This is a genomic window from Acinetobacter sp. CWB-G5, assembly GCF_019209785.1.
In the GTDB taxonomy this organism is placed as follows: domain Bacteria; phylum Pseudomonadota; class Gammaproteobacteria; order Pseudomonadales; family Moraxellaceae; genus Acinetobacter; species Acinetobacter johnsonii.
This window is the reverse complement of the sequence record NZ_JAHUTF010000005.1, coordinates 115,343-173,013: the sequence shown is the minus strand read 5'-3', so window position 1 is coordinate 173,013 and position 57,671 is coordinate 115,343. Positions and strand designations below refer to the sequence as shown.

The 57,671-nt window shown below is 41.2% G+C and carries 54 protein-coding genes and 1 tRNA gene (1 of these 55 cut by a window edge); 27 read left to right on the top strand and 28 right to left on the bottom strand.

Features of this window, described 5'->3' with window-relative positions:
* Window positions 1-61 precede the first annotated feature (61 nt).
* A complete protein-coding gene (locus tag KVY11_RS10800; protein WP_218288924.1) occupies window positions 62-757 on the bottom strand; it encodes a Crp/Fnr family transcriptional regulator in 696 nt (231 codons plus the stop codon).
* Between the two features lie 117 nt (window positions 758-874).
* On the opposite strand from KVY11_RS10800, the gene KVY11_RS10795 reads away from it, so the two are divergent.
* Window positions 875-1,414, top strand: coding sequence for a DUF962 domain-containing protein (locus KVY11_RS10795; RefSeq protein WP_218288923.1), 540 nt, complete (start codon window positions 875-877; stop codon window positions 1,412-1,414).
* Window positions 1,415-1,471: 57 nt separating this feature from the next.
* Here KVY11_RS10795 and KVY11_RS10790 read toward each other — a convergent pair whose 3' ends face one another.
* From KVY11_RS10790 to KVY11_RS10745, 11 genes are all read right to left on the bottom strand, one after another.
* Entirely contained in the window at window positions 1,472-1,711 is a 240-nt protein-coding gene (locus KVY11_RS10790; protein ID WP_256350740.1) for a hypothetical protein, read from the bottom strand.
* A gap of 311 nt (window positions 1,712-2,022) precedes the next feature.
* A complete protein-coding gene (ychF, locus tag KVY11_RS10785; RefSeq protein WP_004693442.1) occupies window positions 2,023-3,114 on the bottom strand; it encodes a redox-regulated ATPase YchF in 1,092 nt (363 codons plus the stop codon).
* A gap of 145 nt (window positions 3,115-3,259) precedes the next feature.
* Window positions 3,260-3,445, bottom strand: a complete 186-nt coding sequence (locus KVY11_RS16610; protein ID WP_256350739.1) for a hypothetical protein — start codon at window positions 3,443-3,445, stop codon at window positions 3,260-3,262.
* Window positions 3,446-3,469: 24 nt separating this feature from the next.
* A complete protein-coding gene (locus tag KVY11_RS16605; RefSeq protein WP_256350738.1) occupies window positions 3,470-3,736 on the bottom strand; it encodes an HAD-IA family hydrolase in 267 nt (88 codons plus the stop codon).
* A gap of 489 nt (window positions 3,737-4,225) precedes the next feature.
* On the bottom strand, window positions 4,226-4,885 hold the full coding sequence (locus KVY11_RS10775) for a methionine ABC transporter permease (protein WP_004693438.1): 660 nt from the start codon (window positions 4,883-4,885) through the stop codon (window positions 4,226-4,228).
* On the bottom strand, window positions 4,866-5,936 hold the full coding sequence (locus KVY11_RS10770) for a methionine ABC transporter ATP-binding protein (RefSeq protein WP_218288922.1): 1,071 nt from the start codon (window positions 5,934-5,936) through the stop codon (window positions 4,866-4,868). Before KVY11_RS10770 ends, KVY11_RS10775 begins: the two co-directional genes overlap by 20 nt.
* Window positions 5,937-5,947: 11 nt before the next feature.
* Entirely contained in the window at window positions 5,948-6,784 is an 837-nt protein-coding gene (locus tag KVY11_RS10765; protein WP_148826203.1) for a MetQ/NlpA family ABC transporter substrate-binding protein, read from the bottom strand.
* 9 nt (window positions 6,785-6,793) lie between these two features.
* Complete coding sequence (locus KVY11_RS10760) at window positions 6,794-7,636, bottom strand: MetQ/NlpA family ABC transporter substrate-binding protein (RefSeq protein WP_062034759.1); 843 nt, start codon at window positions 7,634-7,636, stop codon at window positions 6,794-6,796.
* Between the two features lie 22 nt (window positions 7,637-7,658).
* Complete coding sequence (locus KVY11_RS10755) at window positions 7,659-9,077, bottom strand: LLM class flavin-dependent oxidoreductase (RefSeq protein WP_218288921.1); 1,419 nt, start codon at window positions 9,075-9,077, stop codon at window positions 7,659-7,661.
* Window positions 9,077-10,300 (bottom strand): SfnB family sulfur acquisition oxidoreductase, encoded by a 1,224-nt coding sequence (locus KVY11_RS10750; RefSeq protein WP_218288920.1) that lies wholly within the window; start codon window positions 10,298-10,300, stop codon window positions 9,077-9,079. The genes KVY11_RS10755 and KVY11_RS10750 overlap by 1 nt, the downstream gene beginning before the upstream one ends.
* A 10-nt stretch (window positions 10,301-10,310) precedes the next feature.
* On the bottom strand, window positions 10,311-11,513 hold the full coding sequence (locus KVY11_RS10745) for an SfnB family sulfur acquisition oxidoreductase (protein ID WP_010326588.1): 1,203 nt from the start codon (window positions 11,511-11,513) through the stop codon (window positions 10,311-10,313).
* Between the two features lie 380 nt (window positions 11,514-11,893).
* On the opposite strand from KVY11_RS10745, the gene KVY11_RS10740 reads away from it, so the two are divergent.
* From KVY11_RS10740 to KVY11_RS10730, 3 genes are all read left to right on the top strand, one after another.
* Complete coding sequence (locus KVY11_RS10740) at window positions 11,894-12,658, top strand: glutathione S-transferase family protein (protein ID WP_218288919.1); 765 nt, start codon at window positions 11,894-11,896, stop codon at window positions 12,656-12,658.
* A 279-nt stretch (window positions 12,659-12,937) separates the two neighbouring features.
* Window positions 12,938-13,408: an Lrp/AsnC family transcriptional regulator gene (locus tag KVY11_RS10735; protein WP_004693423.1), complete on the top strand. Its 471-nt coding sequence runs from the start codon at window positions 12,938-12,940 to the stop codon at window positions 13,406-13,408.
* A gap of 95 nt (window positions 13,409-13,503) precedes the next feature.
* Window positions 13,504-13,719, top strand: coding sequence for a GrpB family protein (locus KVY11_RS10730; RefSeq protein WP_010326590.1), 216 nt, complete (start codon window positions 13,504-13,506; stop codon window positions 13,717-13,719).
* Between the two features lie 52 nt (window positions 13,720-13,771).
* Here KVY11_RS10730 and KVY11_RS10725 read toward each other — a convergent pair whose 3' ends face one another.
* Window positions 13,772-14,521 carry a YebC/PmpR family DNA-binding transcriptional regulator gene (locus KVY11_RS10725; protein ID WP_004693421.1) on the bottom strand — a complete coding sequence of 250 codons (750 nt, stop codon included), beginning with the start codon at window positions 14,519-14,521 and terminating at the stop codon, window positions 13,772-13,774.
* A 263-nt stretch (window positions 14,522-14,784) separates the two neighbouring features.
* The gene (locus tag KVY11_RS10720; protein ID WP_218288918.1) at window positions 14,785-15,357 is read right to left on the bottom strand and encodes a 1-acyl-sn-glycerol-3-phosphate acyltransferase; all 573 of its coding nucleotides are present in this window, start codon (window positions 15,355-15,357) and stop codon (window positions 14,785-14,787) included.
* A gap of 646 nt (window positions 15,358-16,003) precedes the next feature.
* Here KVY11_RS10720 and KVY11_RS10715 point away from each other — a divergent pair.
* Together KVY11_RS10715 and KVY11_RS10710 are read left to right on the top strand one after the other, a co-directional pair.
* Window positions 16,004-16,080, top strand: a tRNA-Ile gene (locus KVY11_RS10715).
* Between the two features lie 246 nt (window positions 16,081-16,326).
* Window positions 16,327-16,683, top strand: a complete 357-nt coding sequence (locus tag KVY11_RS10710) for a hypothetical protein (RefSeq protein ID WP_218288917.1) — start codon at window positions 16,327-16,329, stop codon at window positions 16,681-16,683.
* 148 nt (window positions 16,684-16,831) lie between these two features.
* Here the strand turns inward: KVY11_RS10710 and KVY11_RS10705 are convergent, their stop codons facing one another.
* The gene (locus KVY11_RS10705) at window positions 16,832-18,322 is read right to left on the bottom strand and encodes a SmvA family efflux MFS transporter (RefSeq protein ID WP_218288916.1); all 1,491 of its coding nucleotides are present in this window, start codon (window positions 18,320-18,322) and stop codon (window positions 16,832-16,834) included.
* A 115-nt stretch (window positions 18,323-18,437) separates the two neighbouring features.
* Here KVY11_RS10705 and KVY11_RS10700 point away from each other — a divergent pair, with 115 nt between their 5' ends.
* The 8 genes from KVY11_RS10700 (at window position 18,438) to KVY11_RS10665 (ending at window position 26,067) form a co-directional block, all read left to right on the top strand.
* Window positions 18,438-19,025 carry a TetR family transcriptional regulator gene (locus KVY11_RS10700; protein ID WP_218288915.1) on the top strand — a complete coding sequence of 196 codons (588 nt, stop codon included), beginning with the start codon at window positions 18,438-18,440 and terminating at the stop codon, window positions 19,023-19,025.
* A 529-nt stretch (window positions 19,026-19,554) separates the two neighbouring features.
* A complete protein-coding gene (locus KVY11_RS10695; protein WP_218288914.1) occupies window positions 19,555-20,541 on the top strand; it encodes a quinone oxidoreductase in 987 nt (328 codons plus the stop codon).
* 24 nt (window positions 20,542-20,565) lie between these two features.
* Window positions 20,566-21,414, top strand: a complete 849-nt coding sequence (locus tag KVY11_RS10690; protein ID WP_087014966.1) for a TauD/TfdA family dioxygenase — start codon at window positions 20,566-20,568, stop codon at window positions 21,412-21,414.
* Between the two features lie 61 nt (window positions 21,415-21,475).
* Window positions 21,476-22,579, top strand: coding sequence for a 3-keto-5-aminohexanoate cleavage protein (locus KVY11_RS10685; protein WP_218288913.1), 1,104 nt, complete (start codon window positions 21,476-21,478; stop codon window positions 22,577-22,579).
* Window positions 22,580-22,729: 150 nt separating this feature from the next.
* Window positions 22,730-24,070, top strand: coding sequence for an MFS transporter (locus tag KVY11_RS10680; protein WP_218288912.1), 1,341 nt, complete (start codon window positions 22,730-22,732; stop codon window positions 24,068-24,070).
* Window positions 24,070-24,723: a DsbA family oxidoreductase gene (locus KVY11_RS10675; RefSeq protein ID WP_218288911.1), complete on the top strand. Its 654-nt coding sequence runs from the start codon at window positions 24,070-24,072 to the stop codon at window positions 24,721-24,723. The genes KVY11_RS10680 and KVY11_RS10675 overlap by 1 nt, the downstream gene beginning before the upstream one ends.
* Window positions 24,720-25,046, top strand: coding sequence for a Rieske 2Fe-2S domain-containing protein (locus tag KVY11_RS10670; protein ID WP_218288910.1), 327 nt, complete (start codon window positions 24,720-24,722; stop codon window positions 25,044-25,046). The genes KVY11_RS10675 and KVY11_RS10670 overlap by 4 nt, the downstream gene beginning before the upstream one ends.
* Window positions 25,039-26,067 (top strand): YeiH family protein, encoded by a 1,029-nt coding sequence (locus KVY11_RS10665; protein WP_087014955.1) that lies wholly within the window; start codon window positions 25,039-25,041, stop codon window positions 26,065-26,067. The genes KVY11_RS10670 and KVY11_RS10665 overlap by 8 nt, the downstream gene beginning before the upstream one ends.
* 167 nt (window positions 26,068-26,234) lie before the next feature.
* On the opposite strand, the gene KVY11_RS10660 is transcribed toward KVY11_RS10665, so the two are convergent.
* Together KVY11_RS10660 and KVY11_RS10655 are read right to left on the bottom strand one after the other, a co-directional pair.
* On the bottom strand, window positions 26,235-27,251 hold the full coding sequence (locus KVY11_RS10660; protein ID WP_218288909.1) for an AraC family transcriptional regulator: 1,017 nt from the start codon (window positions 27,249-27,251) through the stop codon (window positions 26,235-26,237).
* Window positions 27,252-27,575: 324 nt separating this feature from the next.
* Window positions 27,576-28,679 carry an OmpW family protein gene (locus KVY11_RS10655; RefSeq protein ID WP_218288908.1) on the bottom strand — a complete coding sequence of 368 codons (1,104 nt, stop codon included), beginning with the start codon at window positions 28,677-28,679 and terminating at the stop codon, window positions 27,576-27,578.
* 344 nt (window positions 28,680-29,023) lie between these two features.
* Between KVY11_RS10655 and KVY11_RS10650 the strand changes: the two genes are divergently transcribed.
* The 6 genes from KVY11_RS10650 to prpC all read left to right on the top strand — a co-directional run bounded on the left by KVY11_RS10650 (window position 29,024) and on the right by prpC (window position 37,131).
* A complete protein-coding gene (locus KVY11_RS10650) occupies window positions 29,024-29,611 on the top strand; it encodes an alpha/beta hydrolase (RefSeq protein ID WP_218288907.1) in 588 nt (195 codons plus the stop codon).
* A 291-nt stretch (window positions 29,612-29,902) separates the two neighbouring features.
* A complete protein-coding gene (locus tag KVY11_RS10645) occupies window positions 29,903-31,738 on the top strand; it encodes a DUF1302 domain-containing protein (protein WP_218288906.1) in 1,836 nt (611 codons plus the stop codon).
* A 199-nt stretch (window positions 31,739-31,937) separates the two neighbouring features.
* Window positions 31,938-32,963 (top strand): AraC family transcriptional regulator, encoded by a 1,026-nt coding sequence (locus KVY11_RS10640; protein WP_218288905.1) that lies wholly within the window; start codon window positions 31,938-31,940, stop codon window positions 32,961-32,963.
* A 470-nt stretch (window positions 32,964-33,433) separates the two neighbouring features.
* Window positions 33,434-35,065 (top strand): long-chain-fatty-acid--CoA ligase, encoded by a 1,632-nt coding sequence (locus tag KVY11_RS10635; protein ID WP_218288904.1) that lies wholly within the window; start codon window positions 33,434-33,436, stop codon window positions 35,063-35,065.
* Window positions 35,066-35,107: 42 nt separating this feature from the next.
* Window positions 35,108-35,992 (top strand): methylisocitrate lyase, encoded by an 885-nt coding sequence (gene prpB, locus KVY11_RS10630; RefSeq protein ID WP_218288903.1) that lies wholly within the window; start codon window positions 35,108-35,110, stop codon window positions 35,990-35,992.
* Between the two features lie 2 nt (window positions 35,993-35,994).
* Window positions 35,995-37,131 carry a 2-methylcitrate synthase gene (gene prpC / locus KVY11_RS10625; protein ID WP_218288902.1) on the top strand — a complete coding sequence of 379 codons (1,137 nt, stop codon included), beginning with the start codon at window positions 35,995-35,997 and terminating at the stop codon, window positions 37,129-37,131.
* A gap of 56 nt (window positions 37,132-37,187) precedes the next feature.
* On the opposite strand, the gene KVY11_RS10620 is transcribed toward prpC, so the two are convergent.
* The 3 genes from KVY11_RS10620 to KVY11_RS10610 all read right to left on the bottom strand — a co-directional run bounded on the left by KVY11_RS10620 (window position 37,188) and on the right by KVY11_RS10610 (window position 39,064).
* On the bottom strand, window positions 37,188-37,808 hold the full coding sequence (locus tag KVY11_RS10620) for an aminotransferase (RefSeq protein WP_218288901.1): 621 nt from the start codon (window positions 37,806-37,808) through the stop codon (window positions 37,188-37,190).
* 78 nt (window positions 37,809-37,886) lie between these two features.
* Window positions 37,887-38,369: a CinA family protein gene (locus tag KVY11_RS10615; protein ID WP_218288900.1), complete on the bottom strand. Its 483-nt coding sequence runs from the start codon at window positions 38,367-38,369 to the stop codon at window positions 37,887-37,889.
* Between the two features lie 44 nt (window positions 38,370-38,413).
* Entirely contained in the window at window positions 38,414-39,064 is a 651-nt protein-coding gene (locus KVY11_RS10610) for a hypothetical protein (protein ID WP_218288899.1), read from the bottom strand.
* A 101-nt stretch (window positions 39,065-39,165) separates the two neighbouring features.
* Here KVY11_RS10610 and ispF point away from each other — a divergent pair, with 101 nt between their 5' ends.
* Window positions 39,166-39,654, top strand: a complete 489-nt coding sequence (ispF, locus tag KVY11_RS10605; RefSeq protein ID WP_004979990.1) for a 2-C-methyl-D-erythritol 2,4-cyclodiphosphate synthase — start codon at window positions 39,166-39,168, stop codon at window positions 39,652-39,654.
* Here ispF and KVY11_RS10600 read toward each other — a convergent pair.
* The 6 genes from KVY11_RS10600 to KVY11_RS10575 all read right to left on the bottom strand — a co-directional run bounded on the left by KVY11_RS10600 (window position 39,642) and on the right by KVY11_RS10575 (window position 45,099).
* On the bottom strand, window positions 39,642-40,166 hold the full coding sequence (locus KVY11_RS10600; RefSeq protein ID WP_125273626.1) for a protein tyrosine phosphatase family protein: 525 nt from the start codon (window positions 40,164-40,166) through the stop codon (window positions 39,642-39,644). The two genes, ispF and KVY11_RS10600, sit on opposite strands and share 13 nt — an antisense overlap.
* 56 nt (window positions 40,167-40,222) lie before the next feature.
* A complete protein-coding gene (locus KVY11_RS10595; protein ID WP_004693350.1) occupies window positions 40,223-41,314 on the bottom strand; it encodes a 3-deoxy-7-phosphoheptulonate synthase in 1,092 nt (363 codons plus the stop codon).
* Between the two features lie 139 nt (window positions 41,315-41,453).
* On the bottom strand, window positions 41,454-42,350 hold the full coding sequence (locus tag KVY11_RS10590) for a sulfite exporter TauE/SafE family protein (protein WP_062034869.1): 897 nt from the start codon (window positions 42,348-42,350) through the stop codon (window positions 41,454-41,456).
* Window positions 42,351-42,453: 103 nt separating this feature from the next.
* Window positions 42,454-43,125: a hypothetical protein gene (locus KVY11_RS10585; RefSeq protein ID WP_256350737.1), complete on the bottom strand. Its 672-nt coding sequence runs from the start codon at window positions 43,123-43,125 to the stop codon at window positions 42,454-42,456.
* Between the two features lie 121 nt (window positions 43,126-43,246).
* Complete coding sequence (locus tag KVY11_RS10580; RefSeq protein ID WP_218288898.1) at window positions 43,247-43,543, bottom strand: hypothetical protein; 297 nt, start codon at window positions 43,541-43,543, stop codon at window positions 43,247-43,249.
* Window positions 43,540-45,099 (bottom strand): PepSY domain-containing protein, encoded by a 1,560-nt coding sequence (locus tag KVY11_RS10575; RefSeq protein WP_218288897.1) that lies wholly within the window; start codon window positions 45,097-45,099, stop codon window positions 43,540-43,542. Before KVY11_RS10575 ends, KVY11_RS10580 begins: the two co-directional genes overlap by 4 nt.
* 685 nt (window positions 45,100-45,784) lie before the next feature.
* On the opposite strand from KVY11_RS10575, the gene lpxB reads away from it, so the two are divergent.
* Window positions 45,785-46,957, top strand: coding sequence for a lipid-A-disaccharide synthase (gene lpxB / locus KVY11_RS10570; RefSeq protein WP_218288896.1), 1,173 nt, complete (start codon window positions 45,785-45,787; stop codon window positions 46,955-46,957).
* A 69-nt stretch (window positions 46,958-47,026) separates the two neighbouring features.
* Here the strand turns inward: lpxB and KVY11_RS10565 are convergent, their stop codons facing one another.
* Both KVY11_RS10565 and KVY11_RS10560 read right to left on the bottom strand, forming a co-directional pair.
* Window positions 47,027-49,231, bottom strand: a complete 2,205-nt coding sequence (locus KVY11_RS10565) for an OsmC domain/YcaO domain-containing protein (RefSeq protein ID WP_218288895.1) — start codon at window positions 49,229-49,231, stop codon at window positions 47,027-47,029.
* A gap of 282 nt (window positions 49,232-49,513) precedes the next feature.
* On the bottom strand, window positions 49,514-50,446 hold the full coding sequence (locus tag KVY11_RS10560; RefSeq protein ID WP_218288894.1) for an AraC family transcriptional regulator: 933 nt from the start codon (window positions 50,444-50,446) through the stop codon (window positions 49,514-49,516).
* Between the two features lie 169 nt (window positions 50,447-50,615).
* Here KVY11_RS10560 and KVY11_RS10555 point away from each other — a divergent pair, with 169 nt between their 5' ends.
* From KVY11_RS10555 to KVY11_RS10535, 5 genes are all read left to right on the top strand, one after another.
* Entirely contained in the window at window positions 50,616-51,812 is a 1,197-nt protein-coding gene (locus KVY11_RS10555) for an alkane 1-monooxygenase (protein ID WP_218288893.1), read from the top strand.
* 167 nt (window positions 51,813-51,979) lie between these two features.
* Entirely contained in the window at window positions 51,980-52,447 is a 468-nt protein-coding gene (ybaK, locus tag KVY11_RS10550; RefSeq protein WP_218288892.1) for a Cys-tRNA(Pro) deacylase, read from the top strand.
* Window positions 52,448-52,862: 415 nt separating this feature from the next.
* Window positions 52,863-54,647: an IucA/IucC family siderophore biosynthesis protein gene (locus tag KVY11_RS10545; RefSeq protein ID WP_218288891.1), complete on the top strand. Its 1,785-nt coding sequence runs from the start codon at window positions 52,863-52,865 to the stop codon at window positions 54,645-54,647.
* Window positions 54,640-56,091: a lysine N(6)-hydroxylase/L-ornithine N(5)-oxygenase family protein gene (locus KVY11_RS10540; protein ID WP_218288890.1), complete on the top strand. Its 1,452-nt coding sequence runs from the start codon at window positions 54,640-54,642 to the stop codon at window positions 56,089-56,091. The genes KVY11_RS10545 and KVY11_RS10540 overlap by 8 nt, the downstream gene beginning before the upstream one ends.
* A protein-coding gene (locus KVY11_RS10535; protein WP_218288889.1) for an IucA/IucC family siderophore biosynthesis protein crosses the window boundary here: on the top strand, window positions 56,088-57,671 show its 5' portion. 252 nt of this gene lie beyond the right edge of the window; 1,584 of the gene's 1,836 nt are visible here — the first part of the coding sequence; the start codon lies at window positions 56,088-56,090; its stop codon lies off the right edge, out of view. Before KVY11_RS10540 ends, KVY11_RS10535 begins: the two co-directional genes overlap by 4 nt.

Genomic DNA, 57,671 nt, shown 5'->3' with positions numbered 1-57,671 from the left:
AGCAATATTTTTATATATCCCTACTATATGAATTGCGCTCTTAAGGCGCACACTTGATTGTCTATTCTGAGCTATGTGCAATTCTATGCAGCTTTGCAGGATCTAAAATCTTAATCTTTTTAAACGCAATTGCCAGTATTCCTTGTTTTTCTAAGTTTTGAAGTTCTTGGTTGATCGTTTGGCGCGAACACATCAGCATTTGAGCCAGTTGCTCCTGTGATAAATGGATTTCATCATTGGTAATCGACAGATGGTTGCCATAACCGCTTAAAATAAACAGTAAGCGTTGAGCCAGTCGTTGACTGATATTTTGACTTTGGATTGCGATTAGTTCTAAAAAGGCGAGACGTAACTTCTGCGAAGCAAGCTGTGCAATATGAAACCAAAATTCTGGGGTGGCCTGGATAAATTCCTCAACATCGCGTTTAGTCAGATGGAGTAGGGTGCTTTTTTGAATAGCAATCGCATCGTGCGAACGCGGTTGCTGATCTATTAATGAAATTTCTCCAAACCACATAATCGGTTCTGCGATTGCTGCAACTGCTTCTTTACCTTCAATGTCGACATGACCTAAGCGAATTGCGCCGTTCAAGACTGCATAGATACCATCAAATAAATCCCCAGAGCGAAAAACAGCTTGGTCTTTTGCAACCTCAATATATTTGGCATGTTGCACAATATACTGTTGATAGGCTTGTGGTAATTTGGCGAACCAATTGTTATTGAGTAATTGTTGTTGATGTTGAATTTGCAGCATTCCGCGTCCTTTCGTGATTGATCGAGCAACTTGTCAGGTCAACGACAACTTGATGGGCTGTTTTCCTTTAAAGTTATTCTATATCGTGATCAATATCATGCAATAAGGAAATACAGTATGAGTAAATTAGAAAAATTATTAAGTCAGTATGCAGCTTATCATCTTGATCATAAAAATATCGTGACCCACTTTGTGGGTATTCCGCTGATTGTGTTTTCAATTATGTGCTTAACCGCGAGAGCTGGCATGACTATTGGCAGTTTTGAAATTACTTTGGCGATGGTTTTGATATTAGCGAGTATCGTTTACTACCTGAGCTTAGATCGAATTTTTGGTGTGATCATGCTGGTGATCTATACCATGGCTTATCCATTGGCGTATAAAATTGCACAGTTTGATTTGGGTCTTTGGTTAAGTCTCGGTATTGGTATTTTTGTCGTCGGCTGGGCATTCCAGTTTGTCGGGCATTTCTATGAGAAGAAAAAACCGGCCTTTATGGATGATGTGATTGGCCTAGCTATCGGACCATTATTTGTTTTGGCGGAAATGGTGTTTATGCTTGGTTTTAGAAAAGACATTGAACAACGCATGTTAGATGAAGCGCGCAAACAGCGTGCTGCAATGGATAATAAACATGTCTCTGTGACATCACATTAACTGAATTATTTTATCGATAAAAAAGCCAGTGAATTTCACTGGCTTTTTTATGCTGTTTTAAAATGTCTTCGCGACTTTATGTGTATCTGGTTGAGCTTTGGGTGTATTCGGGTTTGGAGCATGAGAATCTTTATGGGATTTATGGGTCATATCATTGGTTTTCATTGAATCATGTTTCACCATTTTATTTTGCTTCATGACTGGATCATGTTTGGCCATTTTATCCTGTTTCATGGCTAGATCGTGTTTGGCTGTTTTGTCTTGTTTCATTGCCTGATCATGTTTCGTCACGTTCATGGTTGCGACGCACTTATCACCTTTATGATTTGCACCTGTACCACCCGACAGTGTTGTTCCTTGTGGGCATGCAAATGCTGTAGCGCTAAGCGTTGTGAATAAACCTGCTGATCTTTTTCATTTTCGTTTGTTCAAGGAAGGCATTAGTGCCTGTGATTAAATTAGCGATAATACGAAAGAATAGAAGTGATAATATTGTGTGAGATCCAAAGGGATCAGGTGTTCATATGTTATTTAATGCTGTTTTTAAGCTTGGTTTAAGCTTATAAAAAAACCCGATTAGTATCGGGTTTTTTTATATTCGGAATAACTTATACGTTAAAGCGGAAGTGTAGAACATCACCGTCTTGAACGATGTACGTTTTACCTTCTAAACGCCATTTACCTGCTTCTTTCGCGCCTGCTTCACCGTTGTATTGAACGAAGTCGTTATAAGCAACACATTCAGCACGGATAAAGCCTTTTTCGAAGTCAGTGTGGATCACACCCGCCGCTTGTGGTGCAGTTGCACCGACTTTAACGGTCCAAGCACGAACTTCTTGTACACCCGCCGTGAAGTAAGTCTGTAAACCTAAAAGACCGTAGCCTGCGCGGATAACCACGTTTAGACCTGGTTCTTCCATGCCTAAAGCTTCAAGGAACTCAGCACGGTCTTCATCTTCAAGCAATGAAATTTCAGCTTCGATTTGGTTGCAAAGTGGAACGACGATTGCATTTTCTTCAGCTGCAAGTTTTTTAACAGCGTCTAAATGCGGGTTGTTTTCAAAACCATCTTCAGCAACGTTTGCAATATACATGGTTGGTTTTAAAGTCATTAAACCAAAACCACGAACCAATTTACGTTCGTCGTCATCTAGATCAGCTGCACGAGCAGGTTTACCTTCATCAAGTAAAGGTAAAATTTTGTCTAAAACCGCTTTGGTTGCAAGCGCTTCTTTGTCGCCACCTTTTGCAGATTTTGCTAAACGAGTCACTGCTTTTGTCACAGTTTCTAGGTCAGCAAGTGCAAGTTCCGTGTTGATGGTTGCGATGTCATCAAGCGGGTCAATTTTACCGTTAACGTGAATGACGTTTTCATCTTCAAAACAACGTACAACGTGAGCAATCGCATCCGTTTCACGGATGTTTGCAAGGAATTGGTTCCCCAAGCCTTCACCTTTAGATGCACCAGCAACTAAACCTGCAATGTCCACAAATTCCATCGTCGTTGGAATCACACGCTGAGGTTTTACAATCGCGGTAAGTTTGTCTAAACGTGGATCTGGCACAGGAACGATGCCTGTATTTGGTTCAATCGTACAGAATGGGAAGTTTTCAGCAGCAATAGCAGCTTTAGTCAATGCATTGAAAAGTGTAGATTTACCAACGTTCGGCAAGCCGACAATACCGCAATTAAAACCCATGAAATAACTCACAACGTGTTATATAAAAATTGCCAGTGATTTTACATGAAAGCCATGACAAAGTCAGGTCTCAGGGACGAAGAATCAAAGTTGTAAATCATGTTGTGGGCATAACTTCCTCATTTAAGCCCTATGTACGAGCCTTTTAAGCCTTTTCTTTTAATAAAAAAACCAGATTTAAGAGGTCCGTTGCATGTAGATCATTGTCTATACACTGGCTTGAATCTTTCAATTGGGCTGCACCATATTCAAAGGGACGTTCAATATAAGCTGTCCGTAGTCCACAGCCACGCGCTGCAGAAAGGTCATCTTGATGAGTGGCAACTATCATCACTTGACTCGGTGCAACATTGAGTTAGTCTGCGACACCTAAATACGTTTGGGGAGAGGGTTTGTAGGCTTTGAAATTTTCAGCAGAGAAAATAGTGTCCCAAGGCAATTTTGCGTACTTTGCCAGATCGATCAATAAGCGAATGTTGCCATTTGAAAGGGTGCAAATAATATAATCTTGTTTTAATTGATTGAGTGCTGCGACTGTATCTGGCCAAGGGTTGAGACGATGCCAAATAAAGTTTAAATCATTCTTTTGTGCTTCGGACAGTGTGGAGATTTGATATTTCACTAAAAGCTCATCCAAAATGAGACGGTGAATATCATCAATGGAGGTCCCACGGCTGCTGACCTGACAAAACCTGATCCATTGCAGGTCGATAGCCTGCTCGCCAGTCTAATGCAAATTAGTTGGCATCAATGTTCAAGGCTAGACGTTCCACTTCTTGAACGATTGAAGAATGCCAGTCCAAGACAGTTCCAAAGATGTCGAAAGCGAGTACTTTAATTTTAGGGGAATGATGCATATTGAGGTAGTTATTCTTATTTAGGCTTGAGTATACGTTATAGCTTATTCATTTCTATCTGTATATTCAGAGCCATATTTTCTATGTAAATTTGAAAGAAAAAAATGTTGATTCAGTTGATTAGATTACTGACATAAATCAAAAGCAATTATAAATGGGTAGTGAATTTCATACTGAAACACCCTCCTTAGAAAAAGGAGGGGCTAAAAAACTTAAGTGGACAGTATAGTCTCTGCTTTATATGGGAAATGGGATTAAACCTTCCTTTTATCGAGTTGATTTGCCAGATTGTCTCCAATCGCTTGCACACACATCACCAAAATCACGAGCACGACTATCACGGCCAACATGATCTGCATATCAAAACGCTGATAACCATAACGATAGGCGATATCGCCTAAACCACCTGCACCAATGGCACCTGCAATGGCAGAGGAGTTAATCATGGTTACAATGGTCACGGTAAAACCTGCGACAATTCCTGGTAGTGCCTCAGGTAACAACACATGCCAAATGATTTGAGTACGGTTACAGCCGATGGCTTGCGCAGCCTCAATCAACCCCTGATCCACTTCACGTAAACTGACTTCTGCAATTCGTGCAAAAAAGGGGGTTGCAGCCAAAGTTAAAGGGACAACTGCTGCCCAAACACCATAACTGGTGCCTACAATCCAACGTGTGAGTGGAATGAGGGCCACCATCAAAATCAGGAAGGGAACGGAACGAGTGATATTTACCAACCAGCCTAAGCTATGGTTAATACTTTTAGAGGGATAAATGCCATGCTCAGAGGTGCTGACTAGAACCACTGCCATTGGCAGACCAATGAGTAAGGCAAAAAATGCGGATGCGCCGACCATGATTAAGGTGTCGATAGTGCCTGTCAGTAATAAATCAATGAGTTGGTCGTGCATAGCCCAGTACCTCTACATGTGTCACATGCGCTTTTAGTTTTTGTAGTAGCGATTGAATTTCTAAGCCCAGTGTGGGGACAGCAATAACCAATGTTCCAATTAAATGGTTTTGGATGGTGTCGACCTGACTTTGATACAAATGCACAGTTTGTGGAAAGTGCTCCAAAATCCGTTTTAAGTCAGGGGGATGATGCGCATCTGAAGTCGAGCGAATTTTGAAAATGGCATGTGTATCGAGCTGCGTAGGTTCAGCATTTAAGCGAAAAGGCAAATCGAGTTGTTCTAGATTCAGTAGTTCTTGGGTAATGCCTTGTTGGGGGTGAGAAAACACCGACCAAACTTCGCCTGATTCCACAATTTCACCAGCATCGATGACCACCACCTGATCGCAGATTTCCCGAATCACTTGCATTTCATGGGTAATCAATACAATGGTGATACCCAGCTTGTGATTAATCTCTTTGAGTAGCGACAACACTACAGAGGTGCTTTCTGGATCAAGTGCAGATGTCGCTTCATCACAGAGTAAAATTTCAGGATGGTGAACCAATGCACGGGCAATGCCGACACGCTGCTTTTGACCGCCAGACAGTTGTGATGGGTAGTGCTGAGTCTTATCGCTCAGCCCGACCAATTGTAAAACTTCGTTGACACGTTGTTCGATGTCTTGTTTAGGATAATTGGCCACTTTGAGTGGCAGTGCGACATTTTCGTAGACTGTTTTGGCAGACATTAAATTGAAATGCTGGAAAATCATACCAATGCGTTGGCGGAGCTGAATCAGCTCAGCATGGCTTAATGCCGCCAAGTCTTGTTGATGAATATGAATATGACCTTCACTGATACGTTCTAAACCATTTAGAGTGCGGAGTAGAGAGGATTTACCTGCACCACTTTTGCCAATAATGCCAAACACTTTACCTGTCGGGATATCGAGGTCAATATTTTTGAGTGCATGTACAGTATGCCCTTGTACTGCATAGTGTTTGTTTAAGTTACGAATTTTGATATGTGGAATTGAAAAATCCACATGAGAACCAAAGCTGACCATTCTTTTTCTCCTTATTTCCAGCCTTCAAACCACAGACCTTGGCCAAAATCACGATCTAAAATCTCTTGAACGTGTTTTGAGTTTTGGAATGCTTGCACAAAAGTCGCAAGTTTTTGGTTTTGGTCTGGATAGTCTTTGCGTGTCACAAATAAGATGGCGTATTTCTTGTCTATCGGATCAAGAAAAAGGGCATGATGCGGATCTGTGACTTTGGCCATTTTTAAATAATGTGGGAAGCCAAAAATTAAATCAGCATCATTAAACGCATGAGCAGTTTGTGGGCCTTCGACTTCAATAAACTGAAGCTGTTTAGGATTGCTCACAATATCTTTTACGGTAGATAGTTCATTGTTAATGTCTTTGAGCTGAATCAACCCTGCACGATGCAGTAAAATTAGAGCACGTGCCGAGTTTACAGGGTCATTGGGGATGACCACACGTGCTTGAGTGGGTAGTGCATCTAAGGACTTATATTTTTTTGAATACAGTCCGACATGACTCCCTGTTCCAGTAGCGAATGCATGCAGATCATAATTTGTTTCGCGAATGGCATTACGTAGAAAGACGCTTTGTTGAAAAAAGTTGGCATCAATGTCACCATTTTGTACAGCAACATTTGGCGCATGCCAGTCAGAGAATTCAACCAGTTTGACCTGAATGCCTTGTTTCTTTACCTCATCTGCCACGCTTTGCAGCAGTTCGGCATAAGGTGGGCTAATGCCAATCGTTAAGACATCATCTTGCACATGGCTTTTGCTATAGCGGTAACCCGCTAGAGCAAAAATTGTCATGATGATGCTTAAGCCAATCAGCCATTTTTTTCGATTTTGAGTGAAAGATTGCGTCATGGCTTATACTCACTTCCAACCTGGGAACCAAAGTTTTTCACCAATTTCACTATTCAAAGTCTGTTTAACTTTGTCAGATGTTTGATAAATTTTGATGAACTTTTCAAGTTGCGCGGCTTTCTCTGGATGTTGCTGTTGGTAGTCGTCACGCACCACAAATAAAATCGAATACAGAGTATTGGTGTTGTCATCTAAGATCAGTGCATCATTTGGGTCAATGGTTTTTGCAAGACGTAAATAATGTGGATAGCTAAAGACCAAGTCAGCATCATCAACGGCACGTGCAGTTTGTGGACCTTCAACTTCAATAAACTGGAGCTTTTTAGGATTGCTCACAATATCTTGCAGGTTAGATAGATGATTGTTTGGGTCTTTTAAGCTAATCAATTTAGCCTGTTGTAACAGTAAAAGTGCACGACCTTGATTCACTGGATCATTTGGAATAACTGTACGTGCATTTTCAGGAATCGCATCAATCGAGTCATATTTTTTTGAATATAAACCGACGTGTGTGGTGACGCCTTTATCCAGTGCTTTCAGTTTAAATTGAGTTTCTTTGATGGCGTTATCTAAGAAGGGCTGATGCTGAAAATAGTTGGCATCAATATCACCATGGTTGAGCGTGACATTGGGGGTATTCCAATCCGAAAACTCCACCAGTTTGACGTTGATGCCTTGCTGTTTCGCCTCTTCCACAGCCACCTTTAATGGATTGGCAAAGGGTGGGCTGATCCCAATCACCAATTCAGAGTTACTCGATTTTTTATGATAAGACCACGCCACCAGTGCAATGACGATGGCAGCGACAATTACCCCAATAACGGTAAATTTTGTTTTTGCAGTTTGAGCCATGATATTTCTCGTATTTTAAAATTTATGCGGTTTGTTTTTGCTGTGTTTTAGGATGAGCGCACGAGCTTTGACATCGATACTGCTGTACTGGGTGGTTTGCGGCCAGTCGGTCACCTTGAGCGAATAATTTGTGGCGTAAACTACCTGTTTCATAGGCGGTTTTATAACGGCCACGCTCTTGTAATTCTGGGATGACCCAACGAATAAAGTCTTGATGTGACTCTGGGGCAACGGTTCGTGTGAGATTAAAGCCATCTACGCCAGTTTCATCTATGAGCTGAATGAGTTTTTTTGCTACAGTTTTTCCACTCCCGACAATCAGTGGATAGCGTCCACCGAGTACATGTTGGGCTTTCAAATCCGTTCGCGTAACTTTTTGCTCTTTAAATTTGTTATTGACCGAGGCAATGCTATTGGTTTGTTTATAAGGAATCGCTTCATCATCTGTGAACTGCGCTAAATCAATTCCGACTGAACTGGAAAAATGCGCCAAACCTGCTTCTGGACTGGCATAGCGAATATATTCGGCCAGTTTTTCTTGTGCGAGTTCGTCCGTTTCTGCCGTCACTACACTAATGCCAACAAAGAGTTTAATGGCTTGCTCATCACGGCCATGGCTTAATGCAAGCGCACGAATCTTATCGACTTGCTGTTTCAGTTTTTCAGGTGTGTCAGCACCAATAAACAAGGCTTCAGCATGTTGAGTTGCAAAAGCTAATCCTTTGCTTGAAGCGCCCGCTTGATAAAGTACAGGCGTGCGCTGAATAGATGGGGAAACCTGAAAAACACCCTGACTTTGGAAAAATTTGCTTTGATGCTGTATGGCATGAACTTTTGAAGGATCGGTAAAGACACGGTTTAACTTATCTTTTTGTACGGCATCGTCTTCCCAAGAACCTTCCCAAAATTTATAGCAAAGTTCGAGAAACTCTTCAGCTTGTTCATAACGCAAGTCGTGATCTTTTAAACCTTTTTGACCAATTAACCGTTCTGCGCTGTCTAAGTAACCCGTGACAATGTTCCACCCAATACGACCGTGGGTTAGATGGTCGAGGCTCGCAAAGCGTCGTGCAAATTGGTAAGGCGACTCATAGCTCAAATTTACAGTGACACCAAAACCTAAGTGCTGTGTAACGGCAGCCATTGCAGAAACGAGTGTACTTGGGTCATGGCTTGGAAGTTGAATTGACTCTTTTAGGGTTAAATCCAGACCATTTTGATAAACATCGTAGACACCCGTAATGTCGGCGATAAATAAACCATCAAATAAACCTTGCTCTAAGGTCTGCGCCAAATCTGTCCAATAGCTGAGCTCATTAAAGCGATGTGACTCATCGCGTGGGTGTGTCCACAAACCGTGATTGATATGACCTACGCTATTCATATCAAAGGCATTCAAGATGATTTGTTTCGGGTTTTTATTTTGAGATGATAGTGTCATTACAATGTCCCTCTGCGTGGCGGAAGTACACCGTTAAGAAGATAATTGGCAATGAAGTAATATTTCCAACGTGACGCATCGTGTAGCGTGTGAACACGTGCATTACGCCAAAAGCGGTCTAGGCCATCTTCACGTTGACTACCACGACTGCCTGCCAGTTCAATCAATTTCGAAGCCGCTTTTAAAGCCGTTTCTGTGCTGTGAGCACGAACTTTCGCTACATCCAGTGATGCTTTCGCGATGTTCTCTATGGTTGGATGGGGACGTGCTGTATCGATTGAGCGAGCTGCTTGTTTGAGTAAGACTTCACTGGCGCGTACATCGGCAACCACGCGTCCTAGTTCAAACTGTGTTAAAGGATCATCGGTTGCCTGTTCAACAGCAGAGTCAATCCACGGACGAGCTTGACGTACACGAACCAGTGTTTCCTCAAAAGCAGCACGTGCAATGCCTGTTTCAATGGCGGCATGCATAATTTGGGCGAAAGGCCCAACCAGAGTCGGCCTAGAAAAAGCGGTATCGAAAGGAACAATATCTTCGACATCTACAGCGACATGATTGAATTTGACTGTACCGCTGCCTGTGGTGCGTTGACCAAAACCAGACCAATCATCAATCAGTTCGAGTCCTGAGCTACTCCGTGGGATAAAGACCAGAAACTCTTTCTCATCGGCATCTTTGACTAAAGTGGGAATGCGGTCTGCAAACAGACTGCCTGTGCAATAAAACTTTTCACCATTGACCACATAGCCTTGTTCAGTTTGGCTGAGTGCAGTTTGTTTTTGTGTTGCGTTTTTAGTTTTAAACTCTGCCAAGGCATTACCAAAGCGTGCACCTTTTAGCACTTCTGCATAGAGTTTACGCTTTTGTTGTTCAGTACCGTTGTTACGTAAAACCTCTAAGGCATAGAAATGGTTCTGGGGAATTTGTCCAATCGAACCATCTACACCACTCATTAGTGCGATAATTTGCGCGACCGTATAACTGGAAACATCTGCGCCCCCGAATTCCTTCGGAACAGTAATGGCCCAAAGCCCAGATTGGCTATAGGCTTCGATTTCCTCAAAAGGCAAAATACGTTCCGCATCACGTTGGATAGCCTGTTGTTTAAACTGCTCAGCTAAATTTTTGGCAATTTCTAAGGCTTCGGCATCGCTTTGAATAATATGTGCATATGCCGCGTTTTGGGATTGAAGTGGAAGAATAGGTTGAAATGAAGTCATGACGTTCTCCTTAAATCCAAGCGTGGCGAGCAGGGAAAGTGTTGTTCAAATAGTAGTTACCCAGTGCATGCAGCTTCCAGCGGATCGGGTCGTGTAAGGTATGCACACGTGCATTGCGCCAATGTTGATCTAAATTATGTTGGCTTAGGCTCGAACGACTGCCGCCAAGCTCTAGGAGCTTTTCAGAAATTTGTAGTGCAGCATCATTGGCATAGACCTTTGCTTCAGCGACTAAAATAGAGGCTTTAGCTGCTTGTTCGGCACTGACAACGCTCAGTTGGTCGAGCTCATCTAAATATTCAGCAGCTTCATCGAGCAGTAGGATAGCGGCATCTAACAGGACTGCGGATTTGCCGACTTCTTGTAAGGTGTAATGTTCAAAACTGGCTTTCTCAACTTGCGCATCGACAATTGGTCGGGCTTTTTTAACTGCTGACAAAGTATCTTCAAATGCAGCTTCTGCAATACCGACATCAATCGCAACTTGCATTAACTGCGAGAAAGCACCACGGTAATTGACGTCTTCAACCAGTTTCCGCTCATCAAAGATAAGTAGTGGATCGACTTCAACCCGCTGTAATTTTACTGTACCGCTTGAAGTTGTACGCTGACCAAAACCATTCCAGTTATCGATAACTTCCACACCTAGTGCTGTGGCATCAACAATAGTCAGTACCACATATCCTTCAGGGTGAATGGCTTTAATGGCTAACCAATGGGCAAAGCTACTGCCTGTAGAGTAGAATTTTTCACCATCGACATAGTAACGACCATTCTCCATGCTTAATGTTGTACTCAGAGTTTTAGTGTCTTTGGTGTTTCGTTCGGGGCCGCCATTGGCAAGGCGTTTACCGTTTAATATTTCATTAAAAATAAACTGTTTTTGTTGTTCGCTGCCCAAGAGATCAATCATGTTGAGCAGCGCAATTTGGTTTTGTGGAATTTGACCGACACTTGAGTCGGCTTTATTAATAATGCGAAAAACCTGAGCTAAGGTTTTGTTGGAAACAAATGCGCCTCCAAAAGCTTGAGGAATACGAATACCGCCTAATCCTTTTTGGCTAAATAACTCGACCTCAGCAAAAGGAAGCTGACGGTTCTGATCACGTTGATCCCGACCTTCTAAGGCAAAGTCAGCGACATGATAGGCTGCATTAATCGCATCCTGATCATTTTGTATCACGTGAATATTTTTAGAGAGTGTATGAGACATAAAAGCACCTTTACTTAATGCCTATACGCTACTTGGGATTGCTTGAATGATTAAATGAAGGATTTTGAATTACTTAGCAGCTAAAAAGTTAAAAATAAAATATGCTAAGTTTAATCATTTAGATGATATGTTAAGAATTTGAAAAATAAGGAATAACTAATTTAACTGAGGGCTGAATGGGATGATCAAAGTCTTACTTATCAAGATTTGAGATATTGTAGAGAAAAAAATGTATAAATTTGATAAAGGCTGTTGAACATTTGCTAGGCAGTTTTGAGTAAAAAGTACATTGTAAATCCTAAATACAGTGACTAAAGTATCCAACTGAAATAGATGGCTTTTCTGAAAAGCCAAAATAGAAAAATAAATGTGGAGCATTTATGAGAACTTTATACCAGTTTCCTTTATCTCATTTTTGTGAGAAAGCTCGCTGGTTGCTCGATCATAAAGAGCTAGATTTTGTCGCACAAAATGTGGTGCCTGGGGTTCACCGGGCATTTGCACAGTTAAAGACCGGTCAAAATAAACTGCCTATTTTGCGTGATCAGGACAAATGGGTCGCTGATACTACCGAGATTGCACTATATCTTGATGAGCGTTATCCAGAACATCGACTGTTACGTAATGAAGCACAGCTTCGTAAAGAGGCTTTAGATGTTAATACGTTAGCCAATGATTTGGGATTGCATGTCCGTCGTTGGGGGTTGGCACATGCATTGTCCGATAACGATCAATCATTACAGATTATGTTGGGCGAAAAGGGGTATTTACGTAAATTTGAAAAATACACCAAACCTTTAATGAAAACATTGATGTCGAAAGGCTATGAGTTGAATGCAGAGAAAATAGAGCATTCCAAAGCCGAAATGCAGCGTTTAATTGAAGTATTGAATGAGAAGTTAATTGCTAATCATGGACGTTACTTTGTCGAGGATCGTTTAGGTTTGGCCGATATTGCTGTGTGTTCGATGTTGGCGCCTGTGCTGGAAATTAAAGGGACACCTTGGGAAAAAGACCATGAGGAAAGTCTATCTGAAGAATTTAGTGCTTATAAAACCTATTTAACCAATTTACCCTTGGGGCAGTATGTTTTAAGAGTCTATCAAACCGAGCGCAATGCTCGAGTCGACTGGCGCGGCGTTTAAAATAAGCTTAAGCCAAACAAGGCAAGGGTGATGTGTGATACAGACAGCCTTTGCCTTTCTTGTATTTTCAATATCACGATTTATAGAAGCTGAATAGAAATTTTCTCAGTTGATTTGCAACTTTGTAAAAGATCATGGCACTCTTTGTTTGAAAAAGCTGATATCTTTTTATCAATCTCAAAATATATGAAAAAAAATGCAAATAAGCTTTATCTTTCATTTGAAATGCTTAATATAAAATAAACACCTATAAACATAAGTTGTCATGAGAGTTAAATAATGGAATTAGATCGTTTTGATAAGCAAATTTTAGAAATTTTAAGTAATGAAGATATCAATCTAAACGAATTATCAGAGCGTATTAATCTATCGGTCAGTTCAGTACATCGTCGTATTAAGCACCTCATTGATAACGACATTATGACCAAAGTTAAGCGTGATATTAACTATCAAAAGCTCGGTTTTAGTCTACATGTTTTACTCCAAGTATCTTTGAGCAAGCACGATACCGACACTTTTTCCAAGTTTTTAGAAGAGCTAGAAAATATTCCTGAAGTGACCAATGCCTTTTTAGTGACAGGGCAATCGGCAGACTTTATCGTTGAAGTTGTTGCAAGAGATATGGAAAACTATAGTGATATTTTACTCAAACGCATTGGTAAAATCGAACATGTGGTGGCACTGCACTCAAGCTTTGTGATTAAAGAATATAACGTTTTTAACTGTAGTGGTTTGTTGAGCAAAGTCTAAGTCACGCTGAACTTGTATGAGTCTAATGAGTATTAGGCTTCCTACTTTCAAAAGTTTGCATATTATCAGCGACAATAAGAGTACATCAGCTGTGTATGTTAGAGGTGCTACAGCAGGATGATGTTACTATTCAATTGGTCGTGAAAAACGCTCGGTGGCAAAGTTTTCTGATATTTCGTGATCGTTTGTTGGAAAATCAAAAATTAGTGACGGCGTATAACCAATTAAAACAAGACAGCCAATATTTAACGATGGATGAATATCGATCTAAAAAAGCAAAATTTATTGAAAGTGTATTCAATCAGCCATAAAAAATGCGCTCTCAAAGTTATGTTTGAGAACGCATTTTTATAAAGCAGTAGATTAGGCGTCTAATTCTGCCAATACCGCGTCAGAGAATTCAACGTTGGTATATACGTTTTGTACATCATCTAAATCTTCAAGCATATCAATCATTTTCATAATCTTTTTCGCTTGGTCGATATCGGTAATTTCGGCTTTAGTTGAAGGGCTCATGACCACTTCAGCATTGTCCGATTTTAAACCTGCGGCAGTTAATGCATCTTGTACATCACCAAAAGATTCAGGTGTAGTAATGACTAAGATTTCATCTTCATCGACTTCGATATCTTCAGCACCTGCTTCAAGTGCCACGTCCATGATTTGATCTTCTAAAGATACATCTTCAAAAGTGATCTCACCACGTTTTGTGAACAAGAAAGCAACTGAACCGTTTGTGCCTAAGTTACCATCTGTTTTTGAGAAACAGTGACGGACATCCGGTACAGTACGGTTTAAGTTGTCAGTCATAGTTTCTACAATAACTGCAACTCCACCAACACCATAACCTTCGTAGGTAATTTCTTTTAAATCATCGTTATCTTCACCACCAGCACCACGTTGGATTGCACGGTTGATGACGTCACGTGTCATATTTACAGAAAGTGCTTTTTCTACAACTGCACGAAGACGTGGGTTGCTTGCAGCATCACCACCGCCAAGCTTTGCAGCAGTTGTTAATTCACGAATAAATTTGGTAAAAAGTTTACCACGGCTAGCATCTTGTTTTGCTTTACGATGCTTAATATTGGCCCACTTGGAATGACCCGCCATGCGAAATATGCTCCTTGTAGATTGGCTTTGTGCCTATCAAATTGTGCAAATTCTACCATAAGCACTTTTTTATGCGAAAGTAGGTGTTTTTCTGAAAATTGCCTGAACAAACAAAAAAAGAATTAAAGTTGTTTGAAATAAAGCCAGTTATTTCAAATTTATCTTGTAAAGGCCAGTTTACTTTAAAAATTAACCGCTGGTAAGAACTCACAGAGACCTAAAAGAATAGGGTTTTCACATTCTTTTAGGTTAATTAAACGATCTTATTGTGCAGAAGTTTTAGATTCAGGAATTTCAATATCTAAACCAACATGCTCTTTATAAAGTGCTTTAATAAGCGCTAAGTCATGATCTAGGTCTGTTGGGTAGATTTTTCCAAAAATACCGCCTTGCTTAGTTTTTGAGTTCGCGTACATCAGCACAATAGGGACATTTGCTGCTTTAGCAATATGCCAAAATCCAGTACGAATAGGTTTACGTACTTCACCTGTTTTGGCACGTGTCGCTTCAGGTGCAATGACTAAATTGAATTTTTCATTTTGGCTAAAGTGTTCAACCATTTGAGACACAATGTCTTTATTTGACTTACGATCGACCGCGATACCACCAATGGCTTCGAGTATGGGCTTCATTGGCCCTTTGAATAATTCTTTTTTAATCAGGGTATGGATTTTCATATCGTAGATTTGAAAAATCGCCAGTGACAAGACAGCATCCAACATAGAGGTATGTTCAAAACCAATAATGACTTGCTTGTCTTCCAAAACGTTTGGTTCTACATGATATTTCCAGCCTGCGAGTTTAAACGCAGACTCACCAATGAATTTTTTTAACATGAGCATAAAAATACAAGTGTTTTTTAAAGAGGCTAATGTCTGCTTGTTTGCGGTTTGAGTCAAGTCCTACTTGATTGCACTTACCACTTTTATGAATCGGCTTGAATCCTAAGTAGTTGAACAAGGAGAGGGTAAGAATTGAACACTAAGATGTTTTAAATCTAATCAAATAGAAAATAAATATGGTGAAAATGAAAATACCACTATTCATAAGCTAAATGACAGATTAGACTTTGGTCTAAGACTAAAGTGTGCATTTTCACACTTTAACTTTGGTTTAACAAAGTTCAGGATTGTTAGAATGGCTTATCTTTCGACTTTTTTATGTGCAATAATTCTCTTTGCTTTGGTTGTTTTATGGTCAATTGTTGAGTTTTTCATTGAGTCACGAAAAAAAGAAGAAGCCAGTATTTAGTTTTTATCCAATTTAATTAAATTTTATTATTCTAGTATTTATAAGTGCTTTTGAGTCTTATTATGTAACTCAAAGATCGTGAAAGATCTGATATGTCAGTTTGATGATGTAAATTTCCCTGATTGTTTGGATAGTGTACAACCATGTATGAAAAAGCTTGTCTTTTGAAAAAATCTTCGCTAGTATTCATTTCGCCTGAACTTGTTGATATATAACAAATTCAGTATATTAGGGCCTATAGCTCAGTTGGTTAGAGCAGCGGACTCATAATCCGTTGGTCCACAGTTCAAGTCTGTGTGGGCCCACCATATATATCAACCACTTAGGTGTATTAATCCTAAGTGGTTTTTTTATAGTTAATTTCTTGTAAGCACTATGTAAACAATAAAAAAATCAGAAAGCTTACATACTTATAATGTTGTCTTGTCATTGAATTTCATTTTGAAGGTTTTAATTCTGACTTATGACCATCTGAATCAATCTCATATTTCCTAAATGTCTTTTTAATATAGAGATTGGCTAAGGCAAGTTTGGTCTCTATGAGGGCTTATTTGGTGAATCCGTTACTCATTTTTTTCTCGTTTATAATTGGCGGGCTTGTAATATTAGTGTTCTGGAAAATATTACTAAAAGATATTTACTATAAGATCTGTAGGTCTATAAGAGGCAAAGAGACAGAGGCTGAAATTGTTTATTACTTAGATTCTTTTATTAAAGTTCAATATCAACCGCTATTTTTTATGCAGTTGCGTCTCAACATCGATGGAAATGAAATTCTCACGGAGAAATTTAAAGTGATCATGAGAAAAAGTGATACTGCAAAATATGCTGTTGGAAAAAGCGTAAAAATCAAATACGACCCTAAAAATATTGAAAATGTCATAATACTAAATGTAATTGAAGATCTATAAATAACTCATGTCTAAAACTTTAGTGACTATTCATCATTTAAAATTTCAAGTTATCAAGCCGTGCTGATAAGTTGAATGAAGCTTTATGCAAGCTATTGCATAAAGCTTCGTTATTATTAATTATAAGTGATTGAATATTATATAGAATTTAGGAGTCAACAGATTGGGCTTTATCTGGTAAAGCTCGCCAAACAAAGACAGAGAGAATTAAAAACATCACACCTGAAATAGTGAGCACTTTACTATGTGAATGAATAAAAGCGTCTGAAGCTGCTTGTTTAAGCTCTTGGATCAACGCTGGGTCCAAATGTCGAAGCAGTGAGATCGCTTCACCAATTGAAGAGCTTGCCTCAGTAAGCATATTTGCAGGTAGCATCTCTGGTAAAACAATGGCTTGGGCATAGAATAATGAAAGTAACAATCCAAAAATAGCAACTCCCAAACCAGCCCCGAGCTCATAAGCCATACCCTCAATTGCTCCAGCTGCGGTTGCTTTTTCAGGGGAAACGGCAGACATAATGGCTGCTGTAGAAGACAATAATGCAATTTCAACACTGATACCCATCAACACCATCCATACCCAAGCTTGAATATAATGTGCACCAAAATCGGTCATGGCTAAACCAAAGAAACATACAGCACACATCAACATGCCCACTGTCGCTACAGGACGTAAACCGTAATGATTCATCAGAACACTGGTGAAAGGCCCGCCAATACTGATAGCAATCATAAACGGTAAAATAAAGAGGCCCGCTTCAAGCGGTGTATAGCCATACACAAACTGTAATTCTTGAGAAAGCAATAATTCAAAACCAACCAGTGCAATCATGGCGACCATTGCCATCACAATACTGGTTGAAATGACAGGATTCTTAAACAAGCTAAAGTCAATCATCGGTTGAACTGCACGAAGTTGATGCCGAACGAAGCCTACCAATAAGCATAATCCAATAGCAAAAACCAACACTATCCAAAAACTAAAAGCGTAGATCGAGGTTTTAATCGAATAGATCAGCATTAAAATTGCGATCACTAAGATCAATGCTTGTAACAGGTTCAAAGGCTGTTTGGTTTGCACTGTTTGTTTAGGGACCAGCCATATAGTCAAAATGAGTACAAGAATAATAATAGGCACATTAATGAGGAATACCGCACCCCATGAAAAGTGTTCCAATATAAAGCCACCTAAAAGTGGACCAAAAGCAGCACCACCACCGCCAACGGTTCCCCAAACTCCTAAAGCATAATTTCGCTGTTTTTCATCTAAGAAGGTGTTTCGAACACCAGCCAAAGTTGCCGGTAAAATCATGGCTGCCCCGACACCTAAAAAGGCTCTGGCTGCAATCAACATATAGGCTGAATTTGCACAGGCCGCCATCAATGACGCTACACCAAAAATACTTGCTCCAATTAACATCAGGCGCTTAAAGCCAATGCGATCTCCCAACGCGCCCATTGGCAGAATTAGACCAGCCATAATCAGCGAATAAATATCGATGACCCATAACATTTCATTAGCTGACAAAGAGAGTGTTGAACTCAATGTCGGGATCGCAACGTGGAGTACTGTTGCATCAATCGAAACAGGTAAATAAATGAGTACGATGATTGCCAAAATCACCCATTTGCGGGACATAAAACACCTAATTAAAGTTGGACGCTTGTTCAAGTTTGCTTATTATATCCATACTTGAACAAGTGTCCAACTTTGTTTAATATCTGTTTTGTAAACTCTGTTGAATACTAATGCAATGAACTATTTAAACCGTGAACAGCGTCGTACGATGATTTTAGATGCAGCAAAACGCGTAGCACTACTAGAAGGGCTTAATGGTTTAACTGTGCGTAGGATTGCCGCTGAAGCCCAAGTTTCGACTGGACAAGTGCATCATCATTTTCAATCAAGCTCACACTTAAAAGCCGAAGTATTTATTGAGTTGATGAATCAGCTTGATCAAGTGGAAGATCAAATCACAACCAATAGTAGTCTTGAACGCCTATTTTTATTGCTCGGCGTTGAAAATATTGAACAAACACAACCTTATTTACGTTTATGGAATGAGGCTGAGATACTAATTGAACAGGATCAGGAAATTAAAAAAGCTTATAACGTGACAATGGAACAATGGCATAACTCTTTAGTGGCTACCATTGAGCAGGGGATTATTCAGCAAGAATTTAAAGTTTCTACAGCAAGTTCTAGTCAAGACATTGCATGGCGGCTGATAGCTTTTGTCTGCGGTTTAGAAGGGATCTATCAACTCGGCTTAAAGGGCTTAGATCAGCATTCTTTTAAGCACCATGTTGAAATGGTACTTAAAATGGAACTGTTTAAATAAAAGTAAATTTCAGCTCGATGTTTCATTGTTTAAGACATTCGGTCTTCGTATACCATGAGCTTTTGTTTAATCAACATTAGTCCAGCACGTGGGAGAATCTGCACCTCGTGCCTTGTCGAGAGAGTCATACCTGCTAAATCATCTAATTCTTATCTCTATTTTTAGTATCGAGCTCTAAGATGGTTTGAAAATAAAAAGTCACGGGACGTTCAGTGGTGACTTGCCGTTGCACAAATTTGGTGAGCTGCTGGATACTTTAAAGTGCAGCATGAATTAATAAATTTGTTCTAAGAAGTATTCATGTCAAATGTAACCATATAAGTATTTAAATCAATGCTGGTTGCAATAAAAATGATTGATTTTGAAGAATTTATGTGTAAAAGGGCTTAAGCTGGTTGGATAGTCTAGCTACATAGCGATGTCGTAAAATGCTAAGTGAATGTCGCCTTATGTAAAGTGTTGCTCTATTGAGTGTTGTAGTTTTGATGTGTGATTAATCACTGAATAAAAATATAGCATGGATAGAAAAATGACGTCGAATAAAGCAATACGATTCTATGGATCGGGTGTTCCTGAAGTAATGCGCTACGAAGATATAGAAGTAGGAAAGCCAGCCGCAGGGCAAGTTCTTCTACGTCATGTGGCAGTAGGGCTAAATTATGCTGACACTTATTTCCGTGACGGTACATACCAAATTCCACTGCCAAATGGCATGGGCGTAGAGGCTTCTGGTGTGATTGAGGCCGTAGGTGAGGGGGTTACCGACTTTCAAATGGGCGACCGTGTCACTTATACCGGCTTTTTAAATACCTTGGGTGCTTACAGCACATCACGATTAATTGACGCAAATGTTCTGATCAAACTTCCTGAAGGTATCTCATGTGAAACTGCGGCTGCCATGACCATGCGCGGTTTGACGTCTGCCTATCTCATGCGTCGTATTTATGATTTTAAAAAGGGTGACACGATTTTATTGCATGCCGCGGCAGGTGGTGTGGGTTTAATCGTTTCACAGTGGGCAAAGTTGCTGGGTTTAACCGTGATTGGTACAACGTCATCTGACGAAAAAGCGGCGATTGCAAAAGCTTATGGTTGTAACCATGTCATTAACTATAGCCATGAAAATGTAGCAGAGCGTGTGCGCGAATTAACTCATGGCATCGGTGTCAATGTGGTCTTTGATAGTGTGGGCAAAGATACCTTTATGTCGTCATTAGATTCATTAAAGCGTCGCGGTTTAATGGTGTGCGTGGGTACTGCATCAGGGCCGATTCCAGATTTCAATCCAGTGCTGCTTGCTATGAAAGGCTCGCTTTATATCACGCGCCCTGCGCTAGCAGATTACATTGCTGACCCTGCTGAAAAGCAAGCTTTGGCCAATGAGCTGTTTGACCATGTCGCAAGTGGCCGAATCAAAATTGAAATTAATCAGCGTTATGAACTTAAAGATGCCGTGCAAGCACATCGTGATTTAGAGGCACGTAAAACAACGGGTTCATCTATTTTCGTAATTTAAGTTTGTTATTAGAAAGGATTTCTTATGCAAATTGAACAATTAAGCTGCAATATTGGCGCAGAGCTCAGCGGCATAAATTTGGCAGATGCGATACACGATCAAGATTTATTTAGTGAAATTCGCTCGAACCTTCTTAAGCATCGGGTCTTGTTTTTTCGAGATCAAGATTTAACCCGTGCTGAACATGTGGCATTTGCAGAGCGTTTTGGGCAATTGGAAGATCATCCAGCTGTCGGTAGTCACCCAGATCATCCAGGTTTGGTGCAAATTTATAAAAGCCCAGATAGCCCAATTGACCGTTATGAAAATGCTTGGCATAGCGATGCCAGCTGGCGTGAAATTCCCCCAATGGGTTGCGTATTACGTTGTGTCGAAGCGCCACAGGTCGGTGGAGATACCATGTGGACCAATATGATTTTGGCTTATGAAAACTTACCTGAAGAGATCAAAGCTAAAATTGATGGTTTGCGTGCACGTCATAGTATCGAAGCGAGCTTTGGTGCAGCAATGCCAATTGAAAAGCGTTTAGCATTGAAAGCGCAGTTCCCCGATGCCGAACATCCAGTGGTACGGACTCACCCAGAAACAGGCGAAAAAATCCTGTATGTGAATGCATTTACCACGCATTTTACCAACTACCACACCAAAGAGCGCGTTCGTTTTGGGCAAGATGCCAATCCTGGCGCAGCAGATTTACTACGCTACCTCATTTCACAAGCCTCAATTCCAGAATACCAAGTTCGTTGGCGCTGGAAGCCAAACAGTATTGCCATTTGGGATAACCGTAGCACACAGCATTATGCTGTGATGGACTATCCTGCATGCCACCGAAAAATGGAACGTGCGGGCATTATTGGCGACCAGACTTACTAAGTCTGAACATTAAAATACTTAACTAAATTCACAATTTGAACACTAATAAAGGGAGATGCACATGCAATTCTTTGACGATTCTTTGCACCCAGAAAATATGGATAAAGTGGTGATTACGGTTGCGCCTTATGGCCCAGAGTGGATGCCAGAAGATTTTCCAGAAGACATTCCTGTCACGATGGACGAGCAAATTCAAAAAGCAGTGGAGTGCTATGAAGCAGGGGCAACCGTACTTCACTTGCATGTACGTGAGCTGGATGGCAAAGGCTCAAAGCGCTTATCTAAGTTCAATGAGCTAATCGCAGGCGTGCGTGAAGCGGTACCTGACATGATTATTCAGGTCGGTGGCTCAATTTCATTTGCACCTGAAAGCGAAGGTGAAGCTGCGCTTTGGCTCAGTGATGATACCCGTCATATGTTGGCAGAACTGACCCCAAAACCTGATCAGGTGACGGTTGCAGTCAACACCACGCAAATGAATATTATGGAGCTGTTGTACCCAGAGTATTTAAAAGGCACGTCACTTGAGCATCCTGCAATTCAAGAAGCTTATGCAGAAATGACCGTACCTGCGGGACCTGCATGGTTGACTGAACACTTAAAGCGTCTAACTCAAAATGGCATTCAGCCACACTTTCAGTTAACTGGTATGCACGGCTTAGAAACCTTAGAGCGTATGGTACGTAAAGGCTTATACATGGGGCCATTGAACCTGACATGGATTGGTATTGGTGGTGGTTTTGATGGTCCAAATCCATTTAACTTCTTTAACTTTATTCACCGTGTTCCAGACGGCTGCACTTTAACCTCAGAATCATTACTGAAAAATGTTTTGCCGTTCAACACCATGTCTATGGCGATGGGTTTGCATGCACGTGTGGGGAATGAAGATACGATTATTGATCACCGCGGTGAGCGTTTTGGTTCAGTGCAGCAAATTCAACAAACTGTTCGTATTGCCCATGAGCTTGGTCGTGAAGTGGCGACTGGCAAAGAAGCGCGTGAGATCTACCGCATTGGTGTGCAGTACAACAGTATTGAAGAAACCTTGCTGGCCAATGGTATGGCGCCGAACCGTAAAGCGGGTCAAAAAGGTGTTCCGCAACGTATTCATGAAGTTGCATCTGAGCAAAACTCATATGAAATGAATCGTAAAGTCGGTTAACAAGTCACGATTAAAACAAGTAAATGAACATAAGCCGAGTCAAATGGAATGTTGACTCGGACTGAGTCACAAAGATGATTGTGCTGCGGATCAAGTGCAATTTTTATGAAGAATGAGAATTAGAACGTATAAGAAACACAAGGAGGTCGTATGGGCGCGCATCAATATGCCAGTTCTACAGATGGTTTGGATACATCAATTGACGTACCACGTAAGTATGCGTGGTTGGTTTTTGCTTTAACTTTTGGTTTGCTCATCTCTGACTATATGTCACGCCAAGTGCTCAATGCGGTCTTTCCTTTGATCAAAAGTGAATGGACGCTGAGCGATAGTCAGCTGGGTTTACTCAGTGGCATTGTGGCTTTAATGGTCGGCTTATTGACGTTGCCTTTATCCATTTTGGCAGATCGATTTGGCAAGGTGAAAAGCTTAACACTCATGGCCGTGCTTTGGAGTTTGGCCACTTTAGGTTGCTCTGTCGCGGAAAACTATGAACACATGTTCATAGCGCGTTTTATGGTCGGCGTGGGTGAAGCAGCGTATGGCAGTGTTGGTATTGCTGTCGTGGTTGCGGTTTTCCCTCGCGATATGCGTGCTACTTTAGCCAGTGCTTTTATGGCGGGTGGCGTGTTCGGTTCATTTCTAGGCATGGCGCTGGGTGGTGTGATGGCCGAGCATTTTGGTTGGCGCTGGGCATTTGCAGGCATGGCCGTATTTGGTCTGATTCTGGCCTTTTTATATCCAGTCATTGTGAAAGAAACAAAAATTGGCAAGACTTGCCGTCAACTTCGCGCAGAACAAAAACACGATAAATCGGCCAACCCATTACGTTCTATTTATTCAAGCCGCTCAGTCATTGCGACTTATATTGGCAGTGGTTTGCAGTTGTTTGTGGGTGGTACGGTGATCGTTTGGTTCCCGAGTTATCTCAACCGTTACTACGGTATGAGCACCGATAAAGCTGGGTTAATTGCAGCCATTATCGTACTCAGTAGCGCAGTGGGCACCATTCTCTGCGGTATGTTGTGTGACCGTTTAGGCCGAGATCGCCCCGTTCGCAAAGTGACTTTAGCCATTGCATTTTGCTTGATTGGCTGTGTGTTGTTATCCATTGCATTTGCAATGCCTGCGGGTAATGCACAGTTACTCATGATCTGCCTTGGGATGTTCATTGCGCTTGGCACCAATGGTCCATCGAGCGCTATGGTCGCAAACCTCACACATAACTCGGTTCATAGTACCGCTTTTGCGACATTAACCTTAGCCAACAATTTCCTCGGTCTAGCTTTGGGGCCTTTAGTGGTCGGCAAAGTTTCAGACCTGATCGGATTACATAGTGCGTTTCAACTCATGCCGCTGATGAGCATTGCAGCTGCGGCGGTATTTTTCTATGCAAAACAACATTATGTACGCGATGTTGCCCGTTTTAATGCGCAGGCAATACCGCTGAATATTCAACACAACCCAGCATTAGATACGGATGATAAGTGATGACTCGTGAAATCAATATTGAAGTTTTTTTTGATTTTATTTGCCCGTGGTGCATGATCGGGAAACGTCAGTTACAGGTCGCAATAGAAAAATTACGATATAGCCATCCCGACGTCATTGTGAAACTTCAGTGGAAGGGGGTGCAGCTTTTGCCACATATTCCTGTGGATGGCATTCCTTTTAATGCATTTTACTTACAAAGACTGGGCAGTATGACTGCTGTCCGCATGCGCCAAGCACAAGTTCGTGAGGCGGCTAAAGCGGTTTCAATTGATATCGACTTTGACCGTATTCCACGTATGCCAAATACAGCCAAAGCACATAGTTTTTATGCAAATGCAAACAAAATATGTGATGCAGCCCAGAGTGATCGACTGCTCGAAGGGCTATATTCAGCCTATTTTCACCATTCTGAAAATATTAGTGACACTGAGGTGTTGCGTAAAATTGCCACGTATTGTGGTTTTTCTGAAGAGCTGATTGAGGAGCTCTTACAGAAACCGCATATGCCATTTTTTAATGGTGATACGGGAGGGAAAGGCGTGCCGTATTTTGTTTTTGATCGTAGCTTTGCCATGGTCGGTGCCCGTCCTGAGGATGAACTTTATCAAGCCATGCTCGATGTTCTGGTCGAACGGAGAGAAATAGCATGACTACACATTTTGAAGTCCCTCAAGCCAAAGTTCCTGCTTTAGATGAACGTTGCTTCTTGCAAGTTGGTGATAAGACATTGGCTTTGTTTAACGTTGCGCATCAGCTATATGCCATTGATGACAGTTGCCCACACCAAGGTGCGTCCTTATGTGGCGGCAAGTTAGAGGGAAAAGTCATCCAATGTTGTGCGCACGGGCTGCGTTTTGACTTGGCCAGTGGCTACCTCCTCAATTCCACGAAACTCCGTGTTGCGTCTTATCCTGTACAGAAGGTTGGAGAACAGGTGTTGATCGTGCTAGATAGCGGAGAACAACATGAATAGTTCAAGCCAATTTAGCCTCAGCTATGCAGATAATATTCGTCAAAAAGTTCAAGCCTTGGCACCTGGTTTTAGTATCAGTTTGGTGGCAGCGGCAGCGGCAAGTTTTTTATCGGAACACTATGGTGCTCCTGTCATGCTGTTTGCCTTATTACTGGGTATGGGGCTGAGCTTTTTGTCGGTTGAAGGCCGTTGTAAGGCAGGCATTGAGTTTACCGCTCGAACGGTAATGCGTATCGGCATTGCGCTGCTCGGGATGCGGATCACTTTAGCGCAAATCACTGCATTGGGTTGGCAGCCTATTGCACTCGTGATTACCTTAATTATTGTTACGATTTCAGTTTCAATCATCGTTGCAAAGTTAATAGGCTTTCAAAAACTGTTTGGTATGCTGACAGGCGGTGCAACGGCCATTTGTGGTGCTTCAGCTGCACTGGCTTTATCTGTTGCTTTACCGAACCATCCACAAAAAGAGAAGGCGACATTATTTACGGTGATTGGTGTTTCGGCGCTTTCAACCATTGCCATGATTGTGTATCCGATGATTGCAGAATGGTTGGCCTTATCACCGACTGAAGCAGGGGTATTCTTGGGCGCAACTATTCATGATGTTGCTCAGGTGGTCGGCGCGGGCTATAGCATGTCGACTGAAACTGGCGATACCGCAACGGTGGTAAAACTGATGCGTGTAGCGATGTTATTACCTGTAATTATTTGCGCAGCCATGATTACACGCATGCAAGGCGTAGAGTCTACAGGGCCGCGTCCGCCATTATTACCATGGTTTGCTGTTGGATTTTTAATTTTGGCCTGTGTAAACAGTACAGGCTGGGTGCCTGTGGTGGTTCAAGGTGGTATGAATGAGTTGTCGCGTTGGTGTTTGATTATTTCCATCAGTGCATTGGGTATGAAAACACAGTTTAAAGAACTCGCGACAGTGGGTATCAAACCGATCTTATTGATGGTGGGAGAGAGTATTTTCCTTGTGGTCTTGGTACTTTTACTGATGCATTGGATGTTCTAATGACTTTACAACATTAAGCTACTCAGTAACTTATTTGCCAGCCAGTGATTGAAGCGTACTGATTGGCAAAATGCTATGTATTACACGGACTTTTAAATAATTAAAGATGATTCATTCAAAAAGGATGAATCAGCTTTATTTTCAAGTAGATTTCTTTCACGCGCTTATTAATGTGTAGTGCCCTTATGGTCATTTCTCCAAGCTAGGGGTGAAACGCCAAACTGACCAATAAACCAACGGGTGAACGAGCTTGGCATAGAATAGCCCAAAATGTCTGAGACTTGTCCCAAAGAGTAGTTCATATTTTGCAGATAGCGGAAGACTAAAGCCCGGCGCACATCGTTGGTTAAAATACTAAAACTGGTTTGAGAGGCTTCTAATCTGCGCTGTAAGGTCCGGACATTGATTCCATGTAGATTTGCCACTTGATCTATCGTGGCACGTCCCATAGGTAAAAGGAGATAAATACTTTTTCGAATATCAAAAATGATGGAGGATTCATTTTCATTTTGCAGAAGATCAATATCAAGATAGCGCTTCGCATGATCTGCCATGGCGGTATTGGCTTGTGGGTTGGCTTTATCTAGCTCCGCTACTGTACAAACAATGCCATTAAATTCGCTACCGAACTCTAAAGTACAACCAAAAACCCGTTGGTGAATAGCCAAGTTTTGTGGTGCGTTATGAGTGAAATGTACACCCAATGGACGCCACTTTTGCGAAAGTAACATGGCACAAAAACGATGGGTGACACCCAAAGCCAATTCAATGGCTTGGCGGCTGTATTCGGTCGATGCACCAACAACTTCCAAATGAATAATCACCGTATTCCCAGCTTCTTCAATATACATCTCAAGCGCATTGTTAATGAAGTTTCTATACATAACAATGGTTTGTAGCGCATCTCGTAAAGTGTGCTGATAACTTAATAATAGACTCAATTCACCAAAGTCGGCAATCTGACGCTGTTCCGCCATAAGCAGTCCAAATACTTCGCAGCCGCTCATTTCAGCAGATTGTTCTAATAGAGCGATAGCTTTGTCGACAGGGATACGTTGTTTCGGGTCATTGAGCTGCGCAGGATTAAGCCCTGCATTAGAAAGCAAATAATAAGGATTGAAATTGAATTGTTGGCTAACATTCAAATAATTTTTGAGTACAGCCGTATGGGCAAGTGGAATCACTTTAAGCTCCCTATTTTTACTTCAGTCATCCTGACTGAACTTATTTTTAAGCAATATCCAGTACTATAAAAGTATCAGTTTCAGCACTTAGATAGTGCATTTTTTTTGATTAAAATAGGCTTTATTTTATCAAGAAACCATTCAGATTTAAAAATGACTAATTCCTATATCGAATAAGAATTAGCCTTTCAATAAAATGCGATAGCTAGAGTCTCAAACGAGAGCATTTTTCAGAGATTGCTTTGGGTGGATAAAATGACCTACCTGAGATGATCAAAATCTGAATGCGATGTTTCATTTGAGAGATTCAGTATTTTCTACCACTTAGAAACGATAGCCAACCCCGACATAAGTCACTAATGGGTCGAGATCAATCTTGGTGGTGGACTTAATTAATTGTCGGCCTGTAGAGGTGTCGGTGACAGTCACAGTTGCGACGTTATTAAAGTTAGGCATATAGCTGAGTGAACCTGTACTAAACCAACGGTCGGTAAAGTCATAGGTAAAACCTGCGGTCAGCACAGGTGCAAAGGCATCACTGGTTTTGACTTTCACCTCAGGGGTCGCTGTAGAGCTGCCTTTGCCGCCATGTAGTGCTTCACCTGCGCGGCCATTCAAAATATTGTCAATCATATAGCCCGCTTGGATGAGATCTTCTTCGACACCGCCATTGAGCTTTAATTTATTGAAATGTCCATACACCACGCCCGCACCCACAAATGGACGGAACTTATTTTTACCCGAAGTACCAAAGTGGTATTTTGCTGTGACTGCCGGTGTCCACGCAGTCACTTCAGCCACCGTGCCATGTGCACCAAGGTCTGTAATTAAAGTGTCTTTGAGCAGTTTTAAACCATCAAAATAGGTAGGTGGCGAGAACGGAGGCAGGTGAGATGAATTCGAGGTAGACAAAGCGGTTGCTCGAATTTCACCTACGCCTTTTACATCGACTTTAGGAGGAATTCCGCCCACCAGTTCTAAAGAAACATTGTCATTGACAAAATAACTCAAGGTCAGACCCAGTGTGTCGGTATCATCGATTTCCATACCACCATCAGCAGTATAGTCCGAAATGCCCGTGATATCGGCTCTAGCACCTTTCATAAAACCGTCAGGCACTTTATAGTTTGGATCTTTTTGACTATTTCTGACAAAAGATTTAAACATCAATCTGCCCAAGGAGTCGTCCAACGTGTCGCCATTTAATGCATATTTGCCTAGATCCGCACCATATAAAGACCCGACACCGTAACTGCCACCTTCTTCAACAGCGGTAGTGACATGGGTGGAGTTCGCCTTCCCCTGAGGCATGACATGCATCCAACCTGCACTAACTGCCCAACGTTTAAAGTTTGTAGAATCCGCATAAGCAAAATTTACTGACAATAGGCATGCAAAAGGCACGACTATTTTACAGATTTGACTCATTTTAATTTCCTTTTCATTTGCTATTTTTTTTATGGTTTCAGCGGATCCTTTCTGAAACGCAAGCGTATTATTGAGGCAGTTATTTTTTTAAGCAATCGGCAAAAATTGAAGAAAAACATGAAATGTGTTGCATAAATTAAACTAAAATTTTTACTTATATTATTAAAATCAAACATTTAAAATATTCATGAGGTGTGTTCTAAAATGTTATAGATTTGATGATTTGTCATCAAATGATAAGCCATTGTCGTCCCATGTATATCGAATTGGCGACCATCCCTCTATGTTGGATACAACAGTGCGCCGCATTGATTAAAAAGCATCAGGCTTAAATAGGTGTATCCATGGAAAAAATATTTACACAGGCAACGGTCCTCATTATTCCGGGTTTGCGCGACCATGTTGCTGCACATTGGCAAACATTGCTTGAGGCGAAACTCGTAAAAGTTCGCGCTGTCCCGCCAGCAGAAACGGACAAATTGAATTGCGCAAACCGCGTTGCTCGCATTGAAGCAGAGCTGAAAAAAATCGATGGGCCGGTTATTTTGGTGGCACATAGTGCAGGTGTGTTAATGACTGTGCATTGGGCTGCGTTACATCAGCATGATATTCAAGGGGCGTTGCTGGTTACACCGCCCGACTTGGCAGAAAGCTGGCCTGAGCATTATCCAAGTCCTGAGATTCTTAAAAACGAAGGATGGAGTCCATTACCGACGCAGAAACTGCCATTTCCAAGCATTGTGGTGGCGAGTACCAATGACCATTTAGCGCAGTATCAAGCCGTTGCAGCAATGGCAGAAACATGGGGCAGTCAGTTGGTCAATGCAGGTGCTGTAGGGCATTTGAACCCAGCAGCAGGTTTTGGCGATTGGCCGCAGGCGGAACAATTGATCTTGCAGTTGGATGCTTTGCGAATAGAGCAAGTTTCTTAGTCAAGGCACAGATTTCACCTTTGAATTTCAATCTCGAAAAATCAATCCATGCAAATGACCAAAAGACTAATTTGCATGACCAAAAGACAAATTTGAACATTTTAAAACAGTTAATTTAAATCCCGAGCCAAAGGATGGCTTTACAGAATAAATAGAGATGTGGAGAGAAAATGTTGAGTTTAAAGAAAGGTTCTTTGTGGAAGGTGACGGTGTAATAGCCAGTAATTTTCAGCATTTGTATGGAAATAAAACACAGTATTTAAAAATAAATCATATCGATATGGAGATGATATGGTCGTTCAATTTGTGTCTTTAAACAGACAAAATCATCATATTTCATTGATGAAAAAAACGGTTCTTTGTTTAAGCCTTGCTTTGGTGATCTCGGAAGTTTCAGCAGCGAGTTTTGATCTCAATGAGGAATGGAAGCTTGAAACCAAAACCGTTCTTAGCTTTGGGACAAACTGGAGTACCCAAGAGGCGTCTAGTTCACTGGTCTATAAACCTGATGCAAACCATATTGGAAAAGAAGGCCATAGCATTGATATCAATGGTGATGACGGTCGCGTGAACTTTAATGAAGGCGATGTGATTTCACAGGTGGTGAAAGGTTTTACCGAGCTGAACTTAAAAGGAAAACAGCAGGGTGCAGTGGTCAGTGCGAAGTATTGGTATGACCATGCTTATGAAACCGGTGAAGGCGATTTAAAAGCCTTTGATGATTCAGCATGGCCGCGACTGGCGAAATTTAAGGGCATCGACCTGTGGGATGCCTATGTTTGGAAAAACTTTGCTTTAGATAATGGGCAAAGTGCCAATATGAAACTGGGTAAACATACCTTACAGTGGGGCAAATCACAGTTCTTCCAAAATGGACTTAATAGTGTCAGTGCTTTTGATTATGCTGCAATGAACCGTCCTGGTGGTGATGCACGAGAGCGTGTGATTCCAACAGAAATGTTTTCCTTTGAAGCTGGGATTAATGAACATTTAAAATTTGAAGGTTTCTATCAGTTTAAATTCAGACCGTCTGTGGTGGATGGTTGTGGGACATTCTTTGCCATTTCAGACTTTGTGCCAGAAAACTGCGGACCGATCGTCATTACTGTGATGCCGGGTGATAAACTTACCGATACGGCTTTAGATACCAAATCTTATATTCCGCGTAGTGAAAGTCGTTATGCCAAAGACAGTGGACAGTATGGTTTTTCATTAAAGCAAACGTTGCCCAAGTTAAACAATGCTGAGCTCGGGCTGTATTTTGCAAATTATCACAATCGAACTGCGAATTTTGACGGGACAGCCGTAACTGCGGCAGGACCTGCAAACTTTAGTACCGCACAGTTTTTCTCGATCTATCCTGAAGACATTAAAATGTATGGACTGAGCTTGGCAGGCAAAGTCGGCACAACCTCAGTGTTTAGTGAGTTAACGCATAAACCCAACCAGCCTTTGCAGTTTAATGGGACAGATATTGTCTACGCACAAGTCTTAGACAAAAATACGCCATTAACAGAGGCAGGAACATCGGCAGAGTTTGGGCAATATTTACAAGGTTATGCCCGTGCGCCCGTGACCCAGTTTTCACTCGGTGCAGGGAATAGCCTAGCAAATGTCCTTGGAGCCAATACCTTTACTTGGGCTGCCGAATTGGCGGTGAATCATATCGGCGAGATTGGCAACAAGCGTTTTGGTCGTGTCGGAGCTTTTGGGCGTAGTGAACTGTCATCGGGTGCTTATGATCCTGAAACCAAAGCAAACCAATGTACGCCTTATGGAACGGCACATTTGTCCAATGATGAAATTGACCGTTTAAATGAACGCTTTTGTAATACTGAAGGCTTTTTTACAGAATGGTCATACGGATATCGTTTGCGCGGTGCTTTAGTCTATAAAGATTTTCTGCCTGCAACTGTGATTACCCCGAGTGTTTTGTTCCGTCATGATGTCGATGGCTTTAGCCAAAACTTTCAGGAAGGTCAAATGAGTGTTGCCGCAGCAGTATCTGCAACATACCGCCAACGATATACCGCAGAAATGGCTTATACCAGTTTCTTTGGTTCAAATGACTTCAGTACCATTGATGACCGAGATTTTGCCTCGCTCGCTTTCAAAGTTAATTTTTAAAAAGAGCTAGGATATTTGTCTGCAAGTGAAGATTCGGCTCATCTGAATCATGGTTTAAACAGACCATGATTCGTTGCATTTGAACTGGACTGAAGCGCAATCCAAATTTTGAAAGCATATTCGAAGTATTAAATATTCAAAATGAATAGGCATATCAGGCAGTCATGTGCTGAATATATCGACATATATAGAGGGAGCTATGCACAGTATCGATTTAACACGACAACCACAGTCCAATCCCATTGGTATTTTGAACCTGATTGCCAACTATTTAGAAGAACATAGTTTCGATGCACGTACTGTATTTGAAAATTTTGGGATTCAGCGCGAAGACTTAAAAAACAATTTATTGCCAATTTCTCTACAAACACAGGGCAGTATTTTTCAAGCCGTTGAAGCATTAACAGGCTGTGATCATTTGGGTTTAGTCATTGGAAAAAAAGCACAATTTTCAAATATTGGCCCATTACGTTTTCTGGTGTTGAATGCCGCGACCATGCGGGATGCCATGCAGAGCCTCTTTCAATACGGCAGTATGTGGTACAGAGGGCAAAAGTTAGATTTGAAAGAGGATGATGGTTATGCACGGATTTGCATGCATATCGATGGTGACATTCCCGGAAAAGAACAATATCAAACTGCTTATTTGGTTGCGATGGTGTCTATTATCGAACTGATTTTGGGTAAATCTTGGCGTCCAGCTTTGGTGCGCATTTCTTACCCAAAGCCGAAGTGTGCGCATCTGTACGAAAAAGCATTTGGTTGTCCTGTGTGGTTCAGTCAGTCACAGCACGAAATTTTATTTCCGCAGGAACAACTGGATCAAAAAAGAGCAGGGCATGATCGTCAGTTAGATCAATTTTTGCGTCAACATTTATCTGAACTGCAAAGCCATGATCGTGTCGATATGATTGGTCAAATTTGTAAAATTATTGAGGAATTATTGCCGCACCGAAGTTGTAATGTCGAACGTGTGGCTGAATATTTCTCGATTCACCGTTTTACGCTGTACCGTTACTTAAATAAACATCAGACCAGTTTTGAAGCCTTGCTTGAAGCGACACGCAAGAAAATTGCAACGGAGTTACTCAAAAACAAAAAACTCATGATTATAGAAGTAGCCAATCAAGTAGGTTATGATGACCAAGCCAATTTCACTCGTGCATTTAAGCGTTGGTATGGCATTACCCCCGGGCGTTGGAGACGGATGAATCTGCATGCTTAAAGTGTGCAGATTAAGTTTCATTCTTATTTCTTAAAATATGCTTTCGGCATTTGATCAGTGTTTAAAATCATTCAATCTGTCCATATTTGCACTATCTCTTTAAATTTCTCATAAGACGTCTTTTCTTGAATTCTCTAGAGTGTACCTCTATTCCAGCTTGACCTTACGCAACGTGTTTTTCATTCAAGCTTTAAAAAATTATATGAAATCAGGTGCATGTCTCTCAGATTAGTTTTGAGTTAATTATCACTTTTTATAATATTGAATATTCATATAAATAATTAATTAAAACAATAAATTAGAAGATTTAAGTTTTTTGTGCATAAGTGACCAAATGACTAAATAACGCAACGAAATGACAAAATGAAGATGGAAAAAGACAGTATTTTAAAAAAACAAATGACCAAGACCGATCGTATGCGGATCTTAAACAATAAGTCTAAAAAAGATTTTTAAAAAGGAAGTTTCTGATGATTGGAAATATGATGTTTCAACCTTTGTTGATTAGCAGTCTGATTGAACATGCTGCTCGTTATCATGCAGATACAGCCATTATCTCTAAAAATACTGATGGGTCGATGCTGCATACGGACTGGGGACAAATTGCTAAAAACTCAAAGCGCTTTGCCAATGTATTGCAGTCATTCGGTTTTGCGGTTAGCGACCGTGTGGCGACCATTGCATGGAATAATCATCGTCACTTAGAAACGTGGTATGGCATATCCGGCAGTGGGTTGGTTTGCCATACCATTAACCCGCGACTTTTTCCTGAGCAGCTCAGTTATATTATCAATGATGCAAATGATAAGGCTCTGATTTTTGATAAAACATTTCTAAATCTAGTGTTATCGATTAAACCATCCATTCCTTATGTAGAGCATTTTATCTGCCTCGATGCTTATGATGAAGACATTCAAAAAGCTTTACCTGAAGTGCTGTTTTATGATGAGCTAATCGCTCAGCACACTGAACATTTTGAGTGGCCTGAACTGGATGAAACTAAAGCCAGTTCACTGTGTTATACCTCGGGTACGACAGGAAATCCCAAAGGTGTTTTATACAGTCATCGTTCTACTATTTTGCATAGTTACGCAACCTGTTTGCCCGATTCATTTAATTTTTCAGCACAAGATTGCATTTTGCCTGTTGTTCCTATGTTCCATGTCAACGCATGGGGGACACCGTATGCAGCGGCTATGGTCGGTTGCAGTATGGTGCTACCGGGGCCAATGTTAGATGGCGCAAGTTTGGTTCAGCTGATTGATCAATACAAAGTGACAACAGCTTTAGGTGTACCAACTATTTGGCAAGGTCTGCTTACAGCAGCGAAGCAATCTGGCAGCAAACTCGTCAGCTTAAAGCGCAATGTGGTCGGTGGGGCTGCTTGTCCACCGTCAATGCTTAAAACGTTTAAAGATGATTTTCAGTGTGAAACCATTCATGCATGGGGCATGACGGAAACCAGCCCTTTGGGTGTGGTGAATCAACTCAAAGCCAAACATTTGCAGTTGGATAACTCGGCGCAATCGAGCTTACGTTACGCACAAGGTCGCCCACCATTTGGGGTCAGCATTCGAATTTGTGATGCTGAAAAGGGTAGTACCGAATTGGCTACTGATGGACAAACTACAGGACATTTGCAAATTAAAGGGCACTGGATTGTAGAGTCTTATTTCGATCAATTTAACAATGCACTGACCGCAGATGGTTGGTTTGACACGGGTGATATGGCCACTATTGATTCAGATGGCTATATGGTCATCAGTGACCGTTCTAAAGATTTGATCAAATCGGGCGGAGAGTGGATTTCCTCGGTTGAACTGGAAAATATTGCCATCGCACATCCTGAAATTGACATGGTGGCAGTGATTGCTGCGACACATCCAAAATGGGATGAAAGACCAATTCTTATCGCGAAAAAGACCGAAGTCAGTCAGGTATCAGAAGCTGAACTTCTGGATTATTACACGGGCAAAATTGCAAAATGGCAAATCCCCGATCGTGTGGTTTTTGTGGATAGCATTCCTGTTGGTGGTACAGGCAAAGTCCTGAAAAAAGATTTACGAGCAAGTTATGGCTCAATTTTACTCGCAGTGGAATAAACAGCCCTTCACATTCATTCATAACGCTTCAAGGAAAGGACGATGACAGAACAAACATCTGCAGGCTTAAGATTTAGACAAGCACTGGAAGTGGAAAAACCATTACAAATTATCGGTACAGTCAATGCTTATGCAGCAATGATGGCGAAACAGGTGGGCTACAAGGCCATCTACCTTTCGGGTGCTGGTGTAGCCAACTACTCTTATGGATTGCCTGACTTAGGCATGACCAGTCTGGATAATGTTTTGGAAGATGTACGCCGCATTACCGAACGTGTAGACACCCCGTTACTGGTCGATATCGACACCGGTTGGGGTGGGGCATTTAACATTGCCCGTACTGTGAAACAAATGATTGCCGCAGGGGCAGCCGCAGTTCACATCGAAGACCAAGTAGCACAAAAACGTTGTGGCCACCGCCCCAACAAAGAAATTGTCACCCAACAAGAAATGGTTGATCGCGTAAAAGCCGCAGTTGATGCCAAAACCGATGCAAACTTTGTGGTGATGGCACGTACCGATGCCCTACAAAAAGAAGGCCTACAAGCGGTGATTGACCGTGCCTGTGCCTGTGTAGAAGCCGGTGCTGATGCGATCTTTGCTGAAGCAATGACTGACATTACCATGTACAAAACCGTCTGTGATGCAGTCGGTGTTCCAGTACTGGCCAACATCACCGAATTTGGCGATACCCCGTACTACACCAAAGAACAACTGGCAGAACAAGGCATCTCGATGGTGCTGTACCCACTGTCACCGACCCGTGCCATGCAAAAGGCAGCACTGGAAGTCATGCATGCCATTCGCAATGACGGTACCCAAGTCAACGTCCTCGACAAAATGCAACAGCGCAAAGAACTCTACGAATTTCTCGATTACCACACCTTTGAAAACACATTAGACAAGCTGTTTAAACAGGAGAATTAAAAATGGCTGAAGGAAAAGTCCTCACAGGCGCAGGATTGCGCGGACAAGTCGCAGGAAAGACAGCACTATCAACCGTAGGCAAAAGCGGGGCAGGTTTAACCTACCGTGGTTATGACGTCCAAGACCTCGCTGAAAACTGCCAGTTTGAAGAAGTGGCCTACCTGATCTTCTTTGGTGAACTACCAACAGCGGCACAGCTCACCGCTTACAAAGCGAAACTCAAATCACTGCGCCAACTGCCACAAGCACTCAAAGAAGTCCTTGAGCGTATCCCAGCAGATTCACACCCAATGGATGTGATGCGCACGGGTGTATCGATGCTGGGCAACCTAGAAACAGAACAATCCTTTGCCGAACAGCAAGATGTTGCAGACCGAATTCTCGCAACGCTTCCAGCAATCATTTGCTACTGGTACCGTTTTAGCCATGATGGCGTACGCATTGAAGAAAACACTGATGACGATTCAATCGGTGCTCAACTCCTACACCTGCTTCGCGGTGAAAAGCCAAATGAACTGCATGAACAAGTGATGAACGTATCACTGATCCTGTATGCAGAGCATGAATTCAACGCATCGACCTTCACAGCACGTGTATGTGCTTCAACCTTATCGGATATGCATTCATGCATCACGGGTGCAATTGGTTCACTGCGTGGTCCATTACATGGTGGTGCCAATGAAGCTGCGATGGAAATGATTGAAAACTGGACGTCCCCTGAAGAAGCTGAGCGAGAAATGCTGGGCAAATTGGAACGTAAAGAAAAGATCATGGGCTTTGGACATGCAATCTACAAAGACAATGACCCACGTAATGGCATCATTAAAATTTGGTCAGAGCGCTTAGCGAAAGATGTCGGTGACACGGTTCTTTATCCAGTATCAGTACGTTGTGAAGAAGTGATGTGGCGTGAGAAGAAACTGTTCTGTAACGCAGACTTCTTCCATGCATCGGCTTACCACTTCATGGACATCGCGACCAAACTATTCACACCAATCTTCGTGATGAGCCGTGTCACGGGTTGGGCGGCGCATGTGATGGAACAACGTGCAGACAACCGTATCATTCGCCCAAGTGCGGACTATACAGGGCCTGAGCTACGTAAAGTAGTACCGATTGATGAACGTGCTGCCGCATAATGCGATAACACATGATCTAAATAAGGTCTCATTTTTATAATTTGAGACCTTATTTTTTATCGGGTGAGAAGTATAGGATCTTCAATGTTATAACCTGTTTCAAAAGGAATCCCTAGATATTGAACAGTCACCAACGCTTTTTGTTGATTAGGAACTTTATAACTTTGCGAAATGCGCAGCCCATTTTTATAGTCTACCGCCTTGTAAACTGAGCTTCTCAAATTGCCGTATTTCACTTGATATTGATAGCTAAACTTCGCGATGGAGATTTTAGGATCATACCAAGAAGGTTCTTTTGAAGTCTTTTTACTGATGACTTGAATTTTAACCTGCTTGGGTTGAATCGGTGTTAAGGCTTTGAGTCGTTTTTTTATTTTTGCAATGTCATGGTCAAACTTTTGACTGTCTTGATCATAGTCAATTTTTTGAGTTTTTGGATTGATATATAAAGACTTTACTTCAATCAGTTTGGAGGGCGTTTTGCTGTTGAGTTGATAATAATACAATTGTGGCAAACGACCACGACCATCTAAATAATGCCGCATCACATAAATTTTCTGATCAGCTTGGTCAAGACCTAAAACTTCAATATTTTGTGGTCCCCCTACAGTTGCAAAACTGTGGCTTGAAAAACATAAGGTGCTGAAAACTAGCGGATAGATTATTTTCATCATCATGAAGCGCTTCACATTTTTATTGATTATTGTTCAGTTTAAGGGTTCTAAATGTAGAAAAATCAAATTTAGTGTAAAGATTTAAGTATTTTGAACACGTTGAATGACCATTTGAGCTACGTTTTTCGTAAGTTGATCAAGTCGCTCGAGCGCACTGCCCAGTAGTAAATAATGGTAAGTGCTTAAAGTGTTTTGATAATGAATGGCAATGTAAAAGGTGCCTTCAGGTTTCTCAGGTGTGGCACTTCCACCAGGTTTGAGCAAACCTGTACAGGAGACAATAATATCGGCATGACGAAACAGTCGATGACCTTGAAGCGCCATAGCTTCAGTGACTTCAATTGACTCCGCTGTATATTGCTGAATAAGTGCAGGACCAATCTTTAAAATTTCACATTTGATACTGGGGTCATAACTCACCAGTCCACCGAGTAAAATGTCAGCTCCGCTATGTTTATAAATCGAAAATTGACTGGATAGATAACCTGAACTGGCACTTTCGATAAAAGCAATGGTCAATTTTTTTTGTTCTAGGAGGTTGCAGCATTGCTTGAGCACTTGCACGACTTTAGCCTCCCGATGTCCATTATTTTGATTTGTTTGGCAGCTTAGTCATAAATACGGTACACACCGACAAAACGATTACATGCTTTACTTTCACTTTTTACAGAAAGAATGGCTTTTTGAAAGTTGAACTGGTAGAGGCAGTTGTTTTCATTATCGGTAATGTTTTGCTTTTGATCGGGTGTAGTGTAGGCCAAAAATGAAATGGTTTGGGTTTCTATGCGGTTATTGGGGCTACGATATGCAATACCTTCGATCTTAATTTTATCTTTAGACAGTTGATGCACTTGTAGATGCACAGGTTGTTTGGCAATGACCCCATGTTCAAATTTCAAATAATGTTGCGTCAAACTTTGATTTAACGATGTATAGAAGTTGAGATCATCAATTCTAAAATCCATCTGCTGCTGATAGCAAGCTAAGGATTTACACTGCTGTAGGCGGTTCAACCATAGCTGATGGGTATCGACCAATAAACGCTGAGGGGCGTCACTGATTAAAAAAGCAGTCATTGATTGCGTGTCTAATTTTTGTCGAATGTCTTTAAATTGATCGCTACAGATCTTTTTAAGGCTAGATGAAGTCGGATCATCACAGTCAATGACTTGAGCATAACTAAAGCTGGTACAAAGACAACTTAGACACACTAAAATACTAAATTTTTTCATAAGTTTTATGTCGGTTTTCAACAGCATGATCGCTTATACTTTCACTATGTTGCGCTGCTTGTAACTATAGCGAAAGAGAAAGCGTGAATACAAGATTTCAATCATTTATTTCTTAAAGGAAACTGAGCATGGTTGCACATATTCGAATTGGACAGGGACTAGATGTACATGCTTTTGAAGAGGGTGAATTTGTCACACTGGCAGGTATTCAAATTCCACATACACACGGCTTAAAAGCACATTCAGATGGTGATGTGGTTTTGCATGCTTTAACAGATGCATTATTGGGTGCGTTGGCTTTAGGCGATATTGGTCAGCATTTTCCCGATACCGATCCTCGCTTTAAAGGGGCAGATAGTCGAGTATTACTCAAACATGTCTATCAGCTCATTCTAGATCGTGGTTATCAGTTAAATAATGCAGACATTACTGTGGCATGTGAACGTCCGAAGTTGGCACCGCATAATTTAGCGATGCGCCAAAGCATTGCAGACGTTCTTGATGTTGAAATCACACAGATTAGCATTAAAGCAACGACCACGGAAAAACTGGGCTTTACGGGTCGTCAGGAAGGTATTTTATCTACAGCGACAGTGCTGATTTCTCACGCAAAATGATCAGGATTGATCATAGCCAGCTTTAATTCTTGTGTTGCTTTACGACCTTGAAGTTGTAAGGCAACAGCATGCGCCAAACCTGTCCATGTGTCATTCGGTTCCCAAATTTGATGCATGGCTTCATGTGCGGTTGGCATATCGATATTCATATAATATTGACGATATAAATACATCAAACTACTGACGCGATAATTTTCTGAACAATGGACCCAAATGGTTTGTTCTTGAACCAAATGATCAATCATATCTAAGACCAATAAACATTGATCATCAGACGGTGTATCCCATGAAATAGGCACTTGTATATAGTTCAAACCGAGCTCTAAACAGATGTGATCTTCATTGACTAAATGGTTATTGCTATTACTGAGCGCAAGATTGATGACCGTGTTTACGCCATACTCTTTAATTTGCTGTAATTGCTCAGCAGTCGGTTGTCCAGAAGTAAACAAATGCTCGTGGATAAATTGAAAGTTAAGTGTTTGGCTTAAGTGTGTTTCAATAGCGTTCATAATTATTTCTTAATCTTAGAATGAAAAACGCCATCCGAAGATGGCGTTTTAAAAACTTAACGGTTCGGTAAAACGTCTTTAAGTGCTTCGTGCATCTCTAGTAATACCTTTTCTGTGGTATCCCAGTCAATACAACCATCGGTTACTGACTTGCCGTATTCAAGATCGCATAGGTTTTCAGGAATTTCCTGACGACCACCTTTAAGGTGACTTTCAACCATAATGCCGATAATAGATTTATTTCCATCAATAATTTGTTCGGTAATATTTTTCAGAACAAGTGGTTGAAGGAACGGGTCTTTGTTCGAGTTTGCATGACTGGTGTCAATCATGATTTTGGTGCTGACTTTCGCTTTAGCCAAGGCTGCTTCTGCTTCTGCTACAGAACCAGCATCGTAGTTTGGCTTACCGTTACCACCACGAAGTACCACGTGTGCATACGGGTTACCTGAAGTACGAATCACAGAGACTTGGCCTTGGTTGTTTAGACCCAAGAAGTGGTGACCATGTTTAACCGACTGCATTGCATTGGTTGCAACAGTTAAACCACCGTCTGTGCCATTTTTGAAACCTACGGGTGAAGAAAGACCAGAAGACATTTCACGGTGCGTTTGGCTTTCAGTGGTACGTGCACCAATCGCTGACCAAGAGATTAAGTCTTGGTAGTACTGTGGTGAGTTTGGATCGAGTGCTTCAGTCGCACATGGCAAGCCTTTCTCATTTAACTCAACCAAAAGTTTACGACCAATGCGTAAACCTTTTTCAATGTTGAATGAGTCATTCATGTCTGGGTCATTGATCAGACCTTTCCAACCAACAGTCGTACGTGGCTTTTCAAAATAAACACGCATTACGACATAGATTGAGTCTTTAATTTTATCGCTTAAAACTTTTAAACGGTCTGCGTATTCGTGAGCAGCGACAGGGTCATGAATTGAACATGGGCCAATCACCACAAAAATGCGTTTGTCTTTACCATCTAAAATATTGCGAATCGTTTCACGACCGTGAAGTACAGTTTGATATGCAGACTCAGTGAGAGGCAATTCAGTTTTTAATTCCGCTGGGGTAACTAGCGGATGAATGCTTTGTAAATTCACGTCATCGATGTCGTTTTGGGTAATAGAGTTTGACTGTAGAGTATTCATTGCCGTCACTGGTTCGATCGTATTAAGTTGCTTTATAAGCTGAATATAACACGGTTTAGCTGATAAAAGGTTATAAAAAAGTCGAATGAATCTTTGAAAAAAAAGTGATGAATCTTAGGTTTATTTTAAATCAGAATGCCTACACTGAGGCATTCTTAACTGTTGAAATTTGAACAACTTGAGCAGTTTCGGCTGGCTTCACAGGTTTGGCTTTGATCGGATTCAACATGAAGTTCACACCCAGCGCAAACAGGGTAATACCCAACACTTTACGGATGATTTTTTCAGGAAGGCGTGAACTAATCAGTGTTCCAATAATAATTGCTGGAATAGACCCCACCAATAACCACATAAGGAGGTGGAAGTCGACATTGCCTGAAGTCATATGACCCATACCTGCAACGAACGTAAGTAACACCGCATGCACAACATCAGAACCAATAATACGAATCATCGGTAGGTTGGGGAACATAATCACCAAAGCCATGATTCCAAAAGCACCAGCACCGACTGATGACAGTGTCACGAAGACCCCAAGAACCACACCCATCATCACAATGTACTTACGTTTATTGCTGGTTTGAAGCTGAACTTTTTCTAAGTCTTCAGTCATGTCTGGGAGTTCATCTTTACGTAATTTGTTGAAAAATTTTTCAATTTGATTACGGAAGACAATTGATAAACCTGTAATGGTCAACATGAAGCCTAAAACCATGGTGAGCACGGCTTTGTAGTGGGTAGACTGGCTCAAATAGTTGTCGAGTACCCAGTGCGTTGCAAAGGAAGCAGGAATACTGCCAATTGCAAGCCAAAGCACAATCGGCCACACAATATTTAGCTTTTTGGCATGTACAAATGAACCACAGAATTTTGAAATTGCGGCATAGAGCAAGTCTGTACCAATGGCAATGTGAGGTTCAATTCTGAAAAGGCTGATGAGGATCGGTGTCATTAATGAACCACCACCTACACCAGTAATTCCCACACAAAAACCGACTAAAACACCTGCGAGAATAAATTCGAGTGGACCAAACATTGTTATATGCCAAAATATCAAAAAACGTGCATATCTTATGACGTTTTCATATAAGTCGTTGTCTTGATTGTTGATTTACTTATTCTAAAAAGAGATATAGGAGTTATTGTTTGAGCTGTATCCGTGCTTTTATTTTTAAGCCTACAATTGTCAGCAACCACCATAGATTGAGACCTATGAGTGTTCGTAGAACATAAAGAGGGGCTAGCTGATGCTTTTTCCATTGCTCAAAATTCGCTGCGGTCGATCTATAGGTCATATCTAAGTGCTGCTGACGTGGATTAGCTAATGTGATCTGTTGAATAAACACCTCCTTTTTAGTATTTTTTAGATTCCAAAAAATGCGCTCCAAATAGTAAACCTCTACCTGCTTTGCCGTAAATTGGTGACGATGTGATGACTGGTCACATAGTGTTTGAACAGGTTCTCCCATCAATGCGCAGTTTGCGATCCATAAATGATGCTGTTGTTTAAATTTCAACGTGCTGATTCGTCCTTTACCAACTTCAACGGTGATTTCATCAAAGGTTTTACTCTGAATCTGAGTGGGGATCCAGCTGCTTGGGAAACAAATAAATACAAGCAAATTGAAAATGAGGGAAATAAAAAGTGTCCAGCCAAAATGATGCTTCGACCAACTGCAGAGCTGTTGAAAGGGGGTGATGATCTCTTGTTGTAACCAATCTAAAGCTGAGCGCAATGTTTGTGCCGTGAAAAGAGGTTTAAAAGTGCTTATTATTGAGCGTGTTATAACTAAAAAATCACGATGCTTCAACTTAAATGATTTTGATTAGGCTCTAAAATTCTGTTGAGATGGTTCTGGCTCATATATTTACACACCTTTTTATTTGGCTCATGATCGAAATAAAAAAGTGTGTGAGTTGTAGAGTAAATACTTACTTAGATTGAGCTGTTTTTTTGGATTTTAAGTCATTGATGCTTAAAATCAGTATAAAAAGTATCGGGGTTGCAAATACAAATAAACTGACACTCCCCACACCGCGACCCGTGAATTGAATCAATAAAATTAATGTCGCGGCCAGTACACCAAAAGCCAGATATCGGCAGATTTGATAATGTTCTGCACACTTAGCCCAACGTGACTTTTGAGTTTTAGGGCGCTGCTTATCGCTCACCAGAAATAACACATAGCATGCGAAAGTGATGAGAAGTCCTGCAATCAGGTAGATCATGAATTGGACTCCTGAACCGCAGTATTGGCATATTTTTTCTGAATTTTTTGTACAGCTTTTTGTTGAATGGGCTGGACTTTTTGATGTAAGAAAATAGCCAATATCGCAAGAATGATGATCATAAGATCAACTCGCAAAAATAACCAATATTCATGTAAGCCATGCACATATTGGTGACTGATTAAATAGTAAAGATTGAAAATAGGCAAAGATACAGCCAGTAAAATGAAGACCTTCAGTTGAGTTTTCCAAAGGTGTTGCTGCGGCGTGAGTAATGCAATGACTAAACTGAGTAACCAAGTGCCGAAAAATGCATAGATTTCGTAGTTAGGTTGACCAGCTTCTAACTGAAGTAAACGGTTTGTGCAAAGATAGCTGAGCATGGCGATCGGCAAGCCAATGATAGCAGCCGTATTTAAGCGGTTAACTATATAATGTCCAAAGTGGAAACTTTGTTTCTTATTTTGTAGCTGACGTTTTAAGCTCCAGAGTAAAAGCCCAGAAGCAATCATGGCACAGCCTAAAAGCCCTGAGAAGAATAGTGCAAAGCGTAATAGCGGCTGCGCAAAGTGTGCCATGTGTAAACCATAAACTCCATTATTGAGCGTGGCGATTGCACTCTTATTCCGAGTGTCACCGAGCAGGGCACCAGATTCGCCGTTAAAGCTGAGTTGGGCTTGGTTTCGCGTGATGCTTCGGTCAGTTGACTCAACCAAGTTCACCTGAGCGATATTGGTATTGGGGTGTTTGACCGTAATATTGTCAATTTCTGTTTTACCCCAACGCTGCTCAGATTGTTGTATGAAGTATTCAATTGATCGCATCGTAGCAGGTGTCGGTTTAGCCTCAGAGCTGATACTAATATTTCTAATTTCATCAAAATATTGGAATGGTTGCTCTGGGTAAAGTTTCTTCATGCCATTCGGAAGAATGAGATAAAAGAAAATGGCTAAACCAGTGAATGTAATGGTCAGGAAAAAGGGCAAAGCAATGACAGAGGTGACATTGTGAAAGTCTAGATACGAGCGTTGCCCTTTGAAGGCTCTGAGGGTAAAGAATTCGGTGAATATCTTTTTGTGTGTGATGATGCCTGAAATGAGGATGATCAACATTAAGAAGGCAGCAATCGTGACTAATAGCCTACCGATAAAATAGGGCACACCATACAGCTGATAGTGAAAGCCATAGAAAAACTCACCGCCTTGAGTTGCAGATAAGGTGACTTCTTTACCTGTGTTCGCATCCAAAGTCTTATTTTCGTAGCCACCATCGGCCTTTTGCCAGTAAATTTTATTGACAGGTGAACTAGGACTAGCCACGCCAATATACCAACTTTGCGCATCTGCGGCATTTTTTTGTAAGTATTGATATGCCGACTCCATCGCTGTGTCTTGTTTGACCTGCATAGTGGCAAATTCAGGTTGCATCCACAAATTTATTTCATGACGATAATAGGTCGCAGCACCTGTTAAAAAAATGGCAAATAATAACCATCCCAGTGTTAGTCCAAGCCAAGAGTGTAGCCATGCCATTGATTGGCGAACAGATTTTTGCATGGTTTAACCTACGAACTTCAGCAATAGAAAAAAGCAAAGGGAAAGCGAAATGGTTGAAGCGCTTAACTTTTTCAGGGATTGAACACAAAAGCTTACAATGACAAAAATGGTAAAGAAAATAAGAGATAGAAAAGCCGCCAAATAAATGGATTCTGCTTTAGCTAAGTGAGGGTAAAAACTGAGTGTAAGCAGTTCTGATAACATGAATGTACATAAATAGCCTAAGCCAAATGCGATCAAAAACCGGAACATAACGGTTATAGGGTATTTAAGCTGACTTAGGGACATAAAGATCACATGAATGAAGTCATAATGGGAGGCTTAACGTTGTACTCACTAAGCATTGAACCTAAATTTAATATTTAAGCAAAACACAATCATCTCTATTGTGCGTATAAGCAATCTACGTAGCCAAAATACTAGAATTGAGCAGCGTAAATAGAGCAACCAAGCACAGATGAAATTAACGATAATGATTCTCAGTAATTCTATGTTCTAATAGGTCACTAGTGCAATAATTAAATGATCGAAAATTTAAATTAACCCAACTTTTTTTCGTGTTCTTTAGATGTGTTAAATAGGTCATTCATCTTATATCTGCAGTATAAATAGAAAGACTCGACCAATACCCATCCCAAAAGACGCTATGTTATGATGCATGGGTTGAAAAATAAGGAATAATGCTTTGCAAAATCGGAAACTTAAAATTGGAATCGTAGTGGGTGAAGTATCAGGTGATACTTTAGGTGCTAAACTTATTCGCAGTTTTCGTGAGCAAGGAATTGATGCAGAATTTGAGGGCATTGGAGGCCCGCAAATGATTGCAGAAGGTTTCAAGAGCTTTTATCCGATGGATATTTTGTCGGTCATGGGGCTGGTTGAGGTTCTTAAAGACATTAAAAAGCTTTTTGCTGTACGTGATGGACTGGTAGAGAAGTGGACAGCCCATCCTGTCGATGTGTTTATTGGGATTGATGCGCCAGACTTTAATCTGCGCCTTTCAAAAAGTTTAAAGCAAAAACAACTGCCCATAAAAACCGTGCAGTATGTTAGTCCTTCCGTCTGGGCATGGCGTCAGGGACGGGTTCATGGCATCAAAGCTTCTATTGATTTGGTACTGTGTTTATTTCCGTTTGAAAAAGCATTTTATAAAAAATGGGATGTTCCTGCTGCGTTTGTAGGACACCCCTTGGCGAGCCAATTGCCTTTGGAAAACCCAATTTTACAAGCCAAAGAAGAACTGGGTTTAGATCTGACCCAAAAGCATATTGCGTTATTGCCGGGAAGTCGACGTGGTGAAATTGAAAAGCTCGGTCCACTGGTTTTAGATGCTGCAAAATTGCTCTACGCCAAATATCCAAACTATCGCTTTGTGATACCAGCAATCAATGATGCACGTAAGCAACAAATCGAAGCTTTGCTTACTCAATATCCAAAAGCATTGGTCGATCAAATAGACTTGCTTGAAAACTCAGGCACCGAGTCGAAGATTGGGCGTCAAGTTATGAACGCCGCTAATATTGTAGCTTTGGCTTCAGGTACAGCAACTTTAGAAGCTATGCTGTTACACCGACCAATGGTGACCTTCTATAAGTTGAACTGGCTCACCTATCATGTGGTGAAATTCTTGATCAAGATTCAATATTATTCATTGCCGAATATTATTGCGGGCAAGAAAGTGATACAAGAATTAATCCAAAAAGAGGCAACGCCTGAGAAATTGGCGGCTGAAATTGAAAAATTAATGAATATAGAAACAGCACAGATTCAGGCTATGCAGCACATTACCATGCATAAACAGTTACTTGCAGGCAATAGTGAAAATCCTGTTGAGGCGATTTTAAGTATCTTAGATTAATTTTTTTTTAAACATAGTAATAGTACAGTGAGAAACAACCCAAACGTATTTGGGTTGTTTCTTTTTATTTTAAGGTTTTAGTCCAACAGCTTTGGCACGTGCAGCATGTAACTTTTTATAACTGTCGATTAAACGTAAGTGACGGTCCAAACCTTCAAGTTTCATACTGGTTTCTGTTAAACCATAGAAACGAATACGACCTTCAACTGTGCCTATTACCGCATCCATACGTTCATCACCGAACATACGGCGGAAGTTTGCTTCATACTCTTCCAGTTCCATGTCGTCATCTAACATTACTTCGAGTACGACATTCATGCATTGGTAGAACAGACCACGTTCAACGGTATTGGTGTTGTATTGTAAGAATGCTTCAACCAAATCTTTCGCTTCTTCAAACTGCTCTAATGCAAGATAGATGAGTAGTTTGAGTTCAAGCAAAGTCAATTGACCCCATTCGGTATTGTCATCAAACTCAATCCCGATCAAAGTCTTGATTTCAGTATAGTCGTCTAGCTCACATTCTTCTAAACGTTCAACCAGCGCTTCAAGCTGTTCGTCGCCTAAACGATGTAAGTTGAGGATGTCTTCACGGTAAAGTAGCGCTTTGTTGGTGTTATCCCAAACCAAGTCTTCAACCAAGTAAATTTCTGAGTAACCCGGTACCAAGATACGACACGCCGTTGCGCCTAAATGTTGGTAAATGGCCATATAGACTTCTTTGCCCATATTTTCCAAAATACCGAACAGTGCATCAGCTTCATCAGCATTTGAGTTTTGGCCTTGATTGGTAAAGTCCCACTCGACAAAGTCATAGTCCGATTTGGAACTAAAGAAGCGCCATGACACCACACCACTTGAGTCAATGAAGTGTTCAACAAAGTTATTGGGTTCAGTGACCGCATTTGAGCTAAATGTTGGGCGAGGCAAGTCGTTCAGACCTTCAAAACTACGACCTTGAAGTAGCTCAGTTAAGCTACGCTCAAGCGCAACTTCAAAGCTTGGATGTGCACCGAAAGAGGCGAATACACCACCTGTACGTGGGTTCATTAACGTCACACACATTACAGGGTATTGACCGCCTAGAGAAGCATCCTTCACCAGTACAGGGAAACCTTGCTCTTCTAAACCTTGGATGCCCGCTAAAATGCTAGGATATTTTGCTAAAACCTCTTGCGGTACATCTGGCAGGGTCAGTTCACCTTCCAAAATTTCACGTTTTACCGCACGCTCAAAAATTTCAGACAAACACTGTACTTGTGCTTCAGCTAAGGTGTTTCCTGCACTCATCCCGTTACTAAGGTATAAGTTTTCAATCAAGTTTGATGGGAAGTAAACCACTTCAGCATCAGACTGGCGAACAAAAGGTAAAGCGCAAATACCGCGCTCAGTTTTCCCTGAGTTGGTGTCGTATAAATGCGTACCTAACAGTTCTTCTTCAGGGTCATAAATTTCAAGGGTGTACTCATCCAGTACACCTTCTGGCATTTCACCATTTGGACCTGGCATGAACCATTTTTCATCTGGATAGTGCACAAACTCGGCATTGGCAATGTCTTCACCCCAGAACTGGTCGTTATAGAAGAAGTTACAGTTCAGACGTTCAATGAACTCACCCAGCGCAGAAGCTAAAGCACTTTCTTTACTTGACCCTTTACCATTGGTAAAACACATGGGCGATTGAGCATCACGAATATGTAACGACCACACATTCGGCACAATGTTACGCCAAGAGGCAATCTCAATTTTCATGCCTAGACCAGCCAAAATACTTGACATATTGGCAATGGTTTCTTCTAAAGGCAGGTCTTTACCCGCAATCATGGTGCTGGTTTCAGAAGCAAGGCTTGGAATAAGTAGGGCTTGAGCGTCAGCATCAATGCTTTCGACTTCTTCAATAATAAACTCAGGACCTGTTTGAATCACTTTCTTAACCGTACAACGGTCGATAGAGCGCAAAATACCTTGGCGATCTTTTTCCGAAATGTCCGCTGGGAGCTCAACTTGAATTTTGAAGATTTGTTTATAGCGGTTTTCAGGGTCAACAATGTTGTTTTGTGACAAACGAATGTTGTCAGTTGGAATGTCACGTGCCAAACAATACACTTTGACAAAGTAAGCCGCGCAAAGTGCAGAAGATGCTAAAAAGTAGTCAAATGGACCGGGTGCAGAGCCATCACCTTTGTAGCGAATCGGTTGATCGGCAATGACTGTAAAATCATCGAACTTCGCTTCTTGGCGAAGATTATCGAGATAATTAACCTTGATTTCCATGCTGGCACCTAAATTTTCTTATATATCAGCATGGACATACAAGAGATAAAATATTGAAAAATAAGCCGAATTACGGATGAAAACTGGACTTAAAAAAGTGTGGCTAGAGCGAAAAAGAACAAACAAGCAGTGGTTTGAAGCCATCTCTAGCAAGGATGCGGGATATTATAGTGTGATTTTCACAAGATGCTAATCTTTGTCTGCAAGTTCAGGGTATTTATCTTGATGGACAAAGACATAAGCTGAGAGAAGACTGCTATTAAACCATTACGGACGAGCATTTTAAGTTGGGTTTGGATTATTTCTATATTGGCTCGGGCTCATTTGGTACTGTCGTTTAAAGCTTTGGCTAAAAGCCGTTTCAGAGTTGTAGCCGACCCGATGTGCAATTTGTTGAATGCTACCTTGTCCATTACGCAGATATTGGGCGGCTAAACGCAGACGGTGTTGTTGCAAATAAGCCAAAGGACTAGTGCCTAAAATTTGGCTAAACAATGTGGCAAATTTAGACCGTGACATACAACACTGTTCTGCAAGGGACTCAACGGTCCAAGGCTGTGCAGGTTCCGCATGAATTTTTGCAAGAGCATTGGAGAGTTCAGGATGAGATAAAGCACTCAGCCAATTGTTCGAGTCATGAAGCGCGTCAATATAATCACGCACACATTCAATTAATAAAATACTCACCAAATGATCCAAAATTTTGTCGCGACCTGGGCGTATACGTTGGACTTCTAGAGCGAGAAACTGCAGCCCAATTTGCAACCATTCAGGAACCGTGCTGAGATCTTTGTGTTGAAGGTGAATAAACGCGGGTAAAGCCTGTACTAAAGGACGCGCCATAATGGGGTCCATATGTGCATGTAAGGCCAAGATCACAGTTTTTTGTTGTGTCACATTACTCCCAAAAGTGACTTCTTTATGTTGGTTTTGGGCAAATAAGTCAGAAATATCGAATACTTCTAACAGTTGGTCGGTGGTTGATGAGCGACACTCATGACTTGGCCCTGAAGGCAGTAAGATCAAGTCGCCCACTTCAGCAACAATAATTTGTTTAGCATCTAAACAAATAGTGAGTTGTCCTTGAAGTACCGCATAGGCCATCATGGTTGATTGTTCGGTATAGCGAAAAGCCCACTCACCATGAGGTTTAAGGTAGAGGTACTCAGATTGGTTGAGGTGTATATCTTCAAAAATTTTACTTAAAGCATCCATACTTTACGATTTCTAGTCTTTATATCTTAGGCTTAATATTTGATTTAGGGTCAATTTAAGTCATTTCAGGCCAAGGACGATTACGCTGTTTTCTTGGACGTTAGCAACTGTTCTTTATGTCCCATTTCTAGAAATATAAAGGCATAACAAGAAAATTGGAAGAATGGTAATGAATGCATCAGTGAAAATGACGAATGCTAGCGTGGTCGTCAAAAATGCAGCAGGGATCGATAAAAAGCGTTTTGGCTGGTTATTGAGTCCTGGGCTTCCTGTGATTGGCATGGGCATTTTAGCGGGCTATCATTTTGGCCCGAAACCCACCAAGAAAATCTTCGCTTTGGGTGGGCCGCTGTTACTGCATGTCATTATTCCTGCGGTAGATGGTCTGGTCGGTGCAGATGAAAATAATCCTTCGGATGATGAAATTAAGGTCTTGGTAAATGACCCGTACTATGACCGTATTGTGAAATTGTTCATTCCGCTACAAATGGCAGCCAACCTGTTTGCAGGTTATGTAGTGACCCGCCAAAATGTATCGATGCTTGACCAAATATTATTGGGTGTCTCCATGGGGGCAATTAATGGAGTAGCAGTGAATACAGCACATGAGCTGTGTCACCGTCCTCAAAAATCAGATCATTATTGGTCGCATATGACTTTAGCGCCGTTGGTCTACAACCATTTCCGCATTGAGCACCCTTATGGGCATCATAAACGTGCTGCGACGCCAGAAGATCCTGCTTCATCGAAAATGGGGGAGACTTTTTATGAGTTTTGGCCGCGTACCGTTTTTGGTGGGTTGAAGTCGGCTGTTGAAATTGAACATAAACGCCTAAAACGAAAAGGACTGTCTTTCTTCTCCAAAGAAAATGAACTATTTCATGGATGGGCAATGAGTACAGGCTTTCATGCAACCATGTTGAAATTATTTGGTAAAAAAGTGACGCCATATCTGGCGACACAAGCATTTTATGGCGTGAGTCTGTTTGAAATTATTAATTATATCGAACACTATGGTTTAAAGCGTAGCCAAAAAGAAGATGGCAGCTATGCGCGAACCATGCCAGAACACAGCTGGAATAATAACAACATTGTGACTAACTTATTCTTATACCAGTTACAACGCCATTCAGATCATCATGCCTATCCAACCCGCCCATTTCAGGCCTTAAGACATTTTGATGAAGCCCCAGAGCTACCGAGTGGTTATGCCACCATGTTAATTCCAGCGTTAATACCAAAGCTGTGGTTTAAACTGATGGATCAACGAGTGTTCGATCACTACGAAGGTGATTTGACCAAAGCCAATATTTTGCCAAAACGCCGTGCTCAAATCTTTAAGAAATTTGGATTAAGTGCAGACTAAACTGTGATATTTCAGTGATAACAAGGTGCATAGATAGTTGACATCGAACTTACAGTCATTGATTCGTTGAGTGCCTGTAAGTTCGATGATCATGATAGGCGTACCGCTAAACTTTCTTTTTGAATAGGCATATAATGCTGGGTATGTAGTGAAAATATTGAACAGAAATGACACCTGCAACCAAACTTTTAAAAGCCAATAAAATCGATTTTTCTATTCATGAATATGAACATGATGCCAATGCAAAAAGCTTTGGGCTTGAAGCCGCAGAAAAATTAAATCTACGTGTCGAAGAGGTGTTTAAAACACTTTTAGTGACCGATGAAAAAAACTATTTTGTTGCGATTCTTCCTGTACACCATCAGTTAAATTTGAAAAAAGTTGCACAGGCAGTGGGGGCAAAAAAACTAAAAATGTCCGACCCTAAAGATGCAGAACGACTGACAGGTTATTTGGTCGGTGGGATTAGTCCTGTCGGGCAGAAAAAAAGGTTAAAAACCGTGATTGACCAAAGCGCAGTACAGTTGGAAAAATTATATGTCAGTGGGGGGAAGCGCGGCTTAGATATCGGTTTAAAACCGCGGGATTTAGCAAAAGTACTTTCAGCCACTTTTGCTGATGTACTGGATCAATAAAGAGCAGTGACGTCTTCGCTGCTTTATCTATATTAATTTAGTCTTGAGTTCTTTTGAGTATTAATTTGAGCACAAATGAAAGCTCATTCAGGTGATTGAATGGGCTTTTCCTTATGAAATATAGGGAAATTTTATAGTTCGAATCAATTATAAATTCATAAACTATCATTTAAAGCTATGGTGTAATTTTATATAGGATTTATCAGAAAAACTGATTAAATTTTTAAAAGTATTAAAAAACAATAATATATGTTGGTGTAGTGCGTATATTTTCAAAAGTAAACAAAATTGCAAAGATAAATGATAATAATTACCATTAACATGCTTTTGCAGCGTTGGCCAACGTGAACACCTTTAAGAAACATAATTACATGAAATGAGCTTGGAATAAGCTTTAAAAAGAGGAAATGGTCAGATGAAAGAGCTAGCCAATCGCTTGGCGATGCAGCATCTTGTCAATGCATACTCACAAGAAACAGGCAAGGCAAGCCTGTTTGAGAAGTATCAACAAAATTCAACTCAACTCGCGTTTAGCCAAGGTTTGACGCTGTTATCTTTGCCGCTTAGTTTAATCCAAGCACAGCTTTTTGTTCCGTTAAGTTATGTCAGTCGTGTTGGGCGACATCGTATTGCGGCTTTACCGCAAATTTTTCAAAAAGGCCAAAAGCTTAACTTTAGCGCTGCAGCAATGGTCAGTTTGCTACTCGAAGAGTTAGTGCAACAATCCGAAGGCCATGTTGATGCAGCATCCTTGGTTGAGCGTTGGATTCAAAGTCGTGATGCATTACAACAGTTTTTAAATATTCGGGCAGTGGGATTTGATGCGCTCGTACAGGCTAAGCAAAGTTTTATAGAGTCTGAACAGGCTTTGATTTTAGGTCATAGCATGCATCCCGCACCGAAAAGCCGAACAGGTTTTGTCCATGAGGACTGGCAAAAATATTCACCTGAAGCTTGTGGTCAGACCCAGCTGCATTATTGGCTGGTGGCACCTGAATATATTGCAGAAGGAACAGCGCTTGAGCAGGCTTTTTCAATACAACTTAAACAAGAAATCAAATGGCATTTGTCTGAATCGGAACTTGAAACCTTAGCTGCATATGCACATTACAAACTGCTACCACTGCATCCATGGCAAGCCCGCTATTTACAAAGTAAAGCATGGTTTAAAAGTTTAAAGGCTAAACTGAAAATCATCGATTTGGGCGAAAAAGCATGGATATTTTCACCAACCACTTCTGTACGTACTTTGGCGAGTTTTAATGCGCCGTGGATGCTGAAACCTTCGCTTTCAGTGATGATTACCAACTCTATTCGCGTCAATTTAGCAAAAGAATGTCACCGCGGTGAAATGACCCATCGGCTTTGGCACAGTGAATTGGGTCGAGATATTTTAAAACAATGTCCAACTCTAAAAGCAGTGAATGATCCTGCGTGGATTGCTCTTCAGTTGGATGATGAAATCATCGATGAAACGATTTGTATTGTACGTGATCAGCCATTTACTCCTGAACAGCAAGTCACGTGTATTGCTTCATTGTGTCAGGATCATCCTGTAGAAGAACGTAATCGTTTTAATGCATTATTTGATCAAATTGCTTCTCAACAAAAGTTAAATGATAAAGCACAAATCGCTCATGTTTGGTTTAAGACCTTTTTAAACATTAGTCTGAGCCCACTCATGTACGTCTACCATCGTTATGGTATGGCCTTTGAGTCACATCAGCAAAATGTCTTGGTTGAATTGAAAGATGGCTGGCCACAGTGGTTATGGCTACGGGACAATCAAGGTTTTTATTATATCGAAGAACTTGCTGGTGAAATTTTACAACAATTTCCAGAACTGAACGACAAAGCCCATGCGGTAGGTTCAAAGACTTTTGTCGATGAACGCTTTAGTTATTATTTCTTTGGCAATACCTTGTTTGGCATCATCAATGCCATCGGTGCAACAGGGTTTGTAAGTGAGCAAGATTTACTGTCTGTTTTACAGCAACACCTCTTTGACCTGTTGAAACAATACCCAGACAGTAGTTTGATTCAAAGTCTGTTGTATCAACCGACGCTGCCTTATAAGGGTAACTTACTGACCCGTTTATATGAACTGGATGAATTGATTGCATCCGTTGAAAATCAGTCTGTCTATATTCAGTTAGCCAATCCGCTCTATATCAAACAAGAGGATGTCCTTTATGCTTGATTTTATTGCGATTGGCCTTGGGCCATTTAACTTAAGCCTAGCCAGTTTATTGCATGAAAAGACAGAATTGCACTATCTGTTTTTTGAAAAAAAAGCGCAGTTCGACTGGCATGCAGGTATGCAACTTCCCAATACTGTCTTACAAGTTCCATTCATGGCGGATTTGGTGTCGATGGTCGATCCGACCAGTCCGTTGAGTTTTTTGAATTACCTAAAATCACAGCAGCGCTTATATAAGTTCTACTTCCTTGAGCAGCCTCATATTCCGCGCCGTGAATATAACCATTATTGCCAATGGGTGGCGGATCAACTGGGTCATATACAGTACCAATCGACGGTGAAGGCCATTTATGCCAAAAGCGAAGGTTTTGAGGTAGTGGTTGAGCAAGGTGGCCGTTTTATTCGTTACTTGTGTCGAAACTTGGTGATTGGTTCGGGCAACCAGCCTTATTTGCCTGAATGTCTGCGTAATTTACAACAGCAAGTGCCTGAAAAGTGCATTCATTCAGCAGAGTACTTAACCCATAAAAAAAGAAAGCTCAAAGGCAATGTCATAGTTTTAGGCTCAGGACAGTCTTCTGCTGAAGTCTTTTTAGATTTGTTTGATCAGCAGTATCAACATGACTGTATATCAACAGCTGACTTCAAGTTGCATTGGTTGACGCGTTCTAATGGCTTTTTCCCGATGGAATATGCACCTTTGGGATTGGAACATTTTAGTCCGAACTATACCCAACATTTTTATAGACTCTCAGAAACACAAAAAGCAGCGCAGTTGAAAGATCAAAGCTTGCTGTACAAAGGCATTAGTGCCAAAACCATACGTGAGATTTACCAAAAACTTTACCATCGTAGTATTGCCTCTGCTACACAAGCAACACATTTGCATGCACAAATTCAGTTGCTTGATGCTGAGTTACTGGAAAGTCAGCAGATTCGCTTGAGCCTTGAACATACCGTAACCGAGCAACGTTTTTATATGGATGTTGATTTTGTAGTGGCATCTACAGGTTATTACAGCCCTGAGTTTTTATTTTTAAAATACTTAAAGCCCTTGATTGCAACAGATCAAGCGGGGCGTTGGAAAGTGAGCCAAGACTATCGCTTGCAGCATACAGCAATGGGTGAAATTTATGTGCAAAACCAAGAAATGCACAGTCATGGCGTAGGTACACCTGATTTAGGCCTAGGCGCTTTTCGTGCTGCGACCATTGCCAATCAACTACTGGGTTATCAGCTTTATGAGCTGGACAGCAATGAACAGACGTTTCAGCATTTCAGACCTGAACAGAACCCTGAAATGTATGTACAGCATGAAACATCTATTACACGAACAGCAGCTTTAGCACCATCGATTCCTAAATCAAAAAATATTGAGCAGCGCAAAATACAAACAGGGTTACATCCCTCTATGCAGCCTTATACATTCGAGAAAATCATATGAGCTTTGCACAACTTCAAGTGAATCAGAAACAGTGGCGTTTGGCAGGACAGCGCTTAATTGAAATGGCGATTGCTGAATTTCTATATGAAGAAATTATTCAAGTAACTCATTTAAGGGACAATCGTTACCAGCTGACGTTGGATGATCAAACCTATACTTTTAAAGCACAAAACTATTTATTGGGACATTGGCAGATTGAGGAGGGTTCAGTACGTGAGTTGAGCGTGGTTGAAGACCTGCCTGCATGGAACTTACATACTTTTATTCGCGCGTTTTCAAATCAAACCGAAGTTAAGCCTTTTACCAAGGCATATCTCATCAAAGAAATGAACAATACATGGTTAGCTGAGGCGCATTTATTTGATGAACGTCGTTTAAGCAGTGAAGCAGCATTGACGGCATCGCATTATGAAATTGAAGGTATGCTCCGTGGTCATCCGTGGTTGATTATGAGCAAAGGCCGTATGGGTTTTGGTTATGACGACTACTTAAGTGCCGCTCCTGAACTTTCGCCAACAGTCAAAGTACTGTGGCTTGCGGTGCATCGTGATTTGGCAGAGTTCCGTTCTACCGAGGAGTGGCAAGCGGGGACACTTTATCAATATGAGTTGGATGCAGAAGAGTTAGATAGCTTTGAACAACAGTTACATGAAAGAGGCTGCTCTTGTCGTGACTATTTCCTTATTCCAGTACATGCATGGCAGTGGCATCAATGGTTAGTGCCAACTTATGCCAATGAAATCGTGGATCAGCGCATTATTGAATTAGGCGTTGGCCAAGATGACTATGTACCTATGCAGTCGATTCGCACGCTTTGCAATATCAGTCAGCCTGAGCGTCATTATGTCAAATTACCTGTCAGTATCTTCAATACTGCGGTGTATCGTGGCTTACCGTCTAAACGAAACTTAGCAGCTCCAGCCGTCACAGCTTGGTTAAAGCAGATTCAATCTCAAGATTCAGACTTGAAACAGTCAGGCGTTGCATTCTTAGGTGAAGTGGCAACTTTGACTATTCATCAGCCTTGTTTTGATCAGATTGAAGGTGCGCCGTATCAGTTTAAAGAACTGTTTGGATGTTTGTGGCGTGAAAGTGTAGATCCAGTGATTGGAACAGGTGAACAGGCACTTTCTCAAGCTGCTTTATTACATCGAGATATCAATGGCCAGTCAATATTAGCTGTATTGATTCAGGCGTCAGGTTTGAGTCCATTACAGTGGTTAAAACGCTTTGCCGAAGTATCTGTTACTCCACTCTTAATCTGCTTGTACAAATATGGCTTGGCTTTTTCTCCACATGGGGAAAATACCATGCTTATTCATGCCAATGGCGTACCGCAGAAAATGGTGCTGAAAGACTTTATTGATGATATCAATTTGGTTGATGAAGACTTTCCAGAATTGGCCAGTTTACCTATCGAAGGACAAATTTTACTGCGTCATCCTGCGCATGAACTCAGCCATTTTATTTTCACTGGGCTATTTATGGTGCATTACCGTTATATCTGTAATGTATTCCTACAAGACTACCCTGAGCATAGTGAAGTTGAATTTTGGCAAACCATTTCATCGGTCATTGAT

Bases quoted from the DNA above. Each gene is read 5' to 3' on its own strand.
- KVY11_RS10800 (WP_218288924.1), bottom strand. From the start codon at position 757: ATGCTGCAAATTCAACATCAACAACAATTACTCAATAACAATTGGTTC.
- KVY11_RS10795 (WP_218288923.1), top strand. From the start codon at position 875: ATGAGTAAATTAGAAAAATTATTAAGTCAGTATGCAGCTTATCATCTT.
- KVY11_RS10790 (WP_256350740.1), bottom strand. From the start codon at position 1,711: ATGAACGTGACGAAACATGATCAGGCAATGAAACAAGACAAAACAGCC.
- ychF (WP_004693442.1), bottom strand. From the start codon at position 3,114: ATGGGTTTTAATTGCGGTATTGTCGGCTTGCCGAACGTTGGTAAATCT.
- KVY11_RS16610 (WP_256350739.1), bottom strand. From the start codon at position 3,445: ATGATAGTTGCCACTCATCAAGATGACCTTTCTGCAGCGCGTGGCTGT.
- KVY11_RS10775 (WP_004693438.1), bottom strand. From the start codon at position 4,885: ATGCACGACCAACTCATTGATTTATTACTGACAGGCACTATCGACACC.
- KVY11_RS10770 (WP_218288922.1), bottom strand. From the start codon at position 5,936: ATGGTCAGCTTTGGTTCTCATGTGGATTTTTCAATTCCACATATCAAA.
- KVY11_RS10765 (WP_148826203.1), bottom strand. From the start codon at position 6,784: ATGACGCAATCTTTCACTCAAAATCGAAAAAAATGGCTGATTGGCTTA.
- KVY11_RS10760 (WP_062034759.1), bottom strand. From the start codon at position 7,636: ATGGCTCAAACTGCAAAAACAAAATTTACCGTTATTGGGGTAATTGTC.
- KVY11_RS10755 (WP_218288921.1), bottom strand. From the start codon at position 9,077: ATGACACTATCATCTCAAAATAAAAACCCGAAACAAATCATCTTGAAT.
- KVY11_RS10750 (WP_218288920.1), bottom strand. From the start codon at position 10,300: ATGACTTCATTTCAACCTATTCTTCCACTTCAATCCCAAAACGCGGCA.
- KVY11_RS10745 (WP_010326588.1), bottom strand. From the start codon at position 11,513: ATGTCTCATACACTCTCTAAAAATATTCACGTGATACAAAATGATCAG.
- KVY11_RS10740 (WP_218288919.1), top strand. From the start codon at position 11,894: ATGAGAACTTTATACCAGTTTCCTTTATCTCATTTTTGTGAGAAAGCT.
- KVY11_RS10735 (WP_004693423.1), top strand. From the start codon at position 12,938: ATGGAATTAGATCGTTTTGATAAGCAAATTTTAGAAATTTTAAGTAAT.
- KVY11_RS10730 (WP_010326590.1), top strand. From the start codon at position 13,504: ATGTTAGAGGTGCTACAGCAGGATGATGTTACTATTCAATTGGTCGTG.
- KVY11_RS10725 (WP_004693421.1), bottom strand. From the start codon at position 14,521: ATGGCGGGTCATTCCAAGTGGGCCAATATTAAGCATCGTAAAGCAAAA.
- KVY11_RS10720 (WP_218288918.1), bottom strand. From the start codon at position 15,357: ATGTTAAAAAAATTCATTGGTGAGTCTGCGTTTAAACTCGCAGGCTGG.
- KVY11_RS10705 (WP_218288916.1), bottom strand. From the start codon at position 18,322: ATGTCCCGCAAATGGGTGATTTTGGCAATCATCGTACTCATTTATTTA.
- KVY11_RS10700 (WP_218288915.1), top strand. From the start codon at position 18,438: ATGAACTATTTAAACCGTGAACAGCGTCGTACGATGATTTTAGATGCA.
- KVY11_RS10695 (WP_218288914.1), top strand. From the start codon at position 19,555: ATGACGTCGAATAAAGCAATACGATTCTATGGATCGGGTGTTCCTGAA.
- KVY11_RS10690 (WP_087014966.1), top strand. From the start codon at position 20,566: ATGCAAATTGAACAATTAAGCTGCAATATTGGCGCAGAGCTCAGCGGC.
- KVY11_RS10685 (WP_218288913.1), top strand. From the start codon at position 21,476: ATGCAATTCTTTGACGATTCTTTGCACCCAGAAAATATGGATAAAGTG.
- KVY11_RS10680 (WP_218288912.1), top strand. From the start codon at position 22,730: ATGGGCGCGCATCAATATGCCAGTTCTACAGATGGTTTGGATACATCA.
- KVY11_RS10675 (WP_218288911.1), top strand. From the start codon at position 24,070: ATGACTCGTGAAATCAATATTGAAGTTTTTTTTGATTTTATTTGCCCG.
- KVY11_RS10670 (WP_218288910.1), top strand. From the start codon at position 24,720: ATGACTACACATTTTGAAGTCCCTCAAGCCAAAGTTCCTGCTTTAGAT.
- KVY11_RS10665 (WP_087014955.1), top strand. From the start codon at position 25,039: ATGAATAGTTCAAGCCAATTTAGCCTCAGCTATGCAGATAATATTCGT.
- KVY11_RS10655 (WP_218288908.1), bottom strand. From the start codon at position 28,679: ATGAGTCAAATCTGTAAAATAGTCGTGCCTTTTGCATGCCTATTGTCA.
- KVY11_RS10650 (WP_218288907.1), top strand. From the start codon at position 29,024: ATGGAAAAAATATTTACACAGGCAACGGTCCTCATTATTCCGGGTTTG.
- KVY11_RS10645 (WP_218288906.1), top strand. From the start codon at position 29,903: ATGGTCGTTCAATTTGTGTCTTTAAACAGACAAAATCATCATATTTCA.
- KVY11_RS10640 (WP_218288905.1), top strand. From the start codon at position 31,938: ATGCACAGTATCGATTTAACACGACAACCACAGTCCAATCCCATTGGT.
- KVY11_RS10635 (WP_218288904.1), top strand. From the start codon at position 33,434: ATGATTGGAAATATGATGTTTCAACCTTTGTTGATTAGCAGTCTGATT.
- prpB (WP_218288903.1), top strand. From the start codon at position 35,108: ATGACAGAACAAACATCTGCAGGCTTAAGATTTAGACAAGCACTGGAA.
- prpC (WP_218288902.1), top strand. From the start codon at position 35,995: ATGGCTGAAGGAAAAGTCCTCACAGGCGCAGGATTGCGCGGACAAGTC.
- KVY11_RS10620 (WP_218288901.1), bottom strand. From the start codon at position 37,808: ATGATGATGAAAATAATCTATCCGCTAGTTTTCAGCACCTTATGTTTT.
- KVY11_RS10610 (WP_218288899.1), bottom strand. From the start codon at position 39,064: ATGCTGTTGAAAACCGACATAAAACTTATGAAAAAATTTAGTATTTTA.
- ispF (WP_004979990.1), top strand. From the start codon at position 39,166: ATGGTTGCACATATTCGAATTGGACAGGGACTAGATGTACATGCTTTT.
- KVY11_RS10600 (WP_125273626.1), bottom strand. From the start codon at position 40,166: ATGAACGCTATTGAAACACACTTAAGCCAAACACTTAACTTTCAATTT.
- KVY11_RS10595 (WP_004693350.1), bottom strand. From the start codon at position 41,314: ATGAATACTCTACAGTCAAACTCTATTACCCAAAACGACATCGATGAC.
- KVY11_RS10590 (WP_062034869.1), bottom strand. From the start codon at position 42,350: ATGTTTGGTCCACTCGAATTTATTCTCGCAGGTGTTTTAGTCGGTTTT.
- KVY11_RS10580 (WP_218288898.1), bottom strand. From the start codon at position 43,543: ATGATCTACCTGATTGCAGGACTTCTCATCACTTTCGCATGCTATGTG.
- KVY11_RS10575 (WP_218288897.1), bottom strand. From the start codon at position 45,099: ATGCAAAAATCTGTTCGCCAATCAATGGCATGGCTACACTCTTGGCTT.
- KVY11_RS10565 (WP_218288895.1), bottom strand. From the start codon at position 49,231: ATGGAAATCAAGGTTAATTATCTCGATAATCTTCGCCAAGAAGCGAAG.
- KVY11_RS10560 (WP_218288894.1), bottom strand. From the start codon at position 50,446: ATGGATGCTTTAAGTAAAATTTTTGAAGATATACACCTCAACCAATCT.
- KVY11_RS10555 (WP_218288893.1), top strand. From the start codon at position 50,616: ATGAATGCATCAGTGAAAATGACGAATGCTAGCGTGGTCGTCAAAAAT.
- ybaK (WP_218288892.1), top strand. From the start codon at position 51,980: ATGACACCTGCAACCAAACTTTTAAAAGCCAATAAAATCGATTTTTCT.
- KVY11_RS10545 (WP_218288891.1), top strand. From the start codon at position 52,863: ATGAAAGAGCTAGCCAATCGCTTGGCGATGCAGCATCTTGTCAATGCA.
- KVY11_RS10540 (WP_218288890.1), top strand. From the start codon at position 54,640: ATGCTTGATTTTATTGCGATTGGCCTTGGGCCATTTAACTTAAGCCTA.